Annotated in this window: 57 protein-coding genes and 1 pseudogene; 33 read left to right on the forward strand and 25 right to left on the reverse strand. The window is 67.8% G+C overall.

Features of this window, described 5'->3' with window-relative positions; translation table 11 throughout:
• Window positions 1–97: 97 nt before the first annotated feature.
• Both SSKA14_RS20820 and SSKA14_RS20825 read right to left on the reverse strand, forming a co-directional pair.
• Window positions 98–670, reverse strand: a complete 573-nt coding sequence (locus SSKA14_RS20820; RefSeq protein WP_040008788.1) for a TlpA disulfide reductase family protein — start codon at window positions 668–670, stop codon at window positions 98–100.
• A complete protein-coding gene (locus tag SSKA14_RS20825; RefSeq protein ID WP_004154462.1) occupies window positions 667–1,941 on the reverse strand; it encodes a YihY family inner membrane protein in 1,275 nt (424 codons plus the stop codon). Before SSKA14_RS20825 ends, SSKA14_RS20820 begins: the two co-directional genes overlap by 4 nt.
• A 77-nt stretch (window positions 1,942–2,018) precedes the next feature.
• Between SSKA14_RS20825 and wrbA the strand changes: the two genes are divergently transcribed.
• From wrbA to SSKA14_RS20840, 3 genes are all read left to right on the forward strand, one after another.
• Window positions 2,019–2,612 (forward strand): NAD(P)H:quinone oxidoreductase, encoded by a 594-nt coding sequence (gene wrbA, locus SSKA14_RS20830; protein ID WP_008268065.1) that lies wholly within the window; start codon window positions 2,019–2,021, stop codon window positions 2,610–2,612.
• Window positions 2,609–2,944, forward strand: coding sequence for a DUF2069 domain-containing protein (locus SSKA14_RS20835; RefSeq protein WP_040008791.1), 336 nt, complete (start codon window positions 2,609–2,611; stop codon window positions 2,942–2,944). The genes wrbA and SSKA14_RS20835 overlap by 4 nt, the downstream gene beginning before the upstream one ends.
• A 79-nt stretch (window positions 2,945–3,023) precedes the next feature.
• Window positions 3,024–3,509 carry an asparaginase domain-containing protein gene (locus SSKA14_RS20840; protein ID WP_040009892.1) on the forward strand — a complete coding sequence of 162 codons (486 nt, stop codon included), beginning with the start codon at window positions 3,024–3,026 and terminating at the stop codon, window positions 3,507–3,509.
• Window positions 3,510–3,597: 88 nt separating this feature from the next.
• Here the strand turns inward: SSKA14_RS20840 and SSKA14_RS20845 are convergent, their stop codons facing one another.
• The 6 genes from SSKA14_RS20845 to sufT all read right to left on the reverse strand — a co-directional run bounded on the left by SSKA14_RS20845 (window position 3,598) and on the right by sufT (window position 9,602).
• On the reverse strand, window positions 3,598–5,337 hold the full coding sequence (locus tag SSKA14_RS20845; protein ID WP_040008795.1) for a S8 family peptidase: 1,740 nt from the start codon (window positions 5,335–5,337) through the stop codon (window positions 3,598–3,600).
• Between the two features lie 378 nt (window positions 5,338–5,715).
• A complete protein-coding gene (locus tag SSKA14_RS20850; RefSeq protein WP_008267981.1) occupies window positions 5,716–6,738 on the reverse strand; it encodes a M23 family metallopeptidase in 1,023 nt (340 codons plus the stop codon).
• Between the two features lies 1 nt (window position 6,739).
• A complete protein-coding gene (locus tag SSKA14_RS20855) occupies window positions 6,740–7,075 on the reverse strand; it encodes a transcriptional regulator (protein WP_004154344.1) in 336 nt (111 codons plus the stop codon).
• A complete protein-coding gene (locus SSKA14_RS20860) occupies window positions 7,072–7,728 on the reverse strand; it encodes a hypothetical protein (RefSeq protein ID WP_040008798.1) in 657 nt (218 codons plus the stop codon). The genes SSKA14_RS20855 and SSKA14_RS20860 overlap by 4 nt, the downstream gene beginning before the upstream one ends.
• Before the next feature lie 168 nt (window positions 7,729–7,896).
• Complete coding sequence (locus SSKA14_RS20865) at window positions 7,897–8,991, reverse strand: branched-chain amino acid aminotransferase (RefSeq protein ID WP_004154341.1); 1,095 nt, start codon at window positions 8,989–8,991, stop codon at window positions 7,897–7,899.
• A 59-nt stretch (window positions 8,992–9,050) separates the two neighbouring features.
• Entirely contained in the window at window positions 9,051–9,602 is a 552-nt protein-coding gene (gene sufT, locus SSKA14_RS20870) for a putative Fe-S cluster assembly protein SufT (protein ID WP_004144911.1), read from the reverse strand.
• Window positions 9,603–9,724: 122 nt separating this feature from the next.
• Here sufT and SSKA14_RS20875 point away from each other — a divergent pair, with 122 nt between their 5' ends.
• Complete coding sequence (locus SSKA14_RS20875; protein ID WP_040008801.1) at window positions 9,725–10,144, forward strand: hypothetical protein; 420 nt, start codon at window positions 9,725–9,727, stop codon at window positions 10,142–10,144.
• A 249-nt stretch (window positions 10,145–10,393) separates the two neighbouring features.
• Here the strand turns inward: SSKA14_RS20875 and SSKA14_RS20880 are convergent, their stop codons facing one another.
• On the reverse strand, window positions 10,394–11,854 hold the full coding sequence (locus SSKA14_RS20880; protein ID WP_008266899.1) for an NAD(P)(+) transhydrogenase (Re/Si-specific) subunit beta: 1,461 nt from the start codon (window positions 11,852–11,854) through the stop codon (window positions 10,394–10,396).
• Window positions 11,851–12,171 (reverse strand): NAD(P) transhydrogenase subunit alpha, encoded by a 321-nt coding sequence (locus SSKA14_RS20885; protein ID WP_008267585.1) that lies wholly within the window; start codon window positions 12,169–12,171, stop codon window positions 11,851–11,853. Before SSKA14_RS20885 ends, SSKA14_RS20880 begins: the two co-directional genes overlap by 4 nt.
• A 98-nt stretch (window positions 12,172–12,269) precedes the next feature.
• On the opposite strand from SSKA14_RS20885, the gene SSKA14_RS20890 reads away from it, so the two are divergent.
• The 3 genes from SSKA14_RS20890 to SSKA14_RS20900 are packed head-to-tail and all read left to right on the forward strand — an operon-like array spanning window position 12,270 to window position 13,643.
• On the forward strand, window positions 12,270–12,854 hold the full coding sequence (locus SSKA14_RS20890; RefSeq protein WP_008268548.1) for an RNA polymerase sigma factor: 585 nt from the start codon (window positions 12,270–12,272) through the stop codon (window positions 12,852–12,854).
• Window positions 12,851–13,177: a hypothetical protein gene (locus tag SSKA14_RS20895; RefSeq protein WP_040008805.1), complete on the forward strand. Its 327-nt coding sequence runs from the start codon at window positions 12,851–12,853 to the stop codon at window positions 13,175–13,177. The genes SSKA14_RS20890 and SSKA14_RS20895 overlap by 4 nt, the downstream gene beginning before the upstream one ends.
• Before the next feature lie 4 nt (window positions 13,178–13,181).
• Window positions 13,182–13,643, forward strand: coding sequence for a DUF3106 domain-containing protein (locus SSKA14_RS20900; protein ID WP_008266014.1), 462 nt, complete (start codon window positions 13,182–13,184; stop codon window positions 13,641–13,643).
• A gap of 63 nt (window positions 13,644–13,706) precedes the next feature.
• On the opposite strand, the gene SSKA14_RS20905 is transcribed toward SSKA14_RS20900, so the two are convergent.
• Together SSKA14_RS20905 and SSKA14_RS20910 are read right to left on the reverse strand one after the other, a co-directional pair.
• Window positions 13,707–14,786 (reverse strand): NAD(P) transhydrogenase subunit alpha, encoded by a 1,080-nt coding sequence (locus SSKA14_RS20905; protein WP_008265526.1) that lies wholly within the window; start codon window positions 14,784–14,786, stop codon window positions 13,707–13,709.
• A 51-nt stretch (window positions 14,787–14,837) separates the two neighbouring features.
• Window positions 14,838–17,159, reverse strand: a complete 2,322-nt coding sequence (locus SSKA14_RS20910; protein WP_040008807.1) for a DUF1631 domain-containing protein — start codon at window positions 17,157–17,159, stop codon at window positions 14,838–14,840.
• Between the two features lie 331 nt (window positions 17,160–17,490).
• On the opposite strand from SSKA14_RS20910, the gene SSKA14_RS20915 reads away from it, so the two are divergent.
• From SSKA14_RS20915 to SSKA14_RS20930, 4 genes are read left to right on the forward strand one after another with little or no spacing between them, the layout of a single operon-like run.
• Window positions 17,491–18,072, forward strand: coding sequence for a nitroreductase (locus SSKA14_RS20915; protein WP_008266872.1), 582 nt, complete (start codon window positions 17,491–17,493; stop codon window positions 18,070–18,072).
• Window positions 18,069–19,004, forward strand: coding sequence for a 5'-3' exonuclease H3TH domain-containing protein (locus tag SSKA14_RS20920; RefSeq protein ID WP_008267843.1), 936 nt, complete (start codon window positions 18,069–18,071; stop codon window positions 19,002–19,004). The genes SSKA14_RS20915 and SSKA14_RS20920 overlap by 4 nt, the downstream gene beginning before the upstream one ends.
• A complete protein-coding gene (locus tag SSKA14_RS20925; RefSeq protein ID WP_008266711.1) occupies window positions 19,001–19,555 on the forward strand; it encodes an NUDIX hydrolase in 555 nt (184 codons plus the stop codon). Before SSKA14_RS20920 ends, SSKA14_RS20925 begins: the two co-directional genes overlap by 4 nt.
• A complete protein-coding gene (locus SSKA14_RS20930) occupies window positions 19,548–20,384 on the forward strand; it encodes an N-formylglutamate amidohydrolase (RefSeq protein ID WP_008268102.1) in 837 nt (278 codons plus the stop codon). Before SSKA14_RS20925 ends, SSKA14_RS20930 begins: the two co-directional genes overlap by 8 nt.
• 62 nt (window positions 20,385–20,446) lie before the next feature.
• On the opposite strand, the gene SSKA14_RS20935 is transcribed toward SSKA14_RS20930, so the two are convergent.
• Complete coding sequence (locus SSKA14_RS20935; protein WP_008264603.1) at window positions 20,447–21,862, reverse strand: MFS transporter; 1,416 nt, start codon at window positions 21,860–21,862, stop codon at window positions 20,447–20,449.
• 90 nt (window positions 21,863–21,952) lie between these two features.
• Here SSKA14_RS20935 and SSKA14_RS20940 point away from each other — a divergent pair, with 90 nt between their 5' ends.
• Window positions 21,953–22,852 (forward strand): LysR family transcriptional regulator, encoded by a 900-nt coding sequence (locus tag SSKA14_RS20940; protein ID WP_232281421.1) that lies wholly within the window; start codon window positions 21,953–21,955, stop codon window positions 22,850–22,852.
• A gap of 72 nt (window positions 22,853–22,924) precedes the next feature.
• On the opposite strand, the gene pip is transcribed toward SSKA14_RS20940, so the two are convergent.
• Both pip and prmC read right to left on the reverse strand, forming a co-directional pair.
• Window positions 22,925–23,866 carry a prolyl aminopeptidase gene (pip, locus tag SSKA14_RS20945; protein ID WP_008266522.1) on the reverse strand — a complete coding sequence of 314 codons (942 nt, stop codon included), beginning with the start codon at window positions 23,864–23,866 and terminating at the stop codon, window positions 22,925–22,927.
• Window positions 23,867–23,914: 48 nt separating this feature from the next.
• Window positions 23,915–24,772, reverse strand: coding sequence for a peptide chain release factor N(5)-glutamine methyltransferase (gene prmC / locus SSKA14_RS20950; protein WP_008267368.1), 858 nt, complete (start codon window positions 24,770–24,772; stop codon window positions 23,915–23,917).
• A 322-nt stretch (window positions 24,773–25,094) separates the two neighbouring features.
• Here prmC and ahpC point away from each other — a divergent pair, with 322 nt between their 5' ends.
• From ahpC to SSKA14_RS20975, 5 genes are all read left to right on the forward strand, one after another.
• A complete protein-coding gene (gene ahpC, locus SSKA14_RS20955) occupies window positions 25,095–25,658 on the forward strand; it encodes an alkyl hydroperoxide reductase subunit C (protein WP_004144811.1) in 564 nt (187 codons plus the stop codon).
• A gap of 225 nt (window positions 25,659–25,883) precedes the next feature.
• The gene (gene ahpF, locus SSKA14_RS20960; RefSeq protein ID WP_040008812.1) at window positions 25,884–27,476 is read left to right on the forward strand and encodes an alkyl hydroperoxide reductase subunit F; all 1,593 of its coding nucleotides are present in this window, start codon (window positions 25,884–25,886) and stop codon (window positions 27,474–27,476) included.
• 85 nt (window positions 27,477–27,561) lie between these two features.
• Entirely contained in the window at window positions 27,562–28,527 is a 966-nt protein-coding gene (locus tag SSKA14_RS20965) for a LysR substrate-binding domain-containing protein (protein WP_008268420.1), read from the forward strand.
• A 123-nt stretch (window positions 28,528–28,650) separates the two neighbouring features.
• The gene (rnk, locus tag SSKA14_RS20970) at window positions 28,651–29,055 is read left to right on the forward strand and encodes a nucleoside diphosphate kinase regulator (RefSeq protein ID WP_004154317.1); all 405 of its coding nucleotides are present in this window, start codon (window positions 28,651–28,653) and stop codon (window positions 29,053–29,055) included.
• 50 nt (window positions 29,056–29,105) lie between these two features.
• Window positions 29,106–30,062 carry a transaldolase gene (locus SSKA14_RS20975; RefSeq protein ID WP_008267160.1) on the forward strand — a complete coding sequence of 319 codons (957 nt, stop codon included), beginning with the start codon at window positions 29,106–29,108 and terminating at the stop codon, window positions 30,060–30,062.
• A 570-nt stretch (window positions 30,063–30,632) separates the two neighbouring features.
• Here SSKA14_RS20975 and msrA read toward each other — a convergent pair.
• On the reverse strand, window positions 30,633–31,298 hold the full coding sequence (gene msrA / locus SSKA14_RS20980) for a peptide-methionine (S)-S-oxide reductase MsrA (RefSeq protein WP_040009896.1): 666 nt from the start codon (window positions 31,296–31,298) through the stop codon (window positions 30,633–30,635).
• A 30-nt stretch (window positions 31,299–31,328) separates the two neighbouring features.
• Window positions 31,329–31,592 (reverse strand): DUF2007 domain-containing protein, encoded by a 264-nt coding sequence (locus SSKA14_RS20985; protein ID WP_008264595.1) that lies wholly within the window; start codon window positions 31,590–31,592, stop codon window positions 31,329–31,331.
• Window positions 31,593–31,832: 240 nt separating this feature from the next.
• Here SSKA14_RS20985 and SSKA14_RS20990 point away from each other — a divergent pair, with 240 nt between their 5' ends.
• The 6 genes from SSKA14_RS20990 (at window position 31,833) to SSKA14_RS21015 (ending at window position 37,213) form a co-directional block, all read left to right on the forward strand.
• Window positions 31,833–33,581 carry a glutamine--tRNA ligase/YqeY domain fusion protein gene (locus tag SSKA14_RS20990; RefSeq protein ID WP_008267236.1) on the forward strand — a complete coding sequence of 583 codons (1,749 nt, stop codon included), beginning with the start codon at window positions 31,833–31,835 and terminating at the stop codon, window positions 33,579–33,581.
• Between the two features lie 43 nt (window positions 33,582–33,624).
• Window positions 33,625–34,287 carry a membrane protein gene (locus SSKA14_RS20995; RefSeq protein WP_008268175.1) on the forward strand — a complete coding sequence of 221 codons (663 nt, stop codon included), beginning with the start codon at window positions 33,625–33,627 and terminating at the stop codon, window positions 34,285–34,287.
• A 49-nt stretch (window positions 34,288–34,336) separates the two neighbouring features.
• Window positions 34,337–35,059 (forward strand): DUF6348 family protein, encoded by a 723-nt coding sequence (locus SSKA14_RS21000; protein WP_008266231.1) that lies wholly within the window; start codon window positions 34,337–34,339, stop codon window positions 35,057–35,059.
• A gap of 97 nt (window positions 35,060–35,156) precedes the next feature.
• A complete protein-coding gene (locus SSKA14_RS21005; protein WP_004154307.1) occupies window positions 35,157–35,717 on the forward strand; it encodes a nucleoside deaminase in 561 nt (186 codons plus the stop codon).
• Entirely contained in the window at window positions 35,701–36,768 is a 1,068-nt protein-coding gene (rlmM, locus tag SSKA14_RS21010) for a 23S rRNA (cytidine(2498)-2'-O)-methyltransferase RlmM (RefSeq protein WP_040008815.1), read from the forward strand. The genes SSKA14_RS21005 and rlmM overlap by 17 nt, the downstream gene beginning before the upstream one ends.
• A gap of 49 nt (window positions 36,769–36,817) precedes the next feature.
• On the forward strand, window positions 36,818–37,213 hold the full coding sequence (locus SSKA14_RS21015) for a hypothetical protein (protein ID WP_008265286.1): 396 nt from the start codon (window positions 36,818–36,820) through the stop codon (window positions 37,211–37,213).
• Window positions 37,214–37,329: 116 nt separating this feature from the next.
• On the opposite strand, the gene SSKA14_RS21020 is transcribed toward SSKA14_RS21015, so the two are convergent.
• On the reverse strand, window positions 37,330–38,511 hold the full coding sequence (locus SSKA14_RS21020) for a UbiH/UbiF family hydroxylase (RefSeq protein WP_008266693.1): 1,182 nt from the start codon (window positions 38,509–38,511) through the stop codon (window positions 37,330–37,332).
• Window positions 38,508–39,716: a 2-octaprenyl-6-methoxyphenyl hydroxylase gene (ubiH, locus tag SSKA14_RS21025; protein ID WP_008266827.1), complete on the reverse strand. Its 1,209-nt coding sequence runs from the start codon at window positions 39,714–39,716 to the stop codon at window positions 38,508–38,510. The genes SSKA14_RS21020 and ubiH overlap by 4 nt, the downstream gene beginning before the upstream one ends.
• A 107-nt stretch (window positions 39,717–39,823) precedes the next feature.
• On the opposite strand from ubiH, the gene SSKA14_RS21030 reads away from it, so the two are divergent.
• The 10 genes and pseudogenes from SSKA14_RS21030 to SSKA14_RS21075 all read left to right on the forward strand — a co-directional run bounded on the left by SSKA14_RS21030 (window position 39,824) and on the right by SSKA14_RS21075 (window position 49,707).
• Complete coding sequence (locus SSKA14_RS21030) at window positions 39,824–40,408, forward strand: hypothetical protein (RefSeq protein WP_008264471.1); 585 nt, start codon at window positions 39,824–39,826, stop codon at window positions 40,406–40,408.
• An 8-nt stretch (window positions 40,409–40,416) separates the two neighbouring features.
• A complete protein-coding gene (locus tag SSKA14_RS21035) occupies window positions 40,417–40,971 on the forward strand; it encodes a cob(I)yrinic acid a,c-diamide adenosyltransferase (RefSeq protein WP_008265473.1) in 555 nt (184 codons plus the stop codon).
• 9 nt (window positions 40,972–40,980) lie between these two features.
• Window positions 40,981–41,919, forward strand: coding sequence for a histone deacetylase family protein (locus SSKA14_RS21040; protein ID WP_008267305.1), 939 nt, complete (start codon window positions 40,981–40,983; stop codon window positions 41,917–41,919).
• 89 nt (window positions 41,920–42,008) lie between these two features.
• On the forward strand, window positions 42,009–44,507 hold the full coding sequence (lptD, locus tag SSKA14_RS21045; protein ID WP_083797430.1) for an LPS-assembly protein LptD: 2,499 nt from the start codon (window positions 42,009–42,011) through the stop codon (window positions 44,505–44,507).
• Window positions 44,504–45,832: pseudogene (locus SSKA14_RS21050) on the forward strand (peptidylprolyl isomerase); the annotation flags it as partial. The gene lptD and the pseudogene SSKA14_RS21050, both read left to right, overlap by 4 nt.
• Window positions 45,833–45,850: 18 nt before the next feature.
• Window positions 45,851–46,831: a 4-hydroxythreonine-4-phosphate dehydrogenase PdxA gene (gene pdxA, locus SSKA14_RS21055; protein WP_008268747.1), complete on the forward strand. Its 981-nt coding sequence runs from the start codon at window positions 45,851–45,853 to the stop codon at window positions 46,829–46,831.
• A complete protein-coding gene (gene rsmA / locus SSKA14_RS21060) occupies window positions 46,828–47,631 on the forward strand; it encodes a 16S rRNA (adenine(1518)-N(6)/adenine(1519)-N(6))-dimethyltransferase RsmA (protein ID WP_008266336.1) in 804 nt (267 codons plus the stop codon). Before pdxA ends, rsmA begins: the two co-directional genes overlap by 4 nt.
• Window positions 47,632–47,644: 13 nt before the next feature.
• Complete coding sequence (gene apaG / locus SSKA14_RS21065) at window positions 47,645–48,028, forward strand: Co2+/Mg2+ efflux protein ApaG (protein WP_008268668.1); 384 nt, start codon at window positions 47,645–47,647, stop codon at window positions 48,026–48,028.
• Between the two features lie 15 nt (window positions 48,029–48,043).
• Window positions 48,044–49,063, forward strand: coding sequence for a symmetrical bis(5'-nucleosyl)-tetraphosphatase (locus SSKA14_RS21070; RefSeq protein ID WP_008264848.1), 1,020 nt, complete (start codon window positions 48,044–48,046; stop codon window positions 49,061–49,063).
• Window positions 49,060–49,707 (forward strand): DUF1287 domain-containing protein, encoded by a 648-nt coding sequence (locus SSKA14_RS21075; protein ID WP_008264761.1) that lies wholly within the window; start codon window positions 49,060–49,062, stop codon window positions 49,705–49,707. Before SSKA14_RS21070 ends, SSKA14_RS21075 begins: the two co-directional genes overlap by 4 nt.
• Before the next feature lie 77 nt (window positions 49,708–49,784).
• Here SSKA14_RS21075 and SSKA14_RS21080 read toward each other — a convergent pair whose 3' ends face one another.
• Genes SSKA14_RS21080 through SSKA14_RS21105 form a run of 6 tightly spaced genes read right to left on the reverse strand, consistent with a single transcriptional unit; the run spans window position 49,785 to window position 54,014 of the window.
• Window positions 49,785–50,276: a dihydrofolate reductase gene (locus SSKA14_RS21080; protein WP_040008828.1), complete on the reverse strand. Its 492-nt coding sequence runs from the start codon at window positions 50,274–50,276 to the stop codon at window positions 49,785–49,787.
• A gap of 5 nt (window positions 50,277–50,281) precedes the next feature.
• On the reverse strand, window positions 50,282–51,076 hold the full coding sequence (locus SSKA14_RS21085) for a thymidylate synthase (protein WP_008266430.1): 795 nt from the start codon (window positions 51,074–51,076) through the stop codon (window positions 50,282–50,284).
• Entirely contained in the window at window positions 51,073–51,960 is an 888-nt protein-coding gene (gene lgt, locus SSKA14_RS21090; protein WP_008265021.1) for a prolipoprotein diacylglyceryl transferase, read from the reverse strand. Before lgt ends, SSKA14_RS21085 begins: the two co-directional genes overlap by 4 nt.
• Before the next feature lie 51 nt (window positions 51,961–52,011).
• Entirely contained in the window at window positions 52,012–52,506 is a 495-nt protein-coding gene (locus SSKA14_RS21095) for a TPM domain-containing protein (protein ID WP_008267016.1), read from the reverse strand.
• Entirely contained in the window at window positions 52,506–53,390 is an 885-nt protein-coding gene (locus SSKA14_RS21100) for a TPM domain-containing protein (protein ID WP_008264852.1), read from the reverse strand. Before SSKA14_RS21100 ends, SSKA14_RS21095 begins: the two co-directional genes overlap by 1 nt.
• 3 nt (window positions 53,391–53,393) lie before the next feature.
• Window positions 53,394–54,014, reverse strand: coding sequence for a LemA family protein (locus SSKA14_RS21105; protein ID WP_008266893.1), 621 nt, complete (start codon window positions 54,012–54,014; stop codon window positions 53,394–53,396).
• Between the last annotated feature and the right edge of the window lie 520 nt (window positions 54,015–54,534).

Consider the following 54,534-nt stretch of genomic DNA (forward strand, 5'->3'; position numbering starts at 1 on the left):
CCCACAGGAAACCCGCTTCTGCTGTTGCTGTTGCTGTTGCCGGCCAGCGGCCGGCACTACCACGGGTGCAGGGCCGCAGGCCCTGCCGACCCACCCGCTACCTGGCAGCGGCGATCTGCTTTTCGATGTCAGCAGCCGTCACCGGGCCAAGGAAGGTGTGCGCCAGCTTGCCCTGCGGGTCCAGCAGATGCGTCAGCGGCAGGCCGCGCGGCGTGGCGAAATCGGCGGGCGGATCGAACGGGTCCACGATCACGATCGGATAGGTGACCGGATGCTTGGTCAGGAACGCCTGCATCTCGGGCGCTTCGATGTCCTCATAGGCCAGACCGACCACCTCGATGTTGCTGCGCATCGCATGCAGCGCCGACAACTCCGGCATCTCCTTGCGGCACGGCGCGCACCAGGTCGCCCAGAAATTCACCACCACCCACTTGCCACGATGTGCGGCCAGGTCGTACTCGCTGCCATCCACCGCCTTCATCTTCAGCGTCGGGAACTCGGCGGTGGCGCGCTCGGCCGGGGTCTCCTCGACCGGTGCAGGCGTGCTCGGTGTCGGTGCCTGCGCCGGCGGCTGGCTGCTGGACGGGGTCGGTTCCTGCGCCGGCTTGCAGGCGGCAAGGGCCAGCGCCAGGGCCAGCGGGAGCAACAGCAACGGGGTCTTGCGGGTCATGGCGTGTCTCCGGAGTCAGTATAGATATCGCTGACCTTGCGCTTGAGGCGTTCGCGCAGGGGCAGTCGCAGGTCGTCCAGTGCCGCCAGGGCGGCCCGGCCCAGGCTGTCGTCGCGGTATGGCAGGTGCTGCTCGGCTACCGGGATGCGCAGCTGGGTGCATTCGTACAGGTCGGCCAGGCTGACCTGGTCCAGGTCGCGCGACAGCAGCCACTCGCCTTGCTCGTCGCGGCGCAGCAGGCCGATCTCCTGCAGGTTGCAGGCCAGGTCATGCAGCAGGGAGTCCGTCAGCATCGGCTCCAGCCGCAGGATTTCATCATCGGCCAGGCCCCTGCCCTTCAAGCGTGCATGGTGGAAGCGACCGAGCAGGCGCAGCAGGCCGTAGAACTCGTAGCCCTGCGGCAGGCGCAGCTCCACCGGCTGGTAGCGGAAGGCGGCCATCGACGAGGACAACGACGCGCCCAGCAGCACGGCCACCCAGCACAGGTAGATCCACAGCAGCAGAATCGGCACGAAGGCGACCGTGCCATACAGCTTCTGGTAGGACTGGAAGCTGCCCAGGTAGGCGCCGATGCCCCACTTCACCAGTTCCAGGATCACCGCGGCCAGGATCGCGCCGGGCACCGCGTGCCGCCATTTCACCGTGTGGTGCGGCACCACCCGGAACATCAGCGTGATGCACACGAACTCGATCAGGATCGGCGCCAGCCGCAGTGCCAGTTCAGCCAGCCAGCGACCTTCCTGGGTGCCGAACAGCGGCATCGCGAACACCCGCGCCGATACCGCCAGCGAGGCGGCCGCCAGCATCGCGCCCAGGGTCAGTACGGTCCAGTAGACCAGGAAGCGGGTCAGCTTGGGCCGGGTCGAACCGACCCGCCAGATCTGGTTGAAGGTCTCTTCAACACTGTTGAGGGTGATCAGCAGGGACACCACCAGCGCGATGAAACCGGCCGCGGTCAGCTGGCCGGCACTGGCCGAGAACTGCCGCAGGTAGCCCTCGGCCGCCCGCGCGGCATTGGGTACGAAGTTGGAGAAGACGTAATCGCTGAGCTGGTCGCTCCAGCGGTCGAAGACAGGAAAGGCCGAGAGCACGCCGAACACCACGATCGCCAGCGGCACCAGCGCGAACACCGTGGTGTACGCCAGCGCCGCCGCTGCCTGGAACAGGCGGTCGTCGAGGAAGCGATGCCACAGGAAGCGGCCGAAACTGATGGCCCGTGCGCGATCCCGCGCGCGCTCCATCCACAGGTTGAGCGTATCCAAAGGTTCCATCGGCGAAAGGGTACCCGATGCGGAATGCTCGCAGGATAGCCATACTGGTGGCCAGACGACGAGGAGAAGCGGGCACGATGGGCGAGATTCTGGTGCTGTACTACAGCCGGGGCGGTTCGGTGGCACGGCTGGCGCGCCAGATCGCGCGGGGCATCGGCGAGGTGCCGGGCATGGGCGCGCGCCTGCGCACGGTACCGCCGGTGGCCGCGGTAACCCAGACCGCGCAGCCGCCGGTACCCGACGATGGCGCCCCCTACGTGAGCGTGCAGGACCTGGTCGAGTGCCAGGGCCTGCTGCTCGGCAGTCCGACCCGATTCGGCAACATGGCCGCGCCGGTGAAGCACTTCCTCGATGGCCTGGGCGCCGAATGGGTCAATGGCACGCTGTCGGGCAAGCCGGCCGGGGTATTCACCTCGACCGCGTCGATGCATGGCGGCCAGGAGTCGACCCTGCTGTCGATGCAGGTGCCGCTGCTGCACCACGGCTGCGTGATCGTCGGCATACCGTTCACCGAGCCGGCACTGAGCCATACCACCAGTGGCGGCACCCCGTACGGTGCAAGCCATGTGGCCGGTGCTGCCGACGACCCGCAACCGACCGACGACGAGGCCGTGCTGGCCCGTGCGCTGGGCCGCCGGGTGGCCGACATCGCGCAGCGGTTGGCCCGATGAACCGACCGCCGCGCACGCTCCTGCTGTTGGCCTTGATGGGGCTGGCTGCGCTGTTCGCGGGCTGGTTCATCAATGACAAGCACTGGCTGGCCACCCAGCTGGTGTTCACCGCGCCGCCGCTGGCGCTGGCCTTTGCGCTGCGGCTGGGCTGGCGCAAAGCCGGCTTCTGGGCCTCGGTACTGGCCCTGGGCTGGTTCAGCCACGGCGTGATGAGTGCCTGGAGCCACCCGGAAACACGCTGGCTGGCGCTGATCGAGATCGCACTGGCCCTGCTGGTGATCTTCAGCGCCAGCCTGCCGGGGCTGCGCGCCCGCTTCGGCAAGCGACGCTGACGCTGCGGCCGCCGGGCCGTATCATCTGTGTTCCTGGCCCCGCGCCGCTGTACCTGTCCTGGTTTCGCGCATGCACATGATGGAAGAGCTCCTGGTCGTCACCACCGGCGGCACGATCGACAAGATCTACTTCGACGACAAGTCGGACTACCAGATCGGCGATCCGCAGATCGGCATGATCCTGCGCGAGCTGGGCGTGACCTTCCGTTTCAACGTGATTCCGATCCTGCGCAAGGACTCGCTGCACATCAATGATGAGGACCGCGAGCTGATCCGCGCCACCATCGCCGCGCAGCCGACCCGCCACGTACTGGTGACCCACGGTACCGATTCGATGGTGCAGACCGGCAAGGTGCTGGCGACGATCCCGGACAAGACCATCGTGATGACCGGCGCACTGAGCCCGGCCCGTTTCCGTGGTTCGGATGCAGAGTTCAACATCGGCTGTGCGATCGGCGCGGTGCAGTCGCTGCCGACCGGCGTTTACATCGCGATGAACGGACGGATCTTCGATCCGCAGCACGTGCGCAAGAACGTGGCGGCGAACCGCTTCGAGTCGGTCTGAGGAACGGCGTGCCGACCAAGGTCGGCACCTACCCAATGAAAAACGCCCCGGCCGAAGCCGGGGCGTGCCCATGGAGAGGGACTTGGGCTCAGTACTGCGCGTTCAGGGTCAGGCCCGAGAAGGTGCTGTACGCCTTCACCCGCACATACCAGGTGCCGGCGGCCGGGCTGTTGATGGTGCAGGTCTCACTGTTGCCACTCAGGTACGGGCGGCAGGTGTAGGTGGTGTCGGTCGGGGCACTGCCCTGGCGCACATACAGGTCGGCATCGCCGCTGCCGCCACTGATCGCCACGCGCAGCTGCGTGCTGCCAGCCGGAACCGCGACGGTGTAGTTCAGCTCGGCACCGGTCGCAGCACCCAGGCCGGTCACCGGCACATTGTTCTGCAGCACGTTGCCACCCGGGTTCGGGCTGCCACCGTTGATGGCCGCAGCGACTGCAGCATTGGCGTCGATGATGCCGGCACCGCAACCACCCGAGCATGCACCCGGCAACGGACGTGCGGTGCTCTTGATGATGCTTTCAACCTGCGCGGGGCTCAGCGGGCTCGGCGCGACCGCCTGCATCAGCGCAACCACGCCGGCCACGTGCGGCGCCGCCATCGAGGTGCCGTTGTAGGACGCATAGGTGGCGCTGCCCGGGGTGGTGGTGCCGGTGTTGAGGGTGGACAGGATGCTCTGGCCCGGGGCCGAGATGTCGATGCCAGCGCCGTAGTTGGAGAAGCTGGCACGCGCACCGGCCGAGGTGGTGGCCGCCACCGCGATCACGTTCGGGCAGTTGGCGGGCACCGACGAGGACACGTTGGTGTTGCTGTTGCCGGCGGCCACCACCACGGTGGTACCCCGGCCAACCGCACCATTGATCGCATTCTGGTAGGTGGTCGAGCAGCTGCCGCCGCCGCCCAGCGAGAGGTTGATGACCTCGGCCGGATTGGCGTTGGCCGGCACGCCACTGACGGTGCCGCCGGATGCCCACACGATCGCATCGGCGATGTCGGAGGTGTATCCGCCGCACTTGCCGAGCACGCGTACCGGCACGACCTTGGCGTTGAATGCGGTGCCGGCCACGCCATTGGCGTTGTTGGTCACCGCCGCCACCGTGCCGGCGACGTGGGTGCCGTGCCAGCTGGAGTTGGAGGCCGGAATGCCCGAGCCACACTCGTTGGCGCCGTACCAGTCGCCTTCGTCATTCGGATTGTTGTCGCGGCCACCGCCATCGCGCGCCATCGCCGCGTCGCTGATGAAGTCGTAGCCGGGCAGGATGTTGGCATTCAGATCCGGATGATTGGTGATGCCGGTGTCGATCACTGCCACCACCACACCGGTGCCGGTGGACTTGTCCCAGGCCGGCTGGATGTTGATGCCGGCATTGGAGGTGCCAAAGCCCCACTGCTCGCTGAAGCGGGTGTCGTTCGGCGTCAGCGTGGCGCGCATGATCTGGTCGACCTCGACGTACTCCACGTTCGGGTCGGCGGCCAGCTTGCGCATCAGCAGCTCGGATTCGGCCTGGTCGAGCGGACGATCGGTCCTGACCACGGTCGGGCCGACGGCCAGCTTGCGCACTTCCTGCAGGCCCAGCGCGCGGCCCTGGCTGCTGGCGAGGCCGGCGGCGGCCGTCTTCAGCGAGGAAGCCAGTGCGGTGGTATTGGCCACCGGCGCACTGCCGTCACGGTACTTCACGATGAAGCGCTGGTGTGTCGGCGCGGACTGCAGGCCGCTGAGCTGGACGTCACCGGCCAGCGCAGGCGTGGCCAGCAGCAGCGATGACAGAACGGACGCACCAAGGACCACCCACACTCGACGCACACGCGGTTGCGTTACCTGGGACATCGTATTTCCCTTTCTAGTGGTGTGAATGCCGGAATCGGCAGAAGCACCGGCCCGAACCATGGGCTGGCTTGCGTTGGCGAGGTTCGAAGTCCGGCGAGTCAGCGGATCCCCCTTTTGATCCGCCGTGCAGATGACGCTAATGACCAAAACCGGACACCACAAGATTTTCAGCGTCTTTTCAGCAAGATGAAATGTCTGATCTGAGACTTTCCGGGTCGAGGGTTTGTGAAGGTGAAGGAACTTTCGCGCGCCCTGCACGGCCCTGACTGGGGGACGTCATGTCCACGCATGACTTTGCCGACATCGGCGTCCGCTCACCAACGGGGACGGCCGCCCGGCATCGCAACGGCCATCACGCATGCGCTTCGGGGAACAGCGCTACCGTGCCTGCGCAACATCGGCGGGACGGATCTGCTGCCCCTTGACCGGCTCACCGCGCGCGACGGGCTGGCCATCGGCAAGGTAATCGGAGAACTGCGCCGGCAGCGCCGCGCCGACGCCGAATGCAGGCCCTGCCTGCAGCTGGTAGTGCAGGTGCGGCTCGGAGGAACTGCCGCTGTTGCCACAGTCAGCCAGATGCGCTCCGCTGCGGACCCTCTGCCCCCGTGCGACGCGCACGCTGCCCTGCCGCAGGTGCGCCAGCACCGAGTACTCGTCATTGCCGTGGTCGAGAATGACCCGGTTGCCGGTGAGCTGGGCCGCATTCATCTGGCCGGGCACGTTGTCGGCAACACTGCCGACCACCTCAACCACGGTGCCGTCGGCAGGCGCGAGGATCGGGCGACCGAAGCAGAAGTAGTCTTCATTGCGCAACCCGTCGCCGCGGTGTGATCGGCCCTCGCGGACCATCAGCAGGTCCAGCGCGAAGCGCTGCCCCGCGTGGGCCGCATGGTAGTTCTGCTCGATGCTGCGCCCACCCCAGAACACGAAGAACTCGTCGGCGAACGGCAGTTGCAGGCGCGTGCGGGTGGTGTAGTCAAGGAACCGGCTGGCCGCGGCCTGCGGGGGCGAGGACTGTTCGGGGCGGATGTAGAAGCCGCTGATCCGCCCCTCGGCGTCGAGTGCCCACAGCACCTGGACGATGCCCGGCCGCTTCTCGAAACGAGCCTGGCGCAGATAGGTGTCGTTTCCGTCAGCGCTGCCAACCTTCTCGCTGACCACTTCCGTTTCCGCGCCCCAGCCGGAGATCACCTGCTCGCGCAGTGCCACCAGGTTCTGCCTGGACTGCAGCGCCGCCTGCATCTGCGGCGTCATCCGCTCCCACAGGGCGTCGATGTGTCCCTCGTAGAACTGCGTGGTCAACGCCGCCCCCTGCTGGCGCGGATCGCTCGTCGCGGCCCTGCCGCCGAGGGCTGGAAGGGCGAGAACCAGAACTGCAATCAGGCGTGGAAGCAATGTCATGTCAGGGCTCCTTGCGATCCGGAACGGGAATGCCGGCGACGATCGCCGCCAGCTGCGTGCGGTACTCGGTAAGGGCCTGTCGCCCCACCGGAGTCAGCTGCAGGGTGGTCAGGGGACGCTTGCCCCTGAACGTCTTGTCGATGGCAACCAGCCCGGCCGCCTCGAGCTTGCTCAGATGGCTGGACAGGTTGCCCTTGCTCAGGCCACTGAGATGCTCGACGAAACCGAACTCGGCCGATTCGGCGCCGGCCAGGATCGAGAGGATCAGCAGGCGTGCCGGTTCGTGGATCAGGCGATCAAGCTGCAGCAGCGTGCGGGCATCAGGCAATCTGCTCATTCGAGGTGTGTCCGCCCCGCCATGAACATGCGCATCTCGGCCTGCAGGCGGAGGAAGCGCTGGTGGTCACGCCAGCCGACGACGATCAGCGCGATGGACGCCAGCGGAAACACGGCGGTGCTCGGCTCGAACCCATAGGTCTGCCCGGTGAAGGCCAGCGCGGCCTGGCACATCAGGAACACGCCCACGATGAACTCCAGGGGAGTACGCAGCCAACGCCACACCACCCAGGGGAGCATCGCCACCACCCCGAGGTAACCGAGTGCGCGCAGGTCCCAGGGCCGCTCCCCCATCGGGGCCAGCCGGGTCAGCACGCTGCCGACCACCAGCACGCTCACCAGCGCGGTGAAGGCGATGAAGAATCGCTGGAAATTGCGCTCGACCGGCGTGACCTGCTCCTCGACCTGGCCCAGCCGCTGGTAATAGCGGCGCGCAAGCCACTGCTTGCCGACGATCCACAGCACGGGCATGGCGATCAGCACGATGCGCAGCGCCAGGGTGGCCGGCAACAGGACGCCGGCCAGGAAAGAGGCCAGGCAGGCAAGGCCACCGGCCATCGCCGACAGGCCGCCGGCGCTTCGCGAGTACCGTGAGTATTCGCGGGTCAGCGCCTGCAGGCGCGAGGAAGGGTCGATGACGGACGGCTGCTGCATGACATGCTCCATCGGGGCGCTTGAATTAAGTTTGCATTGCAAACCTATTTGCGTCAACTACTCCCGGCAGCGATGCGGCGGCCCCATAACGCAGAAAGCCCGTCACGGGGACGGGCTTTCCGGGAACGCGGTCGAGCCTGGCTCGACGCTATCGTTCGGTGCGGGCGATCAACCCAGCTTGACCAGCCAGTTGTGGCGGTCCGGCAGACGGCCGTACTGGATGTCGGTCAGTTCCTTGCGCAGCGACATGGTCACTTCGCCGGCCGGGGCGTTGATGTCGCCGACCGAGAAGCCCTCGCCCTTCAACTGGCCGATCGGGGTGACCACCGCCGCGGTGCCGCAGGCGAACACTTCGCTGATCGCACCGGAGGCCACGCCGTCCTTCCACTCGTCGATGCTGACCTTGCGCTCTTCGACCTTCATGCCGCGGTCGCGCGCCAGCTGCAGGATGCTCTCGCGGGTGATGCCCTCGAGGATGCTGCCGGACAGTTCCGGGGTGACCAGCGTACCGTCCTTGTAGACCAGGAACACGTTCATGCCACCCAGTTCTTCCAGGTACTTGCCCTCGACCGGGTCGAGGAACAGCACCTGCGAGCAGCCCTGGGCCTGCGCCTTCTGCTGCGGCAGCAGCGAGGCGGCGTAGTTGCCACCGCACTTGGCGGCACCGGTGCCGCCCTTGGCTGCACGCGCGTACTCGGTCGACAGCCAGATCGACACCGGGGCCACGCCCTTGGCGAAGTACGGGCCGGCCGGGCTGGCGATGACGTAGTAGCCGGCCTTGTGCGCGCCGCGCACGCCGAGGAAGGCTTCGTCGCCGATCATGAACGGACGGAAGTACAGGCTGGACTCGTCGGCCGACGGCACCCAGGCGCTGTCCACCGCGATCAGCTGCTTCAGCGATTCAACGAAGATCTCCACCGGCAGTTCCGGCAGCGCCAGGCGCTGCGCCGAACGCTGCAGGCGACGGCCGTTGGCATCCGGGCGGAAGGTCCAGATCGAACCGTCGGCGTGGCGGTAGGCCTTGATGCCTTCGAAGATTTCCTGGCCGTAGTGCAGCACGGCCGCAGCCGGGTCCAGCTGCAGCGGGCCGTAGGCGCGCACGTTGGCGTTGTGCCAGCCGGCATCCTTGTCCCAGCGCACTTCCACCATGTGATCGGTGAAGTGCAGGCCGAAGCCCGGCTTCTCCAGGATCTGGGCGCGCTCTTCAGCGCTGCGCGGGTGGTCCGAACGGGTGACGGCGAAGCTGGGAATGGACTGGGACACCGGAGATTTCCTGTTCTGGTTGCGGGTAGTGCCGGGCCCGCGTCGCTGCGGGCCGTGGGTCAAAGCATGCCGGTCTCGAGCCGCGCCGCTTCGGACATCATGTGCTGGTTCCACGGCGGGTCGAACACCAGCTCGACGTCGGCCTCGGCCACCGTCGGGATCATTTCAAGCTTGCTGCGCACATCATCGACCAGGATGTCACCCATGCCGCAGGCCGGTGCGGTCAGGGTCATCTTCACGTCGATCTCGCGCTGGCCTTCGTCCAGATGCTTGATCTCGACCTCGTAGACCAGGCCCAGTTCGACGATGTTCACCGGAATTTCCGGGTCGAAGCAGGTGCGAAGCTGCTGCCACACCAGCTGTTCCACCTGTTCATCGGTGGCGTCGGCGGGCAGCTCCAGCGGTGCCGGGGCCTCCTTGCCGATGGCGTCGCCGTCCTTGCCGGCGATGCGGAACAGGTTGCCCTCAACGAACACCGAGTAACTGCCGCCCAACGCCTGGGTGATGTACCCATAGCTGCCGGCGGGCAGGGTCACGGTATCGCCCTGCGGGACCATGACGGCCTCGCAATCGCGTTCGAAGTGGACAGGTTCGCTGCTACGGGAATACATGGGGACCGATATGGGGCCGTGGCCGAGGCCACGCAAGACGGCATTCTAGCCCAGCCGCCCTGCCACCGCCGGTGCACTGCGGCAAACCACAGTATCCTGTGGGCGATCTTCTGGGAGCTTCGATGTCCTCCAATGCCGCGCGTGCCAGGACCGTGACCTGGCTCTGGCCCTTCATGCTGTTGCTGGGCCTGGTTGTTGCTCCCCTTGCCTGGATGGTGCTGGCGCTGATGACCGGTCGGCAGGTCGGCTGGATGGCGGTACTGACCGCACTGGAACTGGTGTTCATGCTGCGCATGGGCACGCTGGGGCCGGGCCGCCTGCGCATCGCGCTGGTCGTGCTGGGCACGCTGCTGGTTGCCGCCGTGGCCAACTGGACCATCGCCAGCGCCTGGATGGGCGGCTCGATCGGGCTGGGTTTGTGGGACGCCAGCCTGCGCATGGGCCCGCACCTGGCCTGGACCCTGATCACCCTGGCCAATGGCGCGATGGAATGGCTGTGGCTGGCCGTGGCCGTGCTCGTCGGCGCCTGGCTGGCGCGCTGACCCCATCGGCAGGTAGTGCCGGCCACTGGCCGGCAGAAACGTGCGGACCCAGGTCCGCACCTACCAAGTGCAGCCACCATGCGTGGATGGGGGTAGTGCCGGCCGCTGGCCGGCAGAAGCGTGCGGACCAAGGTCCGCACCTACCAAGTGCAGCCACCATGCGTGGATGGGGGTAGTGCCGGCCACTGGCCGGCAGAAGCGTGCGGACCAAGGTCCGCACCTGCCGCTCCTGCGGATCCGACCCGACCTTCAATGCCCGCCGTCGAGCGCCTTCAGTTCACTTACCAGTGAGGCCGCCGCTTCAGCACCATCGCCGTACAGCATGCGGGTGTTGTCGGCGTAGAACAGCGCATTCTCGATGCCGGCAAAGCCAGTGCCCTTGCCGCGCTTGATCACCACTACATTGCGCGCGTTGACCACGTCCAGCACCGGCATGCCGTAGATCGGGCTGGCCGGATCGGTACGCGCGACCGGATTGACCACGTCGTTGGCACCGATCACCAGCACCACGTCGGTGTTGGCGAACTCCGGGTTGATGTCATCCATGTCGGCGATCAGGTCGTAGGGCACACCGGCCTCGGCCAGCAGCACGTTCATGTGCCCGGGCATGCGCCCGGCCACCGGGTGGATGGCGAACTTCACCTTCACCCCGCGCTGGCCCAGCCGCTGCGCCAGTTCCCAGATCTTGTGCTGGGCCTGTGCCACCGCCATGCCATAGCCGGGCACGATCACCACGCGCTCGGCGAAGGCCATCATCGCGGCCACGTCGGCCGCATCGATCGGCTTCTGCGAACCGGTGATGGCCTGTGCTTCACCGCCGGCACCACCACCGAAATTGGAAAACAGCACATTGCGGATCGGCCGGTTCATCGCCTTGGCCATCAAACGCGTCAGCAGGATGCCCGCCGCACCGACCATCATGCCGGCGATGATCAGCGCCTCGTTGCCCAGCACATAGCCTTCGAACGACACCGCCAGGCCGGTGAACGCGTTGTACAGCGAGATCACCACCGGCATGTCGGCGCCACCGATCGGCAGCGTCATCAACACGCCCAGCGCCAGCGCCAGCACGAAGAAGGCGACGATCGCCCAGGTGCTGAGCGTGCTGGCGGCGATGATCGCCAGGACCACCACCGCCAGCGCCACCACCAGGTTCATCACCTGCTGGCCCGGCCAGGTCACCCGCTTGTCGAGGCGGCCATCCAGCTTGGTCCAGGCGATCACCGAGCCGGACAGCGACACCGCACCGATCGCCGCACCCACCACCGCCAGCAGCAACACCGTGCCCGACGGTTGGCGCGCGGCCAGGTCGGCCAGTGCCTGCTCGCTCCAGTGCGTGGTGTCACGGTGGGCCAGGAAGGCATAGCGCAGCAGCTCCACTGCGCCGATGGCCGCGGCCGAACCGCCACCCATGCCGTTGTAGAGCGCCACCATCTGCGGCATGTCGGTGATGGCGACCTTGCCGGCCGACCACCAGGCCAGCCCCGCGCCGAGCAGCAGCGCCACCAGGATCAACGGCACGTTGTGCAGTTCGGGCAGGAAGAAGGTCGCCGCCGTGGCCAGCAGCATGCCCAGCCCGGCCCAGCGGATGCCGCTGCGTGCGGTCAGCGGCGAGGCCATGCGCTGCAGGCCCAGCAGGAACAGCGTAGCGGCGACGAGGTAGCTGGCCTTGACCAGCCAGTCGAGCAGTTCGACGGTGCTGATGTTCAAGCTTGCGGCTCCTTCGATTGGTCCTTGCCACCCTTGGGCGCGCTCGGCTTGAACATTTCCAGCATGCGTGCGGTGACCACGTAGCCACCGGCGGCGTTGCCGGCTCCAAGCACCACGGCGAGGAAGCCCAGCGCTTTTTCCAGCGGCGTCTGCGCATGCCCCAGCACCACCATCGCACCGATCAGCACGATGCCGTGGATGAAGTTGGAACCCGACATCAGCGGGGTATGCAGGATCACCGGCACCCGCGAAATGATCACGTGGCCGGCAATGGCCGCCAGCATGAAGATGTACAGCGCTACGAACCCGTCACTCACTGGCAACGCTCCCGCTCTGTCTTCGTGGGCCCATCATAACCACGGGCTGAACCCGGCGCGTACCCCGCGTCAACCGAAGCGACGCTCACGCGTTGTCGATGGTGACCCCAAGCGAGGAACCGTACCCTGTGCTGGTGAGCAGCCCTGTCCCCCCGAGCGCCGAGACCGATGCCCTGCCGGCGTCGCTGGAAGCGTTCCTGGCCAGCGTCGGCCCGCGTGCGTTTCGCTTCGCCGAGGCTGGCCTGCGCCAGCGAGAAGACGCCATGGATGCGGTGCAGGACGCGCTGATGCGCATGCTGGATTATGCCGACAAGCCGGCCGCCGAGTGGGCGCCGCTGTTCTGGAGCATCCTGCGCCGGCGCGTGATCGACCTGCAGCGCCGGCGCCGCTTCCGCCTGCCGTTCTGGCGCGACAACCAGGACGCCGACGGCGGCGAGATCGACTGGGCCGACCCCGGCCCGGACCCGGCGCAGGCGCATGAGCAGCGCCAGCAGTACCAGCAGCTGGTGCAGGCACTGCGCACGCTGCCTGCGCGCCAGCGCGAGGCCTTCACCCTGCGCGTGCTGCAGGACCTGGACGGGGCCACCACTGCCCACGCCATGGGCTGCAGCGAAGGCGCGGTAAAAACCCATCTGGCACGCGCCCGGCAGGCGCTGCAGGACTACCTGGAGACCCACCCGTGAACCGCTCCCTGCCCTCCGATGACACCCTGCGCAGCCTGCACGCGCAGTCGCTGCAGGCGCTGTCGCCGGCCACGCTGGCCCGGTTGCGCCTGGCCCGCCACGGCGCCACGGCGGCCCATCGCGGGCGCTGGCGCTGGTGGCTGGCCAGTGCCTGTTCGCTGGTGGTGGCGCTGGGTATTGGCCTGCAGTTCAGCGGCCACGGCCCCGTGATGGGCCCCGCGCCGGCACCCGTGCTGGCCTCGGTGGAAGACAACAGCGCGCTGTACGACGAAAATCCCGATCTGTACCTGTGGCTGGGCGATACCGACCTGGCGATGGAGTGAAACCATGCCCCGTTTGAACATCCTGCCGCTGTTGTTGAGCCTGTCGCTGCTGCCGGCCGTCCCGGCGCTGGCGCAGAGCGCCGCGCACACGCCTGCCGCGCGCCCCCTGCCGGCCACGCCCCTGCCAGCGTGGGAACAGCTGAGTGAAGCCCAGCGCGAATCCCTGCTGGCACCGCTGCGCGACCGCTGGAACGGCGCCGATGCCGGCCAGCGCCAGCGCATGCTCTCGCATGGCCAGCGCTGGCAGTCGATGAGCCCGGAGGAGCGCGACAAGGCCCGTCGCGGCCTGCGCCGCTTCGAACACATGAGCCCGGAGCAGCGCGAACAGGCGCGTGCCCTATTCGGGCAGATGCGCGACATGCCACCGGCGCAGCGCGAAGCCCTGCGTGAGCGCTGGTCGCAGATGACCACGGAGCAGCGCAAGGACTGGGTGCGCGACAATCCGCCGCCGGCGAAGCCACGGTAAGCCTTCGGGATAGCGGGGGTCAGATCCCTTTGCCAGAGGCAAAGGGATCTGACCCCACGGCATTCACGACTGCCAGCGCGTCTTCGCCAGCAGTTCGTCTTCCCAATCGAAGCCGAGCTGGCCCTCGCGCACGAACAGCGCGACGAAATTGAGCAGGTTGCGCGCATACATTTCGCTGGCCTGGGTCGCACCACGGCTGGCCAGGCCCAGCGGGCCATCGATGGTCACCCCTTGATGCTCGATGCACTGGCCCGGCTGGGTCAGCGCGCAGTTGCCGCCGCTCTCTGCGGCCAGGTCCACGATCACGCTGCCAGTGGCCATACCCTCCACCATCGCGGCGGTCACGATCGTCGGTGCCGGGCGCCCCGGCACTGCCGCCGTGCAGATCACCACATCGACGCCGCGCAGATGGTCGGCCAGACGGCGCTGCTGTTCGGCACGCTCCTCATCGGTGAGCGCGCGCGCATAGCCGCCCTCGCCGGCCGCGCTCACGCCCAGGTCGAGGAAGCGCGCACCCAGCGACTGGATCTGCTCGCGGGTTTCCGGGCGCACGTCGAAGCCCTCCACCTGCGCGCCGAGCCGGCGCGCGGTGGCAATCGCCTGCAACCCGGCCACGCCGGCACCGATCACCAGCACCTTGGCCGGCCGCACGGTACCGGCGGCGGTGGTCAGCATCGGGAAGAAGCGCGGCGCGCGCTCGGCGGCGATCAGCGCGGCCTTGTAGCCGGCCATGCCGGCCTGCGAACTGAGTACGTCCATCGCCTGCGCACGGGTGGTGCGCGGCAGCTGCTGCAGCGGAAACAGGTGCAGACGATCGTCGGCAGCGAGTGCAGCCAGGGCCGGATCGCTGGCCGGGGTCAGCAATCCGACCACGCTGGCACCCGGCTTGAGCTTTTCCAGTATCCCCGCAGGCGGTGCCTGCACGCACAGCAGGATGTCGATCTCGCCCCAGCGCTGCGCATCGAACGCACGGGCACCGGCATCGTCATAGGCGGTATCGGTGAAGCCCGCCGCCAGGCCGGCACCGCTTTCGTACCAGACAGTGATGCCCAGGGCACCGAGCTTGCGCGCGGTCTCCGGTGTCAGCGCCACACGCCGTTCGCCCGGCGCGGTCTCCTTGATCCCCAGCAACGCCACGGCCATGCAGGTCCCCGCTGATCGGTGAGTTTTCCCGATCCTAGCAGGCGGCCCCGCTCAATGCAGGGTGGCGCTGCCCGGGTCCAATCGATCGATCACACCCTGCATCGCGCTGTCGAAGGCGCCATCGTCAACGTGGGCACGCAGGCGGCCCAGCCGCACCATGACTGCCAGCTCTTCCGGCGAGGCCACGCAGAAACGCACACCACGGCGGTTCACGAACAGCAGGCGCGATGAAATGGGACTGACCCAGGACAGTTTGCCGGCCTGGACCTTGCCATCCTTGTCGACGAAGTCCAGCCAGTTGCCGATTTCCATGCGACGGAAGCGATCGGCGTCGGCATTGTCGAAGTCATCGGCATCGATCTGCCCCCCCAGTTCCACTGCCGGCGACTCGGCCACCGGCGGTGCCGGCAGTGCGACCTGCGGCAGCTCCGGCAGCGCGCGCTGCAGTTCCGGCCGGGACTCGGCGATGCCCTGCAGGGTGTCATGCAATGCGTCGATGGCGCCGGTGGCCGCGTCGCCATGTACGCCGACACTGGCAAACACCTTGGCCAGCACCGGCTGCCAGGCCTGCAGCCACGGCTTGCCGACGATCTGGCGGCGGGCCTCGGCCACTTCCTCCAGCAGGCCGTCACCCAGGCCCAGGGCCTCGGCCACCGACGCGCCCTCCTCGCCCTCGCGCAGCAGCGCCAGGGTCAGGTGGTGCTGCCATGGCTGGCGCAGGAACTCGGCGATGGCCGGCGGCAGGGTGGCGTCGCCAATGCGGCGGTCCAGCTCGGCGCCGGCACGGGTACGGGCCATTTCCAGCTTTTCCTGGCCGCGCTGGGTCTCGGCGGCGCGACGCTCGGCGATTTCCACGCGGCGGCGATGCTGCACCAGAAACTCGCGGAATTCTTCTTCCAGGGTCAGGAAGATCGCCAGGTTCTCGTTGAACTCGGCCACCAGGCGCTCGATGATCTCCTCGACCTTGGCCATCAGCATGCGCTCGGCCTGGCTCTCGCCGGTGTTGCCTTCGCAGGCCTCGGCCAGCGAATTGAGCAGCTTGCGGGCCGGGTGGGTCTTCTGCACGAACATGCGGCGGTCAAGCATCGCGACCTTGACGAACGGCACCACCAGGCGGCCGATCAGCTCGCGCGAGCGGCCTTCCAGTTCGCGCTCGTCCAGCATCACGTCAAACAGCATGCCGACCAGATCGATCGCATCTTCGTCCTGCGGGTCCAGCCGGGTCTGGCCCGGGTCGACGCCCAGCCGGGTGGCGCTGGACAGCACCTCGCTCTTCAGGCGCTGCGCCAGTGATTCACCATCCTCGCCGATCGCTGCACGCAGCGTCGCACTGGGCGTGGCCTGCAGCAGCGACAACACCGACATCATCTCGCGCTGGCTGAGCGGGCGCTGCTGGCCGATCGCCACCTGCGCGGCCGACGTCGCATCCTCACGTACGTGGCGGGTCTGCTGCAGCAGTTCGTGCAGCGCTTCCAGCAGCATGCCCTGCTGGCCGGCGTAGGCCTCGCCAGTACCGCTGTCTTCGCCCGGCAGGTGCTGCTGCATGTGGCCACGCCGCTCGGACCAGCGCGCGGCAAAGCGCTGTGCCCAGGCCGGCGCAGCCTGTTCGTCATCGCCGAACTCACCGTCGAGGCCCGCGCCCTGGCGCTGTTCCACCAGGTCGTCCAGGGCCGAGGCCAAGCGCGGGTCGGGCGTAGCCGACGGCGCACGCCGTGGCGCCCCCATCTGCGACATCACGCCGGCCGCAGCCAGTTGTTCGTCAAGCTTCTCGTAGATGCGGCCGACCGGTGCGCGCAGGTCGCGCTCGCACAGCTTGATCAGCACCAGGTGCACTTCCGGGGCCAGTTCACAACCGGCAAAGGCTTCGTGGATGGCGACACCCAGATGCTCGGGACTGATCGGGTTGTGATCGGCATCCAGTTCACTGCCACCGATCAGCCGGCCCAGGCGGCGGTCGAGCCGCGCCAGCACCGGTTTGAAGTCACGCAGCAGCACGGTGGCGAAGTTGCGCACCGCCAGCCGCGATTCCAGCACATGTTCCGCCAACAGGCTCAGGCCGTCCTCGGCCGGGCCGGACAGGGTCGTTTCGGCCGACAGCGGTTCACCGCTGGCCAGCGCCTCCCAGGCCCGCTGCAGATGGCCGGCAAAGGCGGCCGCGATATCCTCGCGGCGGCGGCGCAGTTCACGCATCGCATCCAGGAACAGCAGCTGCGACGAACCGGCATTGCCGGCCCGGTCGAACAGGGCATCGTCGAAGCGCGCCAGTGCGGCCCCGAAGGCCTGGCACAGCGCCGGCAGGACCATGTCCCGGGCACGCTGGAGCTGGGCCGGGTCACGCCCCGGCGATCCCATCGGTGTGGGCACGCTCATCATTCGGGAAGGCTCCCCACCTTCTCTGGTACGACAGACAGCATGGACATCGCGACGGCCGGCACACCCCATGCACCGGTACGTCGATGGTAGGCCGGCCAGCCCGTCACGGACAGTGAAACAGTCCTCACTTCAAACCTCATGACCGGCGGCCCGGCAAGATAGATATCGTAAGCCGTGCAAGGCCTGCGAGGCGAGGGGAAGCGGCCGTCCGTTTCCCGCCAGTGGCATGACGTTCATCACAGTTTGATATTCAAAGGCCGGACGCGACACAAACGGCGTCGTTGACCACCCCGACTATAATCAAACACCCGTGATGACCGGTTCAGACTCCATGCCCGACCCCGCCGCCCTGCTTGCCCTGGATGCCCGCCGCTCAGTGCCCTCGCGGCAGCTCGGCGAGCCCGGACCGGACCCGGCCACCCTGCAGCGGATGCTGGCCTCGGCGGTGCGCGTGCCCGACCACGGCAAGCGCGTGCCGTTCCGCTTCCTGAAGATCGCCGGCGATGCACGTCACACTCTGGGCGACTTCCTGGTCGAACGCAGCCGCCAGCGCGACCCGCATGCCGGCGAGGCGGTGTTCGAGAAGGACCGCCAGCGCTTCAGCCACGCACCGCTGGTGATCGTGGTAGTGGCCAGCCCGCGCCCGGACCCGAAGGTACCCGAGCAGGAACAACTCATGACTGCCGGCTGCGTCTGCTTCGCCCTGCTGCAGGCGGCGCAGGCGCTGGGCTTCGGCGCACAGTGGCTGACCGCCTGGATGGCGTTCGACCCCGCCGTGCACGACTACCTGGGCCTGGCCGAAGGCGAAGCCATTGCCGGCTTCATCCACATCGGCACCCCCAAGGCGGCCGTGCCCGAACGCGAACGCCCCGATCCGGCGGCCCTGCTGCGCGACTGGACGCCGCCGGCATGACCCTGCCGGCAGCGGCGCCCTCGCTGTACCTGGTTGATGCCAGCATCTACGTGTTCCGCGCCTGGCATTCACTGCCGGACCAGTTCCAGGATGCACAGGGCTGGCCGACCAACGCCGTGCACGGCTTTGCCCGCTTCCTGCTGGACCTGCTTGAGCGCGAGCGCCCGCGGCACATCGCCATCGCCTTCGACGAAGCGCTCGACAGCGGCTTCCGCCACCGCCTGTACGCGGCCTACAAGGCCAACCGCGACCCGGCGCCGGAAGCACTCAAGCGCCAGTTCGTGCACTGCAAGGCACTGTGCGCCGCGCTGGGCCTGGTGGTGCTGGCCCACCATGACTACGAGGCCGATGACCTGATCGGCAGCGCCCTGCACCAGCACCGGCACAGCCATCGTGGCGTGATCATTTCCGCCGACAAGGACCTGTCGCAGCTGCTGCTCGATCACGACGAGCAGTGGGACTACGCGCGCAACCAGCGCTGGGACGTGGCCGGCGTCAAGGCGCGGCATGGCGTGCATGCACACCAGATCGCCGATTACCTGGCGCTGTGCGGCGATGCGGTGGACAACATTCCCGGGGTCAGTGGCGTCGGCAGCAAGTCCGCCGCCGTGCTGCTGGCCCACTTCGGCAGCATGGACGCGCTGTACGAGCGCCTGGACGAAGTGCCGTTCCTGCGCTTGCGCGGCGCCGCACAGATGGCGGTGCGCCTGCGAGAGCAGCGCGAGCACGCCCTGCTGTGGCGCCAGCTGACCACCATCGCGCTGGATGCGCCGCTGGAAGGCAGCCAGCCCGGACTGCTGCGCCAGGCCGCCGACCCGGAGCTGCTCGGCGGCCTGTGCCAGACCCTGCGCTTCGGCCCGATGACCCGCCGCCGGCTGTTCGATGCCGCCGGCGTGGCCGACCCTCTTCCCATCCACAGCGAGCCCGCATGAGCCAGCGCAATACCGAAGCCCCGCGTGTCGTCTATGAAGGCAAGTACCAGCGCATGCTGGTGCGCGGCACCTGGGAATACAGCGAACGTACCCATGCCGGTGGCCTGGCGGCGATCATCATCGCCGTCACCCCCGAGGACAAGGTGCTGTTCGTCGAACAGTTCCGCGTGCCCCTGCAGGCACCCACCATCGAGATGCCGGCCGGCCTGGTCGGCGACATCCATGCCGGCGAGTCGATCGAAGTCTCGGCCGTGCGCGAGCTGGAAGAAGAAACCGGCTGGACCGCCGATCACGCCGAAGTGCTGATGATCGGCCCGACCTCCTCCGGTGCCAGCAGCGAGAAGATCGCCTTCGTACGCGCCACCGGCCTGCGCCGGATCGGCGAAGGCGGCGGCGATGACAGCGAGGACATCACCGTGCACGAGATTCCGCGCGCGCAGGCCGCGGCGTGGCTGGTGCAGAAGATGGACGAAGGCTACGAGCTGGATGCCAAGCTGTGGGCCGGCCTGTGGATGATCGAGCACCACCTGGACGGACGCGCGCGTGGCTGACGCCGACCTGCACGCGCTGCCGGCACTGCTCGGCGCCGACGACCCGGCGATCTACACGATCCACCGGGCGCAGGGCGCGTCGCCGTTCCTGCTGCTGGCCGACCACGCCGGCCAGCAGGTGCCGCGTGCCCTCGCCGGCCTGGGCGTGCCGCAGGCCGAACTGGACCGTCACATCGGCTGGGACATCGGCATCGCCGGCACCACCCGCGCACTGGCCGAACGGCTGGATGCCTGGGCCATCGAACAGACCTATTCGAGGCTGTTGATCGACTGCAACCGCCCGCTGGCCTCGCCCACGCTGATTCCGGAAGTGAGCGACCACACCGTGGTGCCAGCCAATGTCGGGCTGTCGACAGCGCAGCGGCAGCAGCGCATCGATGCGATCCACGCGCCGTACCACGCGCGCATCGACGCCGAACTGGACGCGCGCCGAGATGCCGGCCGCCCCACCCTGCTGGTGATGATGCACAGCTTCACTCCGGTGATGAACGGCATGCAGCGGCCGTGGCAGGCCGGCGTGCTGTACCACCAGGACACGCGATTTGCGCATGCACTGCTGCAGGCGCTGCGCGACGAAGGCGACCTGGTGGTGGGTGACAACGAACCGTACTCGGTGAGCAGCACCAGCGACTACGCAGTGCCGGTGCATGGCGAAGGCCGCGGCCTGGTGCATGTAGAGCTGGAAATCCGCCAGGACCTGATTGCCGATGCCGCCGCACAGCAGGCATGGGCGGAGCGGCTGGCGCGGATCTTCAGCGCGCTGCAGCCGCAGTTGCTGGCCCGGCATGACCCTATCCACGCATGGCGTGGATCTACCCCGAATCGGTAGTGCCGGCCGCTACCCCGAATCGGTAGTGCCGGCCGCTGGCCGGCAACGTCAGGGTAGTGAGATCAATGGGTTTGCCGGCCAGCGGCTGGCACTACCGCTACCGCTGCCGGGCGCAGGCCCAGCGCGATCACCACGCCGAGCGCGGCGAACAGCGCGGCGCCGTACTGTGCATTGACCATGCCCTGCAGGGCATCGGGACTGGTTGCTGCCTGCGTGCCGCGCGCGGCGTTGGCGACCATCACCAGCACCGCCAATCCCAGCGCACCGCCGATCTGCTGGGCGGTGGCCGCCATGCCGGACGCAACACCCTGCTGCGGACCCGGCACTCCCTGCCCGGCCACGATCCACATCGCTGTCCAGCTCATGCCCTGGCCGATGCTGAGCACCACGACGCCCGGCAGCAGCGGCCAGTAGCCGGCGCCATGCGGCATCGCCAATGCCACCGCGGCAATGCCGATGGCACCTGCTGCGAAGCCGCGGGCCAGCACCTGTCGTGGCGAACGGCGCCGCAGCATGCGTTCGGCAATACGGATGCCGAAGGTGCACACCAGTGTCGGCAGCAGGAAGGCCATCCCGGCCTGCAGCGGGCTCCAGCCGTAGCCATCCTGGAAGTACAGCGCCAGGAAGTAGTACTGCACGCCATAGCTGCTCATGAAGGCGAAGGTCAGGCCGAGTGCCGCGCGCAGGCCCGGCAGGCGCAACAGCGAAAACTGCATCAGCGGGTCACGGCTGCGCTTTTCGATCTGTACGAACACCGTCAACAGTACGGCTGAAAGCAGCAGGCAGATGAGCGTGGCCGGCGCCGTCCAGCCCCACTCCGGCCCTTGCACCAGGGTGGTGACCAGCAGGCTGCCGCCGGCCGTGACGGTGAGGCAACCGGCCAGATCGAAGGAACGGCCCTGCACGCGCGGGCCATCGGCCGGCAACCACGCGCCGGCCGCGACTGCACACGCCGTGGCCAGGGGAACGATCACTGCCAGCACCGCCGGCCAGCCGAACGCCTGGGTCAGCACCCCGCCCAGCAATGTGCCCAACGCCAACCCGACCGCGCTGGCCATGCTCCAGATCGCCAGCGCGCGGTTGCGCACCGGGCCCTCCGCGTACAGCGTGTTGATCAGCGCCAGCGTGGCCGGGAACAACAATGCAGCACCGATGCCCTGCGCCGCGCGCGCGATGATCAACAGCGTGGCATTGGGCGCCAGCGCCCCCAGCAGCGAGGCCAGCGCGAACAGCAGCATGCCCAGCCGGTAGAAGCGGCGGCGCCCGATCAGGTCGGCGGCGCGCCCACCCAGCAGCAGGCTGCCGCCGAAGGCCACGGTGTAGGCACTGACCACCCATTGCAGCTGCTGCGCGTTGATCTGCAATGCGCGCCCCATGTCATGCAGGGCGACGAAGATGATGGTGGCATCCAGGGCGATGATCAGCTGGGCGGTGGCCAGCAGGGTCAGGGCCCAGCGCGGGTACTTGAGAGGGGGCATCGGCGGCGATGGATCGGGGGGGAGCGCAGTCTCATTGATGCGGTGTCATCAATAAACCCCTACCCGACCATATCTGTCATGATTTTCCGCATGAATGGATCCTCGTTGGACCTCAATGCGGTGCGCATGCTGGTGCAGGTGGCCGAGGCGCGCAGCTTCACTGTCGCCGCTGGCCAGCTCGGCCTGAGCCAGTCCGGGCTGTCGCGTGCGATCAGCCGGTTGGAGGCCACGCTGGGGGTGAAGCTGCTGCAGCGGAACACCCGCAACGTGGCACTGACTCCGGATGGCCGCCAGTTCGTTGACCAGGTGGCGCCGCTGCTGTGTGGCTTCGACGATGCCGAGCGGCAGCTGGCCGATCGCCCGTGCACACCCTCGGGCACGCTGAAGATCAGTGCGCCGTCGATGTTCGGGCGCAAGGTGCTGGTGCCACTGCTGGGTCCGTTGCTGCAGCAGCACCCGCAGCTGCAGGTGGAGGCGGTGCTCAGTGATCGCCTGGTCGATCTGGTCGAGGAAGGCTTCGATGCCGCCCTGCGCACCGGCACCATCGCCGATCAGCGGATGGTGGCGCGCCCGTTGAAGCCACTGCGCTGGCTGACGGTGGCGAGCCCGGACTACCTCGCCCGCTGCGGCGCGCCGGTCGATGTGGCCGCGCTACAGGATCACGCCTGCCTGGCCGTGCGCAACCTGCGCAGCGGGCGGCTGGTGGACTGGCAGTTCCTGCAGGACGGGCAACTGCGGGAGGTCACGCCGCCGGCGCGGATGGTGTTTGACTGCGGCGACCCGTTGGTCGAGGCAGCAATTGCTGGCATCGGCATCGTGCAGGTGATGGATTTCGCCGTGGCCGATGCCCTGGCCGATGGGCGCCTGCAACGCGTGCTGCAGCCCTTTGAAGGCCGCAGCCGCGCGCTGTCGCTGATCTACCCACCGTCGCGGCAGCACTCACCGAAACTGCAGGTGCTGGCCGACGCGCTGCTGGCCGGGGAGTGGTAGCGCCGGCCGCTGGCCGGCGCCTCCAGGAATTCAACCGTCTCAGGTCTGCCGGCCAGCGGCCGGCACTACCGATCAGGCAAAACCATCGGTGGCGCGCACCAGCGCGTCGACGTTCTCCGCTTCGAACGCCGAGTGGCCCGAGGCCGGGGTGATTTCCAGCTTCGCCTTCGGCCAGACCTTGGTCAGGTCCCAGGCATTGGCCAGCGGGCAGACCACGTCGTAGCGGCCGTGCACGATCACGCCCGGGATATCGGCGATGCGGTGCGCGTCGCGCAGCAGCTGGTCTTCCACCTCGAAGAAGCCGCCGTTGACGAAGTAGTGGTTCTCGATGCGGGCGAAGGCCAGCGCGAAATGCGGGTCTTCGTGGCTGTTGATGAAGTCGTCATCGACGTGCAGGAAGCTGGTTGCGCCTTCCCACACTGCCCACGCCTTGGCCGCTTCCAGCCGCGTGGTTTCGTCGTCGCTGGTCAGGCGGCGGTGGAAGGCCGAGATCAGGTCGTGGCGCTCGACGGCCGGGATCGGCTTCAGGTAGTGCTCCCACGCATCCGGGAACAGGCGGTTGGCGCCTTCCTGGTAGAACCATTCCAGCTCCCAGCGGCGCAGCATGAAGATGCCGCGCAGCACCAGCTCGGTCACGCGCTGCGGATGGGTTTCGGCGTAGGCCAGGGCCAGGGTCGAGCCCCAGCTGCCACCGAACACCTGCCAGCGATCGACCTTCAGGTGCTCGCGCAGTTTTTCGATATCGGCAACCAGGTCCCAGGTGGTGTTGTCCACCAGGTCGGCGTGCGGGGTGGACCGGCCGGCACCGCGCTGGTCGAACAGGATGATGCGGTACTTGGCCGGGTCGTGGAACTGGCGCATCTTGTCGCTGCAGCCGCCGCCCGGACCACCGTGCAGCATCACCACCGGCTTGCCGTCCGGGTTGCCGCACTGTTCGAAGTACAGCGTGTGGCGGTCGTCGACCTTCAGGGTGCCGACGTCGTAGGGGGTGATGGCGGGGTACAGCGTACGCATGCTTGCAGCTCCAGGGTGATGCCCTGCCGGGGCAGGAGAACCTCCATTCTAGGCCGGTCGCCGGCCCAGGGTGATGCGGTCGCGCTGCTCCAGGTCCTGCACGGTCTGCACGTCGGCGAAACGCGCCGCCTCGAACAGCGCGCGGATCGCTTCTCCCTGGCCCCAGCCATGTTCGATCAGCAGCCAGCCGCCGGGCAGCAGATGCGCCTGGCCGCCGTCGACGATGCGGCGGATGTCGTCCAGGCCATCCACGCCGGAGGCCAGCGCGGTAGCCGGTTCGAAGCGCAGGTCGCCCTGCTGCAGATGCGGATCGTCACTGGCGATGTAGGGCGGGTTGCTGGCGATCAGGTCGAAGCGCGCGCCCTGCAGCGGCGCATACCAGTCGTGCCCGCCTTCGGCGAAGCGCACGTTGTGCAGTTCATGGCGCGCGGCGTTGCGCGCGGCTACGGCCAGCGCACCCGGGCTGGCGTCGGTGGCCAGCACCTGCGCCTGCGGCCGTTCGCTGGCCAGCGCCAGCGCGATCGCGCCGCTGCCGGTACCGAGGTCGGCCAGCTGCAGCGCGCGGTCCAGCGGCAGGCGATCCAGCGCCAGTTCGACCAGCAGTTCGGTTTCCGGGCGCGGAATCAGCGTGGCCGGGTCGACCTCCAGGTCCAGCGTCCAGAAACCACGGCGGCCGGTCAGGTAGGCCACCGGCTCACCGGCCACGCGACGCGCCAGCAGCGTTTCGAAGGTGGCGAGTTCAGCGGCAGGCAGCGGGTCGGTGGCGTGTGCGAACAGCCAGCTGCGTGGGCGCTCCAGCACGTGCAGCAGCAGCAGTTCGGCCTCATGGCGGGCCTCGATGCCACCCAGGCGGGCACTGGCCTCGGCCACGACCTGGCGCAGGGAGGGTTCGGTTTTGACGGACATGCCGCAATTGTAGAGTCGAGCTTGCTCGACTGCTGCCTGCCCACGGCCGAGCAGGCCCGACGCTACGGAACGCCGGAATCCGTTCAGGTTCTGCCGAACGGGATAAGAAGCGGCTATCGCCCATCTTCACTCGCCAGGGAGAATTTTCCTTGTCACACAGGCAGTTGCAGGATGGGGGCAGCCGGGTTCAGTGCCTGCTCAGTGCATTTTGATAGACTCCATCTATCAAATAGATGCAATCAATGGATTGTTCTTATCGCCAACGAGTCGGTAACCTAGCTCCTGTCGATTCACCCACTCCCCTTCACCCAGAGGAATAACGATGTCCCTGATCAACACCCAGATCCAGCCGTTCGAAGCCAACGCTTACCTGAATGGCGAGTTCATCAAGGTTTCCGACAGTACCCTGAAGGGCCAGTGGTCGGTCCTGATCTTCATGCCGGCCGCCTTCACCTTCAACTGCCCGACCGAGATCGAAGACGCCGCTGACCATTACGCCGAATTCAAGAAGGCTGGCGCCGAGGTCTACATCGTCACCACCGACACCCACTTCTCGCACAAGGTGTGGCACGAAACCTCGCCGGCCGTCGGCAAGGCCCAGTTCCCGCTGGTCGGCGACCCGACCCACCAGCTGACCAACGCCTTCGGCGTGCACATTCCGGAAGAAGGCCTGGCCCTGCGCGGCACCTTCATCATCAACCCGGAAGGCGTGATCAAGACCCTGGAGATCCACTCCAACGAGATCGCCCGTGACGTCTCCGAGACCCTGCGCAAGCTGAAGGCCGCCCAGTTCACCGCCGCCAACCCGAACCAGGTGTGCCCGGCCAAGTGGAAGGAAGGCGAGAAGACCCTGACCCCGTCGCTGGACCTGGTCGGCAAGATCTAAGGCAGTACCGGCCTGCCGTGGCCCCACGCCGCGGCGCGCCCTTCATCCCCGTGCCGGTCCCCCCGCCGGCGTGGGGGTGAACCCAAGACAGCCATTGCTCGCCCGCTTTGGCCAGCCAGCCCCTTCCACGGTCGCTGTCTTGGGTTCACCCCTACCCCCTGCTGGTCCGCTACCTTCTACAGCGGTGCCACGCCCCCTGTTTGCCTGAAGCCAGGAGATGACCCGATGTTGGACGCCAACCTGCAGTCGCAGCTGAAGACCTATCTGGAGCGCGTGACCCGCCCGATCCAGATCACCGCGCACGCCGACGACGGCGCCAAGTCGCAGGAGATGCTGGAACTGCTGCAGACCCTGGAAAGCCTGTCGGACAAGATCTCGCTGCAGGTGCTGCGCGACGGCCAGGGCCGCGTGCCGTCCTTCGACCTGGGCACCCCGGGCCAGGACATCCACCTGACCTTCGCCGGCCTGCCGATGGGCCACGAGTTCACCTCGCTGGTGCTGGCGCTGCTGCAGGTCGGCGGCCACCCGTCCAAGGCTACTGCCGAGCTGATCGAGCAGGTGCAGAACCTGGAGGGCGACTTCAAGTTCGAAACCTACTTCTCGCTGTCCTGTCAGAACTGCCCCGATGTGGTGCAGGCGCTGAACCTGGCTGCGGTGCTCAACCCGCGCATCCAGCACGTGGCCATCGACGGCGCCCTGTTCCAGGACGAAGTGGAGAAGCGCGAGATCATGTCGGTGCCGACCGTGTACCTCAACGGTGAAGTGTTCGACCAGGGCCGCATGACCCTCGAGCAGATCGTGGCCAAGCTGGACACCAATGCCAGCAAGCGCGATGCCGAGAAGATCGCCGCCAAGGACGCCTTCGACGTACTGGTGGTCGGTGGTGGCCCGGCCGGCGCCGCTGCGGCGATCTACGCCGCACGCAAGGGCATCCGTACCGGCATCGCCGCCGAACGTTTCGGTGGCCAGGTGCTGGACACCATGGCGATCGAGAACTTCATCTCGGTGAAGGAAACCGAAGGCCCGAAGCTGGCCACGGCGCTGGAGCAGCATGTGCGCGAGTACGACGTGGACATCATGAACCTGCAGCGCGCCAGCGCACTGGTGCCGGCCGGCGAAGACGGCCTGGTGCAGGTGCAGCTGGAGAACGGCGCGGTGCTGAAGTCGCGTTCGGTGATCCTGTCCACCGGCGCACGCTGGCGGCAGATGAACGTGCCGGGCGAAGACCAGTACCGCAACAAGGGCGTAGCCTATTGCCCGCATTGCGATGGCCCGTTGTTCAAGGGCAAGCGCGTGGCGGTGATCGGCGGCGGCAACTCCGGCGTCGAGGCGGCCATCGATCTGGCCGGCATCGTGTCGCATGTAACCCTGCTGGAATTCGATTCCAGCCTGCGCGCCGATGAAGTGCTGCAGAAGAAGCTGCGCAGCCTGGCCAACGTGACCGTGCTGACCAGCGCGCAGACCACCGAAGTGCTGGGCGACGGCAGCCGGGTCACCGGCCTGGTCTACAAGGACCGCGTCGGCGGCGATGCCCACCGCGTCGAGCTGGAAGGCATCTTCGTGCAGATCGGCCTGCTGCCCAACACCGAGTGGCTGAAGGACACCGTGGCACTTTCGCCGCGTGGCGAGATCGTCATCGATGACCGTGGCCAAACCAACCTGCCGGGCGTGTTCGCCGCAGGCGATTGCACCACGGTACCCTACAAGCAGATCATCATCGCCATGGGCGCCGGCTCGACCGCCGCACTGAGCGCGTTCGACCACCTGATCCGCTCGTCGGTGAGCAACAGCAGCGGTGCCGTTGCTGAAGCAGCCTGATCCACCGTTCCCAGATCACCGGGAACATTGTCTGCCTGTCGGGTAACCATGCCGTCAGCCGGTCCGTTACCCCTGGGGTGTAAGGATGAACCTACGTGATCTGAAGTACCTGGTAGCCCTGGCCGACCACAAGCATTTCGGCCGGGCTGCCGCCTCCTGCTTCGTCAGCCAGCCCACGCTGTCGACGCAGATCCGCAAGCTGGAAGAAGAGCTGGGCCTGCCGCTGGTGGAACGCGCGCCGCGCAAGGTGATGCTGACCCCGGCCGGGCAGGAAGCCGCCGCGCGGGCACGGGTGATCGTGTCCGAAGTGGAGCAACTGAAGGAAGCGGCGCGACGCAGCCGCGATCCGGAAGCGGGTACGGTGCGCCTGGGGATCTTCCCGACCCTGGGCCCGTACCTGCTGCCGCATGTGATCCCGCGCATCCGCGAACGCTTCCCGGAGCTGGAACTGCTGCTGGTCGAGGAAAAGAGCGACGTGCTGCTGGACCGCCTGCGCGAAGGCAAGCTCGATGCCGCGCTGCTGGCGTTGCCGGTGATCGACGACCAGCTGCATGCCGAGTTCCTGTTCGAGGAGCCGTTCCTGCTGGCCGTGTCCGGGCGCCATCCGCTGGCCCGCCGCGAACACCTGGACGTGCAGGAGCTGGCCACGCAGAAGCTGCTGCTGCTGGAAGACGGCCATTGCCTGCGCGACCAGGCGCTGGAAGTGTGTCGACTGTTCGGCGCCAACGAGAAGTCCGAGTTCCGCGCCACCAGCCTGGAAACCCTGCGGCAGATGGTTGCCGCCGACGTCGGCATCACCCTGCTTCCCAGCCTGTCAGTGCAGCCGCCGGTGCCGCGCTCGAACAACATCCGCCTGCTCGACTTCACCGGCGAAGGTCGTCCAAGCCGACGCATCGCCATGATCTGGCGCCGCAGTTCGGCGATGAATGGCTTCCTGATGGAGCTGGCCGACCAGTTCAAGCGGCTGCCACATGCACTGTTCACCCTCGACGCGGTGAATGCCGTCGGCGACGACGCCAATGCACTGCCCGGCCCCGCGCTGAACGGCTGAGCCCCCGCAGTAGTGGTCCGGAATCGGCAGGAGTCGATTCCGGTCGCATTTGTCCCCACAATACAGACAGGCGGCGCCAGCGGGTGCCGCCTTTTGCATGGCTTTCAACCAAGGAGCGTCACCATGAACACCGCCAGCGGCCTGCCGCCGTCGATCACTGTTTCCACCTTCGACATGGACCGCCTGGAGGCCATGCTCGACTCCCCTGCGCTGAGCCAGACGCCTGCCGCGCTCGCGCTTGCTGAAGAACTCAACCGGGCCACCGTGCTGGCACCGGACCAGATTCCCGAAGGCATCGTCATGATGCATTCGCGCGTGGAGTGCGAAGATGAAGTGTCGGGCGAAAAACACGTCCTGACCCTGGTCTTCCCCCGCGAAGCCAACGTCGATGAAGGCAAGGTATCCGTGCTGGCCCCGGTGGGCAGTGCCCTGCTTGGCCTGGCCATCGGCCAGAGCATCGACTGGAATGCGCCCGGCGGCCGCAAGCTGCGCCTGCGCGTGACCGCGGTCCACAACGACCGCCCCTGATTACCGCTGCGCACCGCGCGCGATTCGATCCCCCTGCACCAGGAGCCGTAATGAGTACCCCGTCCAAACTGTCCCAGCTGCGCGAACTGTCCGTGGTCGTTGCCGATACCGGTGACTACGACGCGATCAAGCGCCTGCAGCCGGTGGATTGCACCACCAACCCGACCCTGGTGAAGAAGGCGCTGGACCTGCCGGTCTACGCCGAACTGATCGAACGCGAACTGGCCTGGGGCCGCCAGCAGAGCGGTGACCGCGAAGCCGTGGTGCACGCCGTGGCCGACCGCCTGACCATCGGCGTCGGTGCGTTGCTGAGCACGCTGGTGCCGGGCCGCGTGTCCACCGAAGTGGACGCCGACCAGGCCCACGACACCGCCGCGACCGTGGCCAAGGCCCGCCAGTTCATCCAGATGTACGCCGATGCCGGCGTGCCGCGCGAGAAGATCCTGATCAAGATCGCTGCGACCTGGGAAGGCGTGGAAGCCGCGCGCATCCTGCAGGCCGAGGGCATCGACTGCAACCTGACCCTGATCTTCAACCCGACCCAGGCGCTGGCCTGCAGCGAAGCCGGCGCATTCCTGATCTCGCCGTTCGTGGGTCGCATCCTGGACTGGTACGTGGCCAACGGCCAGACGCCGGCCAGCATCGACGAAGACCCGGGCGTGAAGTTCGTGCGCGGCGTGTATGCCGAGTTCAAGCGCCGCGGTTCGCCGACGGTGGTGATGGGCGCCTCGTTCCGTTCGACCGCGCAGATCGAAGCGCTGGCCGGCTGCGATCGCCTGACCATTTCGCCGGACCTGCTGGAGAAGCTCGATGCCGACCACGGCGAGCTGCCGCGGAAGCTGGTGGCCGGTGCGGCCGACGGCGTGGCGGTGACGCCGATCGACGCGGCGAAGTTCGCGGCGGACCTGGCGGCCGATCCGATGGCGACCGAGAAGCTGGCGACCGGTATCGATGCGTTTGCCAAGGATCTGCAGGCGCTGCGCGAGCGCATTCGTTCGGAACTGTGATTCCGGCCAACGGCTGAGCCCCTCGTGGCGGGTCGGTTGGTCGCGAACTGCGTGGAGCAAAAGCCGCGCTGGGTCGGGCTGGTTGGGTTCGCGGGGGACGCCGTGAACCCGTCCCTGGGGGCTTGGCCGCCGCATCCATGCGGCGGACACCCCCGCGAACCCAACCCGCCCGCCCTCTGACAGTTTCCTGTGGCCGCCCGCCACGGAAGAAAGAAAGAAAGAAAAGCAACAACGGGTCGCGCGCTGCGCTTGCTCGCAGTCGAGCAAGCTCGACTCTACGGAGCACTGCATACAAACAAAAGGACGCGGCGAAGGCCGCGTCCTTTTGTTTTCCTTCAGTTCGTCAGTAACCCATGCTCTTGCCCACCGTCACCGGGAAATGATCGGAGGCGGGACGGGTGCAGATGGCGGGACCGTCCACGGCATGGATGCCGTGGCCGAGCCCCCAAGGATGGGTTTACGGCGTGTCCCGCCATCTGCACCCGTCCCGCCCAACTCACAACAACCCAGAGCCGCTTTGGCTTTGGCTTCTGCCGTAGATTCTGCCCGCCGCAGGCGGACCACCGCGCGTCAGCGCGGCCCCTCCACATCCAGCCCGATCGGGCAGCTCACGCCCGTGCCACCAATGCCGCAGTAACCGTTCGGATTCTTCGCCAGGTACTGCTGGTGATAATCCTCGGCGTAGTAGTACGTCGGTGCCGGGTACACGATCTCGGTGGTGATCACGCCGTAGCCGGCCGCATCCAGCTGCGCCCGGTAGGCCTCGCGGCTGGCCAGCGCGGCGGCGTATTGGGCCTCGTCGGTGGCGTGGATCGCCGAGCGGTACTGGGTGCCGGTGTCGTTGCCCTGGCGCATGCCCTGGGTCGGGTCGTGGCTTTCCCAGAACAGCTGCAGCAGCCGCTCCAGGCTCACCACCGCCGGGTCGAACACCACCTGCACCACTTCGGTGTGGCCGGTCAGGCCAGAACACACCTCTTCATAGGTCGGGTTCGGGGTGATGCCACCGGCGTAACCCACCGACGTGCTGTACACGCCCGGCTCGGTCCAGAACTTGCGTTCGGCGCCCCAGAAGCAGCCCAGCGCGAAGCGGATCTGCTGCAGGCCGGCGAAACGGTCCTTCAGCGGATGACTGTTCACGAAGTGCTGGTTGCTGTGCAGCGGCAGCGGCTGCTCGCGCCCCGGCAGCGCTTCTTCCGGGCGCGGCAGGCGCTGCTTGAAGGCCCCGATGCCGAGGATGCCCTGGCCAATTCCCAACATGATGCGCTCCTACGCCGGAAGGCCGGCAATGTCGTCTGCATCTGAAATGGGGTCGTCCGGCGCGTGGCCCAAGTCCAGCGAGGCCACGATGTCCTCGGCCTGCGGCCGCGCCGCATCCGGGATGCCGACCCGCAGCACGCCGAACAGCGGCAGCTCGCCCATCCCCCCCAACAGCGACTCGCCGAACACGAAGGCGGGGATGCCGGCGTCTTCCAGCGCGTGCTTGACCAGGTGGGCGTCGAACAGGTTGTCGGCCTTGTACACGATGTGCATGCGGCGGCTCCTTGGGGCAGGGGTCCAGCATACGCCCGGGGGCTGAATGCCGGTGGTGCGTTCTGCCGGCCAGCGGCCGGCACTACCCCCATCTGGGTGTCGATACGCAATCTGCCGGCCGGCAACCCCGGAAGGTGGGTGGTAGTGCCGGCCGCTGGCCGGCAACCCGTACGGCGCCGGGCAGCCCTGCGCCGTACGCGCTAGACTGTTGGTCTTTCTGCCCTTTTTCGCCCCAGACTCATGTCCGAGCACACCCCCGCCAGCCCCGAGACCCCCGCCGACAGCCACGAGAAGCGCGATTTCATCCGCCAGATCGTGCGCGAGGACCTGGCCAGCGGAAAGCACCAGGCGATCAAGACCCGCTTCCCGCCCGAGCCGAACGGCTACCTGCACATCGGCCATGCCAAGTCGATCTGCCTGAACTTCGGCATCGCCGGTGAGTTCAGCGGTGTCTGCAACCTGCGCTTCGACGACACCAACCCGGCCAAGGAAGATCCGGAATACGTGGCCGCGATCCAGGACGACGTGCGCTGGCTGGGCTTCGAGTGGAACGAGCTGCGCCACGCTTCGGACTACTTCCAGACCTACTACCTGGCCGCCGAGAAGCTGATCGAACAGGGCAAGGCCTATGTCTGCGACCTGTCGGCCGAGGAAGTGCGCGCCTATCGCGGCACCCTGACCGAGCCGGGCCGCCCGTCGCCGTGGCGCGACCGCAGCGTCGAGGAGAACCTCGACCTGTTCCGCCGCATGCGCGCCGGTGAGTTCCCGGATGGCGCGCGCACCCTGCGCGCGAAGATCGACATGGCCAGCGGCAACATCAACCTGCGCGATCCGGCGCTGTACCGCATCAAGCACGTCGAGCACCAGAACACCGGCAATGCGTGGCCGATCTACCCGATGTACGACTTCGCCCACGCGCTGGGCGATTCGATCGAGGGCATCACCCACTCGCTGTGCACGCTGGAGTTCGAAGACCACCGCCCGCTGTACGACTGGTGCGTGGACAACGTCGATTTCGCCCATGACGACGCGCTGACCCAGCCGCTGGTCGACGCCGGCCTGCCACGCGAAGCGGCCAAGCCGCGCCAGATCGAGTTCTCGCGCCTGAACATCAACTACACGGTGATGAGCAAGCGCAAGCTGATGGCGCTGGTCACCGAGCAGCTGGTGGACGGCTGGGAAGACCCGCGCATGCCGACCCTGCAGGGCCTGCGCCGCCGTGGGTACACCCCGGCAGCGATGCGCCTGTTCGCCGAGCGCGTGGGCATCAGCAAGCAGAATTCGCTGATCGACTTCAGCGTGCTGGAAGGCGCGCTGCGCGAAGACCTGGACAGTGCCGCGCCGCGCCGCATGGCCGTGGTCGACCCGGTCAAGCTGGTGCTGACCAACCTGCCCGAAGGCCACGAAGAGCAGCTGACCTTCAGCAACCATCCGAAGGACGAAAGCTTCGGCAGCCGCCAGGTGCCGTTCGCACGCGAAGTGTGGATCGACCGCGAGGACTTCGCCGAAGTGCCGCCGAAGGGCTGGAAGCGCCTGGTCCCGGGTGGCGAAGTGCGCCTGCGCGGCGCCGGCATCATCCGCTGCGATGAAGTGATCAAGGATGCCGACGGCACCATCACCGAGCTGCGCGGCTGGCTGGATCCGGAATCGCGCCCGGGCATGGAAGGCGCCAACCGCAAGGTCAAGGGCACCATCCACTGGGTCAGCGCCGTGCATGGCGTGCCGGCCGAGATCCGCCTGTACGACCGCCTGTTCTCGGTGCCGAACCCGGACGACGAATCGGAAGGCAAGACCTACCGCGATTACCTCAACCCGGAATCGCGCCGCACCGTCACCGGCTATGTCGAGCCGGCCGCGGCCAGCGCCGCCCCGGAGCAGTCGTTCCAGTTCGAACGTACCGGCTACTTCGTTGCCGACCGCCGCGACCACACCGAGGCCAAGCCGGTGTTCAACCGCAGCGTGACCCTGCGCGACACCTGGTCGGCCTGAGGACCTGCGCGGGCGCCAGCAAGGCGCCCGCACGCCCGCGACGATGATCACCGTCCTGTCCGCCCTGCTCTGGTTCATCTCGCAGCATCCGCTGCTGACGTTCTTTGCAGCGATGGTGCTGGCCGGGCTGGTCTCATGGTGGCGGCGCTTCCCGGGTTACGCCATCGTGGTGTTCCCGCTGGCGATGCTCAACATCTTCCTCGGCAGCTTCCTCAACGCCACCTTCCTCAATGCCGTGGGCGAGCGTGGTGAAGCGGTGATCGTCAAGGCCGAGGAAACCAATTCCACCCTCAACGAACAGTACATCTGGCGCTACGAAGCGGTGCTGCGTACCGCCGAAGGCCGTGACGTGGAGGTCGTGTTCCATACCAACACCGCCTCGCTGTGGCCGCTGGAGAACGCGATCCGCATTCCGGCTCAGGACCAGCCGTTCGTGGTGAAGTACACCCCGGGCTTCCCGCGCAACTTCGTCATCCTCACCAATGAATCACCGCATGGCATCGCGCAGGCCCGTGCCAGCGCGCGCGAGCGGGTGGAGGTGGCCGCACGCAAGCTGCATTTCAGCCCGGGCAACGCCGATTTCCGCGCGGACTATCGCCGCGAGCTGGACACCTGGCTGCGCGACCATGGCAATGATCCGCAGCAGCAGCCCGACGCGCAGCATTATCGCGCCGAACTCGAAGCACTCGACGCGATCGATCGCTAGACCCCAGGCACTGCCTGGATGTTCCACCCCATCCATCCACAGGCCTGACATGACCACGACGTCCACCGCCCTCCTCCCGCTGCTGCAGCAGGTACTGCAGGGCGCCGGCATCGCAAGCCGCGTCGACGATGGCGCACTGCTGCTGGACAGCGGCCTGCGCCTGACCCCGCATGCAGTGGCCGCGAATGAACGCGACAACGGTGGCTGGCAGACCTCCACCGTCATCGAGACCCAGCACCCTGTGCTGTTCGCCGACGGCCTGTTCGAGTACCAGCACGCCAACGGTGCCGACGAACAGGCCTCGCTGCTGTCCGGCTTCCAGACCTGGATCCGGGTGGACCTGGCGACCCTGCAGACCGCCGTCGGCGCCGCAGACGCACAGGGCCTGCCGATGTTGGGCCTGAGCTATCCGGGCGCCGAGGAAGGCGAAGAACTGCAGCGCACCGTGGTGCTGGGGCCGCTGGCGCACTACCGCGCACAGGAGGTGGATGCCTCCACGTGCAACGAGGACGACCACGGTTCCTGCCCGTGCTGCCTGTTCACCCGCAGCATGGACGCTTTCGACGAACTGCTGAGGGCGCGCCCGTTCCTGGCCATCCGCCTGTTCGCCTCGCGCGACGCCGAGGGCCTGTGCGAAGCCGATTGCCGGGTCAACGGCCACGATTTCGCCGCTGCCCTGCCCCTGCTGCGCGCCTATGCCGCCAGCTGGCCACAGGCCGGCCTGGAGTTCCGCAAGCAGTATGTGGTGATCCGCACCGGCTCGCCGGGCTGACCCGTCGCCACACCCGGTACAGGCCGGTGCGGCTACACTGCGCGCCGGTTTCCCAAGCAACCGCACCTTCTTCCATCCCACACGAGGCACCCCCGCGATGCTGTACGCGCAAGTCCACCTGACCCTTCCCGCCTGGATCCACGACCAGATCGACCTGGATCGTCGATATCCCGGCGATGAGGCCAAGGTCGCGCTGGCGATCGAGCTGTCGCGGCTGAACGTCGAGCACGCCAGTGGCGGCCCGTTCGGTGCGGTGGTGTTCGGCCCGGATGACAAGGTGATCGCCGCCGGCGTGAACCGGGTGATGCCGCACGCGACCTCGCTGGCGCACGCCGAGAACATGGCCTACATGCTGGCCCAGCAGCGCCTGCAGACCCCGCGCCTGAACGCGGTGCTGTCGCCGGTCACCCTGGCCACCAGCTCGCAGCCGTGCTGTCAGTGCTACGGCGCCACCGTGTGGGCCGGCATCGACCGCCTGCTGATCGGCGCCAACTCGGCCGACGTCGAGGAACTGACTCCGTTCGACGAAGGCCCGCTGCCGGCTGACTGGGTGGGCGAGCTCAACAAGCGCGGCATCGAAGTGGTGCAGGGCCTGAACCGCGATGCTGCGCGCAGCGTGCTGCGTGCCTATGGGGAAAGCGATGGCGCCCGTTACTGAGGCCGGCATCGGCCTGCTGTGCCTGTGCCGGCAGGGCTTCGAGCCCGAGCTGGCCGGCGAGCTGCAGTTCCGCGCGGGCGAAGCCGGTTTCGCCGGCTATGCGCGCACCCAGCGCAATGACGGCTATGTGCTTTTCATGTGCGACGAAGCCGCTGCATTGGCACCGCGCCTGCGCTGGCGCGAGCTGATCTTCGCGCGGCAGAAACTGCTGGTACTGGCCGAGCTGCCGCAGCTGGATCCGGCCGACCGCATCACGCCGATGCTGGAGGTGCTGGCCGAAGCGCCACGCTTCGGCGACCTGTGGGTGGAGCATCCCGACTCGGATGCGGGCAAGCCGCTGTCTGGCCTGTCGCGCGCCTTCGGCAATGCACTGCGCCCGGCGCTGCGCAAGGCCGGCAAGCTGACCGACAAGCCGAACAACCGCCTGCCGCGCCTGCACGTGGTGTTCGTCGATGGCACCCACGCCTTCGTCTGCATCGCCGACCCGGCCGACAGCGCGCCGTGGGCGCTGGGAATTCCGCGCCTGAAGCTGCTGCCCGAAGCCCCCTCGCGTTCGGCGCTGAAGCTGGATGAAGCACTGTTGACCCTGCTGACGCCGGAAGAACGCGAGGCACTGGCCAGGCCGGGCATGCGCGCAGCCGACCTCGGCGCTGCACCGGGCGGCTGGACCTGGGTGCTGACCCGCCAGCACATGCACGTGCTCAGTATCGACAACGGGCCGCTGCGCCAGCACGTGCTGGATACCGGCCTGGTCGAGCACCTGCGCGCCGACGGCTTCCACTGGCATCCGGAGCAGCCGCTGGACTGGATGGTCTGCGACATGGTCGAGCAGCCGCGCCGCGTGGCCGAACGCATGGCCACCTGGTTCCGCGAGGGCTGGTGCCGGCATGCGATCTTCAATCTGAAACTGCCGATGAAGAAGCGCTGGGACGAGACCCGGCTGTGCCTGGACCTGTTCCAGGACCAGGCCGGCAAGCCGCTGGTGGTGCGTGCCAAGCAGCTGTACCACGACCGCGAAGAGATCACCGTACTGGCTTCGCCGCTGCGCTGAGGCCATCGCGCCCGCCGGGCATGGCCCGGCGCTACCGAGGGATGCAACCATGCGATACCACTCGACTCCGATACTGATCGCCCTGCTGGCGGCGGCGCCTGCCCTTGCCCAGCAGTTGCCGCATACGCCCGCGCAGAGCCAACCGCTCGGCCCGACCGGTGGCGCGATCCGCCAGCAACCGCTGGGCGCCGGCCGGGTCACCGGCAGCGTGGAGATTGCACAGCCGGTCGGCGAAGCGCAGGTGACGGTACGTTCGCTGGAACCGAGCAGCGTGGTCGGCCAGTACCGCATCCGCTTCAGCGAGCTGGACGTGAACGGCGATGGCTTCATCAGCCGCGAGGAAGCACAGGCCAACCCGGCGTTGGCCGACGAGTTCAACGCGCTGGACCGCAAGCACCGCGGCAAGCTCGACCGCGCCGACCTGGCCGGTTGGCTGGTGGATTGATCCGCCTTCGTGATCTTCATCCACGCATGGCGTGGCTCTGCTGACGCAGGGCACACGACCCTCTCCCGGTGGGTGCCAACCTTGGTTGGCACGTGCCAGGACGGCCTGTACTCCGATCAGACGCCGGCGGCGCGCTTCCAGAATGCCTGCACCAGCGGCGGCCATTTGCCGACGCAGCCCAGCGCGCGGCCACGGGCCAGGGTCAGGTGCATCTCGTCATTGGAGAACAGGCGGTTGATCGCATCGAAGCTGTAGGCGGCGATGTGATTGTCGCTGCGGCGTTCGCGGGCCCAGCGCTGCAGCCGCTGCGGTGAAAGGCGCGGCTGGCCACGGCGCGCAGCCGAAGGCGCCAGCCACTGCTGCAGGGCGGCGACATCGCGCAGGCCCAGGTTCACGCCCTGCCCGGCCAGCGGATGCACGACATGCGCGGCATCTCCCAGCGCCAGCACGCGGCCGGCCACGTAGTGCCGGGCCAGCTGCCGGCGCAACGGGAACGCGGCGCGCGGCGACACCAGTCGCAGTTCGCCCAGGCGGGCGGCAAAGGCGCGGGTCAGTTCGCGGTTGAACGCGGCTTCGTCCAGTGCCAGCACGCGAGCGGCTTCATCCTCCGGAAGGGTCCAGACGATCGAACTGCGGCGCTCGGCCACCGGCAGCAGCGCCAGCGGTCCAGTCGGCAGGAAGCGCTGCCAGGCCGTGGCCTGGTTCGGCAGCTCGCTGTCCACGTAGGCCACCACGCCACGCTGGTGGTAGTCATGCCGCTCGACCTCGATCCCGGCCAGCTGCCGCAGGGTCGATTCGGCGCCGTCAGCAGCCACCGCCAGCGCCGCTTCCAAACGACGGCCATCATCCAGGCGCAGACGCACGCCGGCCTCGTCCTGCTCCAGCGCTTCCACCCGCGCCGGGCAATGCAGCTGCACGCCCGCGGCCGGCAGCGCCGCCCACAGGCGATCCTGCAGCAGCCCGTTCTCGACGATGTAACCCAACTCGCGCCGGCCGAAACGGTCCGCGTCGAACAGCAGATCCTCGCCACCCGCCGCATCCCACACCTGCATGCGCCGGTACGGCCACGCGCGGGCCTGCGCAATGGCAGGCCACACGCCCAGCCGGTTCAACAGCTGCACATTGTCAGCAGCGAAGGCAAACACCCGCAGGTCCGGCTGTGCAGCCTGCCACGGCGCCGGTTCACGCCCTTCCACCAGTGCGACCGAGAGCCCGGCATCGGCCGTTGCCAGCGCGCAGGCCGCACCGACCACGCCGCCACCGACGATGGCCACATCCAGACGCGCGTGCCGGCTCATGCGGCTTCTCCACGGCACAGCCGCGGCACTTCGCCACGGAAGCCCATTGCGCCACCGACCAGCATCGACTGCACCGAGGCACGTTGCGCGGCGACGAGGCCGAGGCTGCGCAGCGGCCGCATCAGCGGTGCCGGGTTGCTGGTCAGCCGCGCCAGGCCACCGGAGAACGCCACCGTCTGCCGGCGATCCTCCTCACGGCGCGCGACATAGGCCTGCAGCAACGCGTCACTGCCGGCGTCCTCGTTCGCATCCTCCAGCAGTTCAGCCAGGGTCAGCGCATCGCGCAGGCCCAGGTTGAAGCCCTGTGCGCCCAGCGGGTGGATGGTCTGTGCGGCATTGCCAAGCAGCACCGCGCGCTCACCGGCCAACGCGCGCGCAAGCACCTGGATCAGCGGGTACGCACTGCGCGGGCCGGAGTCGAGCAGGCGCCCGGCACGCCAGCCGATCGCATGCTGCAGCCGCTGCAGCCACGCGGCATCATCCAGCGCCATCACCGCTTCGGCCTGGTCGCGCGCAACACCATGCACGGTGCCGAAGTGGCGGTCGCCGCGCGGCAGCAGCGCGGTCGGGCCGCTATCGGTGAAGCGCTCCCACGCGGTGCCATCCGGCGCGCGCTGGCTGCGCACGCGGGCGACAAACAGCGTCTGCTGGAAATCATGGCGGTCGACCTCGATCCCCAGCGCATCGCGCACGCCACTGGGGGTGCCATCGGCACCGACCACCAGCCGGGCCAGCAGCACGCGTTCGCCCGCCTCGTCGGCCACCCGCACCTGGCGGTAGCCATCGACCACCCCGCCCAGCCCCAGGAAACGCATCGGCCGGTAACGGCGCAGTCGCGGCAGCTCCTGCAGCCGTGCCTCCAGGGCCTGGCCGAAGTCGCGCGCAACCACCACCTGGCCGAACCAGGGCCGGTCATAGTCACTGGCCTCAAGCTGCACACGGCCGAAATCACCGGCGCGGCTGACATGGATGCGGCGGATCGGGCCCGGTGCCATCGCCAGCTTCTGCATCACCCCCAGCGCAGTCAGCGCGTTGACGGTGGCCGCAGCGAAGCTGAGGTTGCGCTGGTCGAACACCGCCGGCAGTTCACCGGCGGGACTGGCCTCGAGCAGGCCCACTTCGCGGCCCAGGCGCTCCAGGGCAATGGCCAGGCTGGCGCCGACCAGGCCGCCTCCGACGATCAGCACGTCATGTCGTTCACTCATGCGTTCATGATACGCGCTCGTCCCGACTGTACGTCGAACGGGACCACGCCTGCGCCATCCCGTGCGGCGGGCTAGAATGAAACCTGAATCCGCCCCGGGCCCCCACCATGTCCGACACTGCCAACCGCGCCTTCGTCCTGTCCGTGCTTGTACTGCTGCTGGCGGCGACCCGGGTCAATCACTTCGCGGCCATTCCCGATGCGTCCTGGGCCGTGTTCTTCATCGGCGGCTTCTATCTGGCGCGCTGGACGCGCTGGGCGTTCCCGCTGCTGATGGTGTTCGCGGTGCTGGTCGACTGGATCGTGATCCGCAGCAGCGGCCTGGACTTCTGGCAGCACTACTGCGTGTCGCCGGGCTACTGGTTGCTGCTGCCGGCGTACTTCTCGCTGTGGGCCGGCGGCATGCTGCTGGGCCGCAACTACCAGGGCGCGCGCTGGCCGGTGCTGGCCAAGGGCGCGCTGCTGCTGGTCGCCTCGGTGGCGGTCTGCCACCTGCTGGCGCAGGGCGGCTTCTACTGGACCAGCCGCAACGTGGCCGAACCGACCCTGGCCGGCTGGGCGCAGAACTACGCGCAGTGGTTCGGGCCGTACCTGCGCACCACCGCAATCTACGTGGCGCTGGCCGCCGCCCTGCAACTGGCCGTGGAGCAGGTCCTGAAGCTCCAGCAGGCCCGCCGCGACATCCGCCACTGAGCCGCGCCATGGGCCATCGCCTCTCGCGCATCTACACCCGCACCGGCGACGACGGCAGCACCGGCCTCGGCGACGGCCAGCGCGTGGCCAAGGATGACGCGCGCGTTGCCTCCTTCGGCACGGTCGACGAGGCCAACGCGGCGCTCGGCCTGCTGCTGGCGGCACCGCTGCCCGAGGACGTGCGAGCGCTGGTCGTGCACCTGCAGCACCAGTTGTTCGATCTGGGTGCCGAGCTGTGCATCCCCGGCCACGCCGCGATCCATGCCGCCGATGTCTCGGCGCTGGAACAGCAGCTGGACCACTACAACGCCGGCCTGCCGATGCTGAAGGAATTCATCCTGCCGGCCGGGGGCGAAGCCGCCGCGCGCTGCCACCTGGCGCGCACCATCGTCCGTCGCGCCGAGCGCGAGACCGTTGCCCTGGCCCGCCGCGAGGCGGTGCGCAGCGAGGCGCTGCAGTACCTCAACCGGCTGTCGGACCTGCTGTTCGTGCTGGCCCGGGTGCTGGCCCGTGCCGATGGCCACGGCGAGGCGCTGTGGCAGCCACAGCAGCGCCAGCGCTGAGTCGGCACGATGCTGGTCTATACCCATCCGTCCTGCCTGCTGCATGACCCCGGCCCCGGGCACCCCGAATGCCCGCAGCGCCTGCAGCATGTGCTCGATGCCCTGCATGCGGCGTTCCCCGGCCAGCTGCAGTGGCGCGAAGCCCCTCCTGCCAAGTTCGGCGAACTGACCCGCGTGCACGACAGCGCCCTGCTCGACGTCGTGCTGCAGCCCCAGACCGCCCCGCTGCGCCAGCTGGACATGGACACCTGGACCTCGCCGGGATCGGCCAGCGCCGCCGTGCATGCCGCTGGCGCCGGTGTGGCCGCGGTCGATGCGGTGATGCTCGGCGAGGATCCGCTGGCCTTCTGCGCGGTGCGGCCCCCGGGCCACCACGCCACCAGCAGCACCGCGATGGGCTTCTGCCTGCTCAACAACATCGCCATCGCCGCTGCCTACGCCCGCGACCGCCACGGGCTGGAACGCATCGCCGTGGTCGACTTCGACGTGCACCACGGCAACGGCACCCAGGACATCTTCCAGCACGATGCCCGGGTTTCGTACTACAGCACCCACCAGGCCGGGCTGTTTCCCAACTCGGGGCTGCGCCGCGACCGGGGTGCCGGCAACCTGTTGAACATCCTGCTGCCACCCGGAAGTGGCGGATTCCGCTTCCGCAATGTCTGGGCCGACGAAATGCTGCCGGCCATCGATGACTTCCGCCCGCAGCTGCTGTTGATTTCGGCCGGATTCGATGCGCACCTGCGTGACCCGCAGGCCGATCTGATGCTGGAGACCGACGATTTCGCCTGGATCACCGGCGAGCTGCATGCGTTGGCACGCCGTCACGCGGCCGGCCGGGTGGTCTCGATGCTGGAGGGTGGCTACGACCTGCAGGCACTGGCCGAGTGCAGCGTGGCGCATGTCCGCACCCTGATTTCAGCCGCCGGTGGTACCGTTGCCGGATGAACCCGAACCGGCAGTCTCCACCGCCCTTCATTGCCCCTATGCAAGGGATGGGGCAAGCTACCGTCCGTTTTCGCCCGAATCCGAACCGCGTGCGCCGAGCCCTCCGACTGCTTCCCCTGCCTCTGAGCATCGCCATCAGCCTGCCGGCAATGGCCGACGACAAGCCGCTCAACTGGGGCCTGTGCCCGGCCACCGACGTGATTCCCGCGTTCACCGACGCCCCCACCCCGGTCCCCGGCCAGGACAAGGCCGCCGCCGCTGCCGCCCGCGAGCAGCAGTCGACCGACATCGAGGGCGACCAGCTGCTGGGTACCACCACCGTGCCGCAGTACGAGGGCAACGTGGCGCTGCGCCGCGGTGATCAGTTCGTCGGCACCGACAAGCTCAGCTTCGATACCGAGACCGGCAACTACATCGCCGACGGCAATGTCCGCTACCAGGACGGGTCGATCCGGATGATCGCCAAGCGTGCCGAAGGCAACCAGGAAAGCGACACCCACAAGATTTCCGACATCAAGTACCAGCTGGTGTCGCGCCGTGGCAACGGCGATGCCGAGTCGGTCGACCTGCAGGGCGCGGTCGGGCAGATGCACCGCTCGACCTACACCACCTGTGATCCTTCGCAGCCGGTCTGGAAGCTGTCCGCGCCGCAGATCGAGGTGGACAACGACGAGGGCTTCGGCACGGCCCGCAACGCCGTGCTGCGGATCGGCAACGTGCCGGTCCTGTGGGCGCCGTACTTCAAGTTCCCGATCGATGACCGCCGCAAGACCGGCCTGCTGTTCCCGCAGCTGGGCATGTCCGGCCGCAACGGTTTCGACTACGCGCAGCCGATCTATTTCAATCTGGCGCCGAACTACGACGATACGTTGACGCCGCGCTACATGAGCCGGCGCGGGCTGCTGCTCGACAACGAGTTCCGCTACCTCTACAACGGCGGCCGTGGCGAGCTGCTGACCGCGTTCATCCCCAACGACAAGCTGCGCGACCGCGACCGCGGCCGGGTGATGTTCACCGGGTATCACAACCTGGATGACCACTGGCAGGCCCGCGCCAACCTGGCCTGGGTCAGCGACGAGCGCTATGTCGAGGACTTCGCCAACCGTCTTGTCGGCGTGACGGCGTCGAACCTGCAGAGCACCGTGGGCCTGTATGGCACCGGCCAGAACTGGACGGCCGGAATCATGGCCGACCGCTGGCAGCTGACCGACTACACCCTCAACGAGAGCGCCCTGCCCTACAACCGTCAGCCGCGCCTGTTCCTCAACTGGGACAAGCCGGTGCTGCCGTGGCTGGACGCGGGCGTCTACGCCGAAGCGGTGCGGTTCACCCACGACGACATCAACTACAAGTACGACGCCAGTGCCGGCCCGGACCTGCAGTACACGCGCAATGGCCTCCAGCAGCGATCCGGCGTGGGCGTCAGCGGTGGCTCGCGCCTGGACGTGAAGCCGTACGTGTCGTTCCCGATCAGCGGCGCGGCCTGGTATGTCACCCCCACCCTGGCCTATCGCTACACCGCTTACCAGCTGGACCGCAGCCTGGTGGACGGCGTCAATGGCATCCGTGGGCAGATCCTGCGGTCGCAAGGCATCGATCCGAACGCCGCCACGCCGGAACAGCTGCGTGGCAACACCTCGCCCAGCCGCAGCCTGCCGATCGCCAGCCTCGATGCCGGCCTGTTCTTCGATCGCGAGACCAGAATCGGTGGCAAGTCGTTCCTGCAGACCCTGGAACCGCGCCTGTTCTACCTGCGCACGCCGTACCGCAACCAGGACGAGCTGCCGATCTTCGATACCCGTGACTTCACCTTCAGCTGGGGCCAGCTGTTCCGCGATTCGCGCTATACCGGCGCCGATCGCCAGAACGATGCCAACCAGCTGACCCTGGCCCTGGGCACCCGCTTCATCGACCAGACCACCGGCAAGGAACGGTTCTCGGCAGCCATCGGCCAGATCCAGTACTTCGACGAGTCGCGGGTGACGCTTCCGGGCGGCGCGCCGGTCGAAAAGGGCAAGTCGGCCTGGATCGCCGACGGCAACTACATGATCAACGACCGCTGGACCCTGGGCGCCACCTACCAGTGGGACCCGAAGTACAAGCGCGAGGATCTGGCCAGCGTCCGCGCCCGCTACCTGATGCCCAACGACGGCGTGGTCAACCTCAGTTACCGCTATCGCATCAATGCCGGTGCCCCGGCCAGCGCCAACAAGCATGACCGGACCCTGCTGGAGCAGGCCGACCTGTCGTTCCTGTACCCGCTGAATGCGCGCTGGAGCCTGGTGGGCCGCTACTACTACTCCCTGCAGGACAAGGAACCGCTGGAAATCATCGCCGGCGTGCAGTGGGACAGCTGCTGCCTGGCCGTGCGCGCCGTGGCCCGCCGCTACGTGCGCAACCGCGAAGGCGACATGAACAATGCCATCCAGCTTGAGTTCGTGCTCAAGGGCCTGAGCTCCATCGGCCAGGACACGGACCGTACCCTGCGCCGTGCTATCCTCGGCTACAACCGCGACGACCTCTATCTCGTGCCGCCCAGCAACACCGGGGCGACCCGGGATGACTACGATCCGAATCTGATCCCATGACCAAGCGCTTCCCCGTTCTTCTCGCCTCGCTGCTGGCGGTGTCCAGCGTGTCCGCCCCCCTGCAGGTGCTTGCCCAGGAGGCGCAGCCGCTTGACCGCATCGCCGCCGTCGTCGATGAGGACGTGATCCTGCAGAGCGAGCTCCAGCGCGCGATCGCCAACATCAAGGCGCAGTACGCCGGCCGCGAGAACCAGCTGCCGCCGGAAGACGTGCTCAGCCGCCAGGTGCTCGAGCGCCTGGTGCTGGTCAAGCTGCAGGTCGCCCGCGCCCAGAGCAGCGGCATCCGGGTCGGCGACCAGGAGCTGAACCAGGCGATGAATGCCATCGCCCAGCAGAACGGCTCGACACTGGACGCCCTGCGCCAGCGCCTGGCCCATGACGGTATCGACTTCAACGACTTCCGGGCGTCGGTGCGCGACGAGATCACCGTGCAACGCCTGCGCCAGAGCTTCGCGCAGAGCCGCATCAGCGTCAGCGAGGGCGAAGTCGATGCCGCGCTGAAGCAGCAGGCCACGGTGGGCAACCAGTACCACCTCGCGCACATCCTGGTGGCCCTGCCCGACGGCGCCAACGCCGACCAGATCGCCACCGGCCAGAAGAAGGCCGACGGTGTGAAGGCCCTGCTGGACAAGGGCGAGCTGGACTTCAACGCCGCCGCCGTCCGCTATTCGGACAGCCCCAACGCGCTGGAAGGCGGCGACCTGGGCTGGCGCAGCCTGGATGAAATTCCGCAGGCCTTCGCGCAGATGATGGAAAAGATGAAGCCCGGTGAAGTGGTCGGCCCGATCCGTGGCCCGAGCGGCTTCCAGCTGCTGAAGCTGGTGGACGTGCGTGATGCCAGTGCCACGGCCGGTGCGAATACGGTCACCGAGTACCACGGCCGCCACATCCTGGTACGCGTGGACGACCACCAGACCGACGCGGCCGCCAAGGCCAAGATCGATACCCTGCGTGCCCGCATCGCTGGTGGCGCGGACTTCGAGACCGTGGCCAAGGAGTCCTCCGAGGACAACAACAGCAAGGGCCAGGGCGGCGATCTGGGCTGGTTCCCGGCCGATGCGTTCGGTCCGGCGTTCGGCCAGCAGGTCTCCGGCCTCCAGGATGGTGGCGTCAGCCAGCCGTTCCGTACCGATGCCGGTTGGCACATCGTGCAGCGCGTGGCCACCCGCCAGACCGACGTGACCAACGACAACCAGCGTGCCCAGGTCCGCGAGACCATCGGCCGCCGCAAGCTGGAAGACGAGTACAACCGCTTCCTGCAGGAACTGCGTGGCGAAGCCTACGTCAGCTTCCGCAGCGGCGACCGCGCGGAAAACACCGCCACCCCGCCGCAGTCCTGACCGATGCGCCCCGAGCTCGCTCTGGTACCGGGCGAGCCCGCCGGGATCGGCCCGGAACTGTGTGTCCGACTTGCCCAGCAGCCGCGTGAAGACAGCCGGCTGCTGGCCTTCGCCGACCCGGACACGCTGCGCGCGGCTGCAGCCGCGCTGAACCTGCCCCTGCAACTGCTGCCCGAGGACGCCGAAGCGCGCGTCCCGGGTGATCTGCGCCTGCGCGTGGTCGCCAATGCCGTGCCCAGCCGGTTTGGCCAGGCCGATCCGGCCAACGCCCGGGCGGTCATCGACGCGCTTCTCGGCGCTGGCCAGGCCTGCCTCAGCGGGGAGCTGCACGGCGTGGTCACCGGCCCGGTGCACAAGGCGGTCATCAACGAAGGCGGCATCGCCTACAGCGGCACCACCGAACTGCTGGCCGACCAGGCCGGGGTGAAGGTGGTGATGATGCTGGCCAACCACATCGTGCGCGTAGCCCTGGCCACCACCCACCTGCCGCTGCGCGAGGTGGCCGATGCGATCACCGCACCGGGCCTGGAGCACACCCTGCGCACCGTGCATGCCGCGCTGCGGCGCGAGTTCGCCGTGCCTGCACCGCGCATTGCCGTGCTCGGCCTGAACCCGCACGCCGGTGAAGACGGCCACCTGGGCCGCGAGGAACTGGACCTGGTGATTCCGCTGCTGCAGCGCCTGCGCGCCGAAGGCATGGACCTGGTCGGGCCGCTGCCGGCCGACACCGCCTTCCTGCCGGCCAAGCTGGCCGGCTTCGACACCGTGCTGGCGATGTACCACGACCAGGGCCTGCCGGTGCTGAAGTACTCGGGCTTCGAACAGGCAGTGAACCTGACCCTGGGCCTGCCCTATCCGCGTGTGGCGGTGGACCATGGCACCGCGCTGGATCTGGCCGGTCGCGGCATCGCCGATCCCTCCAGCCTGCAGGCGGCAACGACGCTGTGTGCGCAGCTGGCGTGGCAACGTACACTGAGCGCATGAATTCCCCGCATTCCCCCTCCGGCCCGGTGTTCACCGCCCCGGCCAAGAAGCAGCTTGGCCAGCATTTCCTGGCCGATCGCCACTACATTGACAAGATCGTGATGGCGGTCAACCCGAAAGACGGCGACCGCCTGGTCGAGATCGGTCCCGGCCAGGGCGCGATCACGCTGCCGCTGCTGCGCGTGCATCCGAAGCTCACGGTGATCGAGTTCGACCGCGACCTGATCGCGCCACTGACCGCCGCCGCCGAGCCGCTGGGCGAGCTGACCATCGTCCATCGCGACGTGCTGCGCGTGGACTTCACCGAGTTGGCTGCCGGCCAGCCGATCCGCCTGGTCGGCAACCTGCCCTACAACATCTCCTCGCCGATCCTGTTCCATGCGCTGGAACATGCCGCCGTCGTCCGCGACATGCACTTCATGCTGCAGAAGGAAGTGGTCGACCGCATGGCCGCCGGCCCCGGCAGCAAGGTCTATGGCCGCCTCAGCGTGATGCTGCAGGCGTACTGCCAGGTGACCTCGCTGTTCGTGGTGCCGCCAGGCGCCTTCCGGCCACCGCCGAAGGTCGATTCGGCCGTGGTACGGCTGGTGCCGCGCGATCCGGCCAGCATCGGCATCAACGATCACAAGCGCTTTGCCGAGGTGGTCAAGGCCGCCTTCGGGCAGCGCCGCAAGACCCTGCGCAATGCGCTCAACAACGTGGTGTCCGCCGAGCAGTTCATCGCCGCCGGCGTGCGTCCCGATGCCCGCGCCGAACAGCTGGACGTGGCCGAATTCGTCGCTCTGGCCAATGCCTCCTGATTACACTGCCGGTATGGAAGACGCTGACGTTTATGCCATCTCCGTCGAAGTCGCGCCGCGCTTCCTCGACGATCAATCCGCACCGGAAGACGGTCGCTTTGCGTTCGCCTATACGATCCGCATCCACAACCAGGGACGGGTGGCCGCACGCCTGGTCGCACGCCATTGGCGCATCACCGATGCCAATGGTCGCGTCGAGCATGTCGATGGCGACGGGGTGATCGGCGAGCAGCCGCGGCTGCGCCCCGGTGAAGACTTCCGTTACACCTCCGGTGTCATGCTGGGGACCGATCACGGCACCATGCAGGGGCACTACGACATGGTTGCCGACGATGGCACCGAATTCGCCGCGCCGGTCGCACCGTTCGTGCTGGCCGTCCCGCGTACCCTGCACTGACAAGGAGGCCGAACGATGAGTGTGTGGGCGATCGGCGACCTGCAGGGCTGCTATGACGTCACCCAGCGACTGCTGGAGAAGATCCGCTTCGACCCGGCGCAGGACACCCTGTGGTTCTGCGGCGATCTGGTCAACCGCGGTGGCCAGTCACTGGAAACGCTGCGGCTGGTGCACTCGCTGCGCGAGCACAGCGTGGTGGTGCTGGGCAACCATGATCTTTCGCTGCTGGCCGTCGGTGCGCGCACCGAAGAGGAGCAGCGCAAGGTCAACCCGGACCTGCTGCGCATCGTGCAGGCCGAGGACCGCGACGAACTGCTCGAATGGCTGCGCCTGCAGAAGCTGGTGCACGTGGATCGCGAGCTGGGCTGGATGATGGTGCACGCCGGCCTGGCGCCGAAGTGGACCACGCAGATGGCCGAAAAACATGCGGCCGAAGTCGAGGCGCAGTTGCACGGCGCCGGCTACCGCAAGCTGTTCCGCAACATGTACGGCGACAAGCCCAGCTGGGCACCCAACCTGTCCGGCTATGACCGCTCACGCGCGATCATCAACGTGCTGACCCGCATGCGCTACTGCACCCCGCGTGGGCGCATCGGCATCGAGGACAAGGGCACGCCGGGCACCCAGGAACAGGGGTTGTATCCCTGGTTCGAAGTGCCGGGCCGGGTCGAGCGCGACCTGAAGGTCGTCTGCGGCCACTGGTCCGCGCTGGGCCTGACCATCACCCAGGGCGTGCACGCCATCGACACCGGTGCGGTCTGGGGCGGGAAGTTGACCGCGCTGCAGCTCGATACCGATGAGCTGCGCGTGGTGCAGGTGCCGGGCCGCGATGTGCCGGCCCCCGTTGCCAACGCCCGCCCTCCGGCGCGACCGGCACACGAGCGTCCTGCCACTTCGGCACAGGGCAAGGAACAGGGCGGTGGCACACCCGCTGGTAACCCGGGCACCCGCGGCCCGCGCCGTCGTCGCCGTCGTGGTGGTGGTGGTGGTGGCTCTGCAGGCCCAGGCAACAACGGCGCCCCGCCGCAGGCATGATGCGACCGGGCCCGGCACCATGGACGGTGCTGCTGCTGACGCTGGCGCTGGCGCTGGCCAGCGGCTGCCAGCCCGGTTCGCCTCCTGCTCCCACGGCCGCGCAGGACGCCGCAGCCACGCCGGCGCCTTCACCACCACTGGTGGCCGCCGCGCGCTCGCAGATCGGCGTCACCGTCCGCTACGATCCGGCCTACCAGGTGCTCGCCTATCCCGGTGGTGACGTCGCGCGCGATCGCGGTGTCTGCACCGACGTGGTGGTGCGCGCTCTGCGCGATCTGGGACTGGACCTGCAGGCACGCGTGCATGAGGACATGCGCAGCGACTTCGGCGCCTATCCCGCCATCTGGGGCCTGTCACGGCCGGATCGCAACATCGATCATCGCCGCGTACCCAACCTGATGCGCTGGTTCGAGCGGCAGGGTTGGCAGCAACCGGTCACCGCCCTCGCCATCGACTATGCGGCGGGCGACATCGTCGCGTGGAAGCTCAACGGCAATGGCCTGCTGCACGTCGGTATCGTCTCCGACCGGCGGCTGGCCGATGGCACCCCGCTGATACTGCACAACATCGCGCGCGGCACGCGCGAAGAGAACCTGCTGTTCCAGCACGCGATCATCGGGCATTACCGGATGCCCGGGCCGTAGAGTCGAGCTTGCTCGACTATGCCCTGTGTATCCACCAAGAGCAGTCGAGCAAGCTCGACTCTACAGATGCGTTGCGATCAGCGGCGCACGTAATGCACGAAGCGGAACGCGTAGGCGTGTCGTTCGTCAGCCGGGTGCGGTTCACTGCTCACTTCCTGCCAGTCGCGCGCATCCACTTCGGGGAAGTGGGTGTCGGCCGGCACTTCGGCATCGACCCAGGTCAGGTACAGGTCACTGGCCTGGTCGAGCAGCTGATGGAATATCTCGCCACCCCCGATGATGCACAGCTCGTTCGCGCCCTCGCCTTCGGCAATCGCCTTGGCCTCGTCCAGCGACGCCACCGCGCGCATGCCTTCAAATGGCACCTGGCCGCTGCGGGTCAGCACCAGGTTGGTCCGCCCCGGCAGCACGCGGCCGATCGATTCGGCGGTCTTGCGCCCCATCAGGATCGGCTTGCCGAGGGTCAGCGCCTTGAAGTGCTTGAAGTCATCCGGCAGGTGCCAGGGCATCGCATTGCCCTGGCCGATGCCGCGGTTGCGGTCCAGCGCGACGATCATCGACAGCTTCATCGCGCTCACACCGCCACCGGTGCCTTGATCGCCGGATGCGGGTCGTAGCCGTCGATGCGGATGTCGTCGAACTGGAAGCCGAACAGGTCGGTCACGTCCGGGTTCAACCACAGCTTGGGCAGCGCGCGCGGTTCACGTGACAGCTGCTCGCGGGCCTGCTCGAAGTGGTTCGAGTACAGGTGCGCGTCACCCAGCGTATGCACGAAGTCGCCCACGCCCAGGCCGGTGGCCTGCGCCACCATGTGGGTCAGCAGTGCGTAGCTGGCGATGTTGAACGGCACGCCGAGGAAGATGTCGCCGCTGCGCTGGTACAGCTGGCAGCTGAGCTTGCCGTCCACCACGTAGAACTGGAACAGGTTGTGGCACGGCATCAGCGCCATCTGCGACAGCTCACCCACATTCCAGGCACTGACCACCAGCCGGCGCGAATCGGGGTTGCGCTTGATCTCGTCCACCAGCCACTGCATCTGGTCGATCGCACCGCCATCGGCAGTGGCCCAGCTGCGCCACTGCTTGCCGTACACCGGGCCGAGGTCGCCGTTCTCATCGGCCCACTCGTCCCAGATCCGCACCTGGTTGTCCTTCAGGTAGCCGATGTTGGTATCGCCCTTCAGGAACCACAGCAGCTCGTGGATGATCGAGCGCAGGTGCAGCTTCTTGGTGGTGACCAGCGGGAAGCCGTCGTTGAGGTTGAAGCGCATCTGCCAGCCGAACACGCTGCGGGTGCCGGTACCGGTGCGATCGCTCTTTTCGGCGCCGTGCTCAAGCACATGCGAGAGCAGGTCCAGGTAGGGCTTCATGCCTTGCCCTCGGCGGCCACCATCGGCTGCGGCTGCAGCACCGGCGCGCGGCGCGACATCGCCAGCAGCACCAGGCCGAAGGCGATCAGCGGCAGGCTGAGGATCTGGCCACGGGTCAGCCAATCGAAGGCCACGTAGACGCCGTTGTCCGGCATGCGCACGAACTCGACGGCGAAGCGGAACAGGCCGTACATCAGCGCGAACAGGCCACCGACCAGATAGCGATGACGCGGCTTGGCCGACACCGTCCACAGCACCACGAACATCACCAGGCCCTCCAGGAAGGCTTCATACAGCTGGGAGGGATGGCGGGCGAACTGGTTCAGCGCACCGGTTGCAAATTGCGCCTGCAGGGTCGCGTGGTCCAGCTGGTTCAGCGGCGCCGGCAGGCCGGACGGGAACACCACGCCCCAGCTGCCGTCGGTGTACTTGCCCCACAGTTCGGCACCGATGAAGTTGCCGATGCGGCCGAAGCCCAGGCCCAGCGGCACCAGCGGCGCCATGAAATCCATGGTGTCGAAGAAGTGCAGCGTGTGCTTGCGCGACCACCACCAGCAGGCGCCGAGCACGCCCAGCAGGCCGCCATGGAAGCTCATGCCGCCATCCCAGACCTTGAACAGCAGCAGCGGGTTGTGCAGGAAATCGCCCAGCGCGTAGAACAGCATGTAGCCGATGCGCCCGCCCAGCACCACGCCGAGCATGGCGTAGAACAGCAGGTCGGAGAAGCCGTTGGCATCGACGCCCGGCAGGCGCCCGTCGGCGATGCGCTTGCGGCCCAGCAGCCAGGCCGCGGTGAAGCCGAGCAGGTACATGATGCCGTACCAATGCACCTTGATCGGCCCCAGCGAGAGGGCGATGGGGTCGATGTCGTGGAAATAGATCATGGAAGGTGCCTTGCGGTTGAACGCCTATTCTCGGGCCAGTGCCGCCCCGGCTCAACCAAGGAGCTGCGGGGTGTTGGGCAGGCCGTCATCGTCTGACCGCGTCGCGGCCGGAAAGTGCCCTTCCACCAGGGTCGAGACCTCTTCGATGGCGCCGCGCAGCGCCTCGACCGGGTTCGGGCCGCGCAGGCCCTCGCGTAGATGGGTGCAGACCCGCTGCCATTGCGCCGGACTGATCCTGCCGTGCAGGCCACGGTCGGCGACGATCTCGATCGCGTGGTCGGCCAGCAGCAGGTAGATCAGCACGCCGTTGTTGTGGGTGGTATCCCAGGTGCGCAGGCGGGCGAAGGCATGTTCGGCGGCCTGGCGCGGGGTGACCCGCCGCCACAGCGCGTCCAGCGGCAGGTCGGCCTCCACCGCGAACATCACCTGGCCACCGTGGCGCTGCTCGCCTGCCGCGATGGCCTCGGTGATCGCCTGCAGCGTGGCAGGCGGGAACGCGCGCCGTACCGACGGCGAGAACAGATGGCGGCACAGACGTTGGATCATCACCAGCCTCCCGATGCGCCGCCGCCGCCGGAACGGCCACCGCCGCCGCCCCAACCGCCGCCGCCAAAGCCACCGCCTCCACCGAAGCCGCCTCCGCCGCCCCAGCTGCCACCGCCCCAGCCACCGCCGCCGGCAAAGCGGCCCGGGTGCCCGGAGAGCATGGCGACAATCAGGCCAACGATGCCGGCCAGGCCGCTGGCCAGCAGCGTGGAGGTGAACAGGAACGCCGCCAGCGCCGCGCCGCCGCCGCCGAGCAGCCCACGCAGCGGGCGCGGCACGCGCGAGAACACCCCGCGCAGGATGCTGCCGGCAAACACGCCGATGAACAGGGCGAGGAACCAGGTATCGCCACCGCCGTCGGGCTCGCCGCCACGCTGGCCACTGACGGGTGCCGGCAGGTCCTCACCATCGATCAGCTTGACCAGCACGCCGGTAGCGTCGGTGATGCCACCGGCATAGTCACCGCTGCGGAAGCGCGGCACCAGGTATTCCTGGATGACCCGGTTGGCGATGGCATCGGGAATCGCGCCCTCCAGGCCGTAGCCGGGCTCGATGCGCACACGCCGGTCATCCTTGGCCACCACCAGCAGCACGCCGTCATCCACGCCCTTGCGGCCGATCTGCCACTGGTCGAAGACGCGCGTGGTGTACTGCGCGATGTCTTCCGGCTGGGTCGTGGGCACCACCAGCACCTGCAGCTGGCTTCCCTTGCGTTGCTGCAACTCAACGGCCTGCTGCACCAGCGCCTGCTGCTGCGTGGCATCCAGCGTGCCGGTGGTGTCCACCACCGGCGAATCCAGCGCAGGAATGGGCGCCAGCTGCTGTGCTTGCGACGCCAGCGGCAGCCACAGCAGCAGGGCCAGCAGCGCAGTGGCCAGGCGCATCGGTCAGTGGCCCGGCTGTGGTGCCGGCTGCTGCTGCGGCGCGTTGCCGAAATCGACCGCCGGCGCGCTGGAGATCTGCGCTTCGTTGTCCACGGTGAAGTTCGGCTTGGTCTTGTAGCCGAAGATCTTGGCGGTGATCACCTGCGGGAACGAGCGGATGTAGGTGTTGTAGTCCTGCACCTGCTGGATGTAGCGGCCACGGGCCACGGTGACCCGGTTCTCGGTGCCTTCCAGCTGCGCCTGCAGGTCGCGGAAGTTCTGGTCGGACTTCAGCTGCGGATAGTTCTCGGTGACCACCAGCAGCCGCGACAGCGCGCTACCCAGTTCGCCCTGGGCCTGCTGGAACTGCTTGAGCGAGGCTTCGTCATCGGCGTTGACGTTGATCTGGCCGACCCGCGAACGGGCGTTGGTGACTTCGGTCAGCACGCGCTCTTCCTGGCTGGCGAAGCCCTTCACGGTCTGCACCAGGTTGGGCACCAGGTCGGCGCGGCGCTTGTACTGGTTGATGACCTCCGACCAGCTGGCCTTGACCGCTTCATCCTTCTGCTGGATGGCGTTGTAGCCGCAGCCGGAGAGCAGGGAAGCCAGCAGCATCAGGGGCAGGATACGAGTGAACAGGCGCATGGCGGAGGTTCCGGGTGGACGTGGCGCCGAGCATGCCATGGTTCGGGTGAAGGTCGGCCATCGGGCGCCGCCCCCTCCGCGGTGGACATGCTCATGGATCGCCTGAGTAGTCCGGGCGCGTGGGCATGGCGGGGGACGCCGTGAATCCGTCCCTGGAGGCTTAGCCGCGCCATCCATGGCGCGGATACCCCCGCCACGCCCACCCGCCCGGCCTCGTACGGTTTCCTGCGCACCGCGGGAAGATCAAAAGAAAAAATCAAAATCAAAAACCCATGCTCCAGGCATTCGTGCCGACCAACGGTCGGCACCCACCATCAGCAGCAGGTTCCAACAGATCACAGGAAACTGTCGAAGGCGGGGTGGGTCCGGTTGAGGGGGTGTGAGCGGCATGGATGCCGCGACCAAGCCCCCATGGATGGGTTTACGGCGTCCCCCTCAACCGGACCCACCCCGCCATCCCACGGAATGCCAGCTGTTGCCGTTGCCGTTGCCGTTGCCGTTGCTGTTGATTGCAGCGGGT

Origin of the sequence: Stenotrophomonas sp. SKA14, assembly GCF_000158575.1 — a bacterium.
Taxonomy (GTDB): domain Bacteria; phylum Pseudomonadota; class Gammaproteobacteria; order Xanthomonadales; family Xanthomonadaceae; genus Stenotrophomonas; species Stenotrophomonas forensis.

Excerpts from the sequence above, each read along its gene's own strand:
- SSKA14_RS20820 (WP_040008788.1), bottom strand. The coding sequence starts at position 670 with ATGACCCGCAAGACCCCGTTGCTGTTGCTCCCGCTGGCCCTGGCGCTG.
- SSKA14_RS20825 (WP_004154462.1), bottom strand. The coding sequence starts at position 1,941 with ATGGAACCTTTGGATACGCTCAACCTGTGGATGGAGCGCGCGCGGGAT.
- wrbA (WP_008268065.1), top strand. The coding sequence starts at position 2,019 with ATGGGCGAGATTCTGGTGCTGTACTACAGCCGGGGCGGTTCGGTGGCA.
- SSKA14_RS20835 (WP_040008791.1), top strand. The coding sequence starts at position 2,609 with ATGAACCGACCGCCGCGCACGCTCCTGCTGTTGGCCTTGATGGGGCTG.
- SSKA14_RS20840 (WP_040009892.1), top strand. The coding sequence starts at position 3,024 with ATGGAAGAGCTCCTGGTCGTCACCACCGGCGGCACGATCGACAAGATC.
- SSKA14_RS20845 (WP_040008795.1), bottom strand. The coding sequence starts at position 5,337 with ATGTCCCAGGTAACGCAACCGCGTGTGCGTCGAGTGTGGGTGGTCCTT.
- SSKA14_RS20850 (WP_008267981.1), bottom strand. The coding sequence starts at position 6,738 with ATGACATTGCTTCCACGCCTGATTGCAGTTCTGGTTCTCGCCCTTCCA.
- SSKA14_RS20855 (WP_004154344.1), bottom strand. The coding sequence starts at position 7,075 with ATGAGCAGATTGCCTGATGCCCGCACGCTGCTGCAGCTTGATCGCCTG.
- SSKA14_RS20860 (WP_040008798.1), bottom strand. The coding sequence starts at position 7,728 with ATGCAGCAGCCGTCCGTCATCGACCCTTCCTCGCGCCTGCAGGCGCTG.
- sufT (WP_004144911.1), bottom strand. The coding sequence starts at position 9,602 with ATGTATTCCCGTAGCAGCGAACCTGTCCACTTCGAACGCGATTGCGAG.
- SSKA14_RS20875 (WP_040008801.1), top strand. The coding sequence starts at position 9,725 with ATGTCCTCCAATGCCGCGCGTGCCAGGACCGTGACCTGGCTCTGGCCC.
- SSKA14_RS20890 (WP_008268548.1), top strand. The coding sequence starts at position 12,270 with ATGGTGACCCCAAGCGAGGAACCGTACCCTGTGCTGGTGAGCAGCCCT.
- SSKA14_RS20900 (WP_008266014.1), top strand. The coding sequence starts at position 13,182 with ATGCCCCGTTTGAACATCCTGCCGCTGTTGTTGAGCCTGTCGCTGCTG.
- SSKA14_RS20905 (WP_008265526.1), bottom strand. The coding sequence starts at position 14,786 with ATGGCCGTGGCGTTGCTGGGGATCAAGGAGACCGCGCCGGGCGAACGG.
- SSKA14_RS20910 (WP_040008807.1), bottom strand. The coding sequence starts at position 17,159 with ATGATGAGCGTGCCCACACCGATGGGATCGCCGGGGCGTGACCCGGCC.
- SSKA14_RS20915 (WP_008266872.1), top strand. The coding sequence starts at position 17,491 with ATGCCCGACCCCGCCGCCCTGCTTGCCCTGGATGCCCGCCGCTCAGTG.
- SSKA14_RS20920 (WP_008267843.1), top strand. The coding sequence starts at position 18,069 with ATGACCCTGCCGGCAGCGGCGCCCTCGCTGTACCTGGTTGATGCCAGC.
- SSKA14_RS20925 (WP_008266711.1), top strand. The coding sequence starts at position 19,001 with ATGAGCCAGCGCAATACCGAAGCCCCGCGTGTCGTCTATGAAGGCAAG.
- SSKA14_RS20935 (WP_008264603.1), bottom strand. The coding sequence starts at position 21,862 with ATGCCCCCTCTCAAGTACCCGCGCTGGGCCCTGACCCTGCTGGCCACC.
- SSKA14_RS20940 (WP_232281421.1), top strand. The coding sequence starts at position 21,953 with ATGAATGGATCCTCGTTGGACCTCAATGCGGTGCGCATGCTGGTGCAG.
- pip (WP_008266522.1), bottom strand. The coding sequence starts at position 23,866 with ATGCGTACGCTGTACCCCGCCATCACCCCCTACGACGTCGGCACCCTG.
- prmC (WP_008267368.1), bottom strand. The coding sequence starts at position 24,772 with ATGTCCGTCAAAACCGAACCCTCCCTGCGCCAGGTCGTGGCCGAGGCC.
- ahpC (WP_004144811.1), top strand. The coding sequence starts at position 25,095 with ATGTCCCTGATCAACACCCAGATCCAGCCGTTCGAAGCCAACGCTTAC.
- ahpF (WP_040008812.1), top strand. The coding sequence starts at position 25,884 with ATGTTGGACGCCAACCTGCAGTCGCAGCTGAAGACCTATCTGGAGCGC.
- SSKA14_RS20965 (WP_008268420.1), top strand. The coding sequence starts at position 27,562 with ATGAACCTACGTGATCTGAAGTACCTGGTAGCCCTGGCCGACCACAAG.
- rnk (WP_004154317.1), top strand. The coding sequence starts at position 28,651 with ATGAACACCGCCAGCGGCCTGCCGCCGTCGATCACTGTTTCCACCTTC.
- SSKA14_RS20975 (WP_008267160.1), top strand. The coding sequence starts at position 29,106 with ATGAGTACCCCGTCCAAACTGTCCCAGCTGCGCGAACTGTCCGTGGTC.
- SSKA14_RS20985 (WP_008264595.1), bottom strand. The coding sequence starts at position 31,592 with ATGCACATCGTGTACAAGGCCGACAACCTGTTCGACGCCCACCTGGTC.
- SSKA14_RS20990 (WP_008267236.1), top strand. The coding sequence starts at position 31,833 with ATGTCCGAGCACACCCCCGCCAGCCCCGAGACCCCCGCCGACAGCCAC.
- SSKA14_RS20995 (WP_008268175.1), top strand. The coding sequence starts at position 33,625 with ATGATCACCGTCCTGTCCGCCCTGCTCTGGTTCATCTCGCAGCATCCG.
- SSKA14_RS21000 (WP_008266231.1), top strand. The coding sequence starts at position 34,337 with ATGACCACGACGTCCACCGCCCTCCTCCCGCTGCTGCAGCAGGTACTG.
- SSKA14_RS21005 (WP_004154307.1), top strand. The coding sequence starts at position 35,157 with ATGCTGTACGCGCAAGTCCACCTGACCCTTCCCGCCTGGATCCACGAC.
- rlmM (WP_040008815.1), top strand. The coding sequence starts at position 35,701 with ATGGCGCCCGTTACTGAGGCCGGCATCGGCCTGCTGTGCCTGTGCCGG.
- SSKA14_RS21015 (WP_008265286.1), top strand. The coding sequence starts at position 36,818 with ATGCGATACCACTCGACTCCGATACTGATCGCCCTGCTGGCGGCGGCG.
- SSKA14_RS21020 (WP_008266693.1), bottom strand. The coding sequence starts at position 38,511 with ATGAGCCGGCACGCGCGTCTGGATGTGGCCATCGTCGGTGGCGGCGTG.
- ubiH (WP_008266827.1), bottom strand. The coding sequence starts at position 39,716 with ATGAGTGAACGACATGACGTGCTGATCGTCGGAGGCGGCCTGGTCGGC.
- SSKA14_RS21030 (WP_008264471.1), top strand. The coding sequence starts at position 39,824 with ATGTCCGACACTGCCAACCGCGCCTTCGTCCTGTCCGTGCTTGTACTG.
- SSKA14_RS21035 (WP_008265473.1), top strand. The coding sequence starts at position 40,417 with ATGGGCCATCGCCTCTCGCGCATCTACACCCGCACCGGCGACGACGGC.
- SSKA14_RS21040 (WP_008267305.1), top strand. The coding sequence starts at position 40,981 with ATGCTGGTCTATACCCATCCGTCCTGCCTGCTGCATGACCCCGGCCCC.
- pdxA (WP_008268747.1), top strand. The coding sequence starts at position 45,851 with ATGCGCCCCGAGCTCGCTCTGGTACCGGGCGAGCCCGCCGGGATCGGC.
- rsmA (WP_008266336.1), top strand. The coding sequence starts at position 46,828 with ATGAATTCCCCGCATTCCCCCTCCGGCCCGGTGTTCACCGCCCCGGCC.
- apaG (WP_008268668.1), top strand. The coding sequence starts at position 47,645 with ATGGAAGACGCTGACGTTTATGCCATCTCCGTCGAAGTCGCGCCGCGC.
- SSKA14_RS21070 (WP_008264848.1), top strand. The coding sequence starts at position 48,044 with ATGAGTGTGTGGGCGATCGGCGACCTGCAGGGCTGCTATGACGTCACC.
- SSKA14_RS21075 (WP_008264761.1), top strand. The coding sequence starts at position 49,060 with ATGATGCGACCGGGCCCGGCACCATGGACGGTGCTGCTGCTGACGCTG.
- SSKA14_RS21080 (WP_040008828.1), bottom strand. The coding sequence starts at position 50,276 with ATGAAGCTGTCGATGATCGTCGCGCTGGACCGCAACCGCGGCATCGGC.
- SSKA14_RS21085 (WP_008266430.1), bottom strand. The coding sequence starts at position 51,076 with ATGAAGCCCTACCTGGACCTGCTCTCGCATGTGCTTGAGCACGGCGCC.
- lgt (WP_008265021.1), bottom strand. The coding sequence starts at position 51,960 with ATGATCTATTTCCACGACATCGACCCCATCGCCCTCTCGCTGGGGCCG.
- SSKA14_RS21095 (WP_008267016.1), bottom strand. The coding sequence starts at position 52,506 with ATGATCCAACGTCTGTGCCGCCATCTGTTCTCGCCGTCGGTACGGCGC.
- SSKA14_RS21100 (WP_008264852.1), bottom strand. The coding sequence starts at position 53,390 with ATGCGCCTGGCCACTGCGCTGCTGGCCCTGCTGCTGTGGCTGCCGCTG.
- SSKA14_RS21105 (WP_008266893.1), bottom strand. The coding sequence starts at position 54,014 with ATGCGCCTGTTCACTCGTATCCTGCCCCTGATGCTGCTGGCTTCCCTG.